Source organism: Candidatus Methylomirabilota bacterium (assembly GCA_036005065.1).
Classification (GTDB): Bacteria; Methylomirabilota; Methylomirabilia; order Rokubacteriales; family DASRDR01; genus DASYQW01.
On sequence record DASYQW010000348.1, the window covers coordinates 1 to 56,655 of the forward strand.

The window sequence follows — 56,655 nt, forward strand, 5'->3', positions numbered from 1 at the left end:
GTGGTGCTGAACCGCCGGGCGCGGATGCTCGAGGAGGCGATCGCCGACGCAAGGAGCGCCGAGGCGCGCACCCGGCTTGTAGCCAAGTTCGAGGAGGTGCTCTCCCAGCTCGATGTCGCTCGGGCGGCGGTCACGCGCCCGGCCGAGCCTGAGCCGGCCCTGCTCTCGCCCGAGATCCTTCGTCGGCTGGAGGTGCTCAAGCACCCGGCTGCTGCGTGGCAGCGGTTCCGTCAACGGACCCGGAAGGAGATCGTCCGAGCCCTCGCCGAGACGGTCTGGATCTACCCAGACGCCGATGGCTACGTCCTGGTCATGGACTGGCACGGCGAGGGACGCGCCGCGGCAAAGGTCCAGACCGTCCGGCGGAAGAAGGTCTACTACATTCCGGAGGAGATCAGGGCGCTCTTCTCCGAGGGCGATGGGGGACCGGGTACTCGGCTTCCCGATGACTCTGATCCACGCCATCCGGACGGTGAAGACGCAGCTCTTTCGTCGTTGGAACGCGAGGTTACGGTCCACGCCGACGTCGACGCTGTGATTGGTAGAAAGGCAGTTCGTTCCTGGACGAGCTGCCGGAGTTCCGGGCCCACGTCCTGGAAACCTTGCGGCAGCCGCTCGAGGACGGATTGGTGGTGATCTCACGCGCGAGCGCCAGCCTCACGTTTCCGGCGGAGTTCCAGCTCGTGGGCGCCACGAACTTCTGCCGGCGTGGCTGTCGCGACCTGGGGACGTGCGCGTGCACGCCGGCCGAGCGGGCGGCCTACCTGGGGCGGCTGTCGGGGCCGCTCCTGGACCGGATCGATCTGCACCTCGAGGTACCCCCCGTCCCCTACCGGGATCTGGAGGCGCCGGCAGCGGGCGAGGGGTCGCCGGCGATCCGGAAGCGGGTCATCGCGGCGCGCCAGCGCCAGCGGGAGCGCTGGGGACGGGGCCGCTTCCGGGTGAACGGCCGAATGCTGCCGCGGCAGGTAGCGCGCTACTGCGGCCTCACGCGGGAAGGCCGGCAGGTCCTCGGCCATGCCGTGGACCGGCTCGGGCTCTCGGCGCGCGCCCACGATCGCGTCCTCAAGGTGGCGCGCACGATCGCGGACCTGGCGGCTCGGGAGGCGATCGGGCCGGAGCACCTCGCGGAGGCGCTCACCTACCGGGGGATCGAGCGGCGCCTTTCCTGACTCGGGGCCGGACGCGGCGACGGGTAGTGGCGATGGGGTCGGCGGGGTGGTGCCACGCGCGGCGCCAGAGAGCCTCACGCTCCCCGGCGCCGCGGGCGCGATCCCTCTCTACTTGTAGCCGCGGCGGACCTGGCCGCGGATCTCGCCGTCGGGAAACTTTGCGGTCTTCAGGTTGACGTAGGTCAGGCCCTGACGGATGGCACGCAGGGCTTCCTGGAACTCTGCGGCCGCGATCCCCTGGGCCGCCGGGCCGAGGATCTCGCTCGCATTCAGGGTCCCTTCGACGGTGCCCGGGGACGGCGGGCAGGCCGGGGTCGTCGCGGTGGCCGGGTTCACGCACAGGACCGCGATGAGCCCGCCGTTGGCGGCCGACTGGGCGAAGTGAAGCTCCGCGGTCGACGGCACGCCCTCGAGGTCCCGATAGGACAGCTTGTACTCGAGCACCGTGCCGTCCGTGGTGACCCGCGCGGTGAACTCGCCCTTGCCGTTGGTGGAGACTGCCGGCACCTCCTCGTAGCCCCGCAGGTACGCCTTGTGCTTGCCCTTCTCGTCGTCCTCGTGAGCAGGACCGGGACCGCCGAACGCAGGCGCGACGAAAGCCGCGAGCAGGGCCGCAGGAGCCGCCAGTGTCGTGACCATCCGCTTCATGTCGCCGCCTCCCTTTCCGTGTTGGGTGCTTCTCGAACGCAGTGGAGAGGGAAGCAAGGTTCGCGCCACGACGCGCCGGAAGCCGGGGGTGTGTTCCGCAGCCCATTTGCGGGTTTGTTCTTCCCAGCTGGGACGGTCCGCGCGGGGGGATATCCCGCGCCTGACAATTTCTTGCCCTCGCCCGGACGTGATTCGTCGCTCCACTCTCGGCTGGGACGCGCGCGCGCGCCCGCCCCGTGTCCGACTCAGGAAGCTCCCGCCAGCGGAAACGATTACGTCTGCTCCCGTCTTTACGCGGCCCCTGCCGATCCCCGAGGATGAGGGCACGCCGGAACCATCGGCGGCCATCCGGCCGCGAACCCGAGGAGAGGAGGATCGACTTCTGGGCTACCCCCTGACCACCTACGGGCTTCTCGCCAAGTCGCACTGGCGGGCGCATCGCCCCTCGATGTACCGGGCTCTCGAGGATGCCGGCAAGCTCGAAGCCGCTCTCTATGCGGCGCAGGAGCGGACGCACGATCAGCTCCTGGCCCTGCTGAGCCGCGGCTGCGGTTTCTACGAGGCCTGGGAGAAGGTTCGGGGAAAGTGGCTTCTCCTCCCCGATGAGCGCGCGGTCCCGATCCTCCCGTTCGATCCCGCCGATCTGGTCCCGCCGGCGAAGCTCCTCCAGTACCGAAGGCGCGGTGCCTGAGACCAGCCGGCCGGGTGGCCGACCGGCTTCACGCTCCGCTATACTGGACGCCACCACCGAGGTGGGAGGGAGGTCGGCGGTGCGTGAAGGGGTTCGTCTGGACCGTCAGCACACGGCCCTGCTGATCGTCGATGTCCAGGAGCGCCTGTTCGGAGCGATGGATCCCGAGCAGCGCGAGGCCATGGTCCGCAACCTCAAGATCCTGGCGACCGGTGCCCGCCGGCTCGCGATGCCCGTCATCGTCACCGAGCAGTACCCGAAGGCACTCGGCCATACCCTGTCGGAGGTGCGCGACGCCCTGGGCACGGTGGAGCCGATCAGCAAGGTCGCGTTCAGCTGCTGCGCGGTCGACGGGTTCACCGACGGGTTGCGCCGGCTCGGGGCGCAGGCCGTCGTGGTCTCCGGTCTCGAGACCCACGTCTGCGTCCTGATGACGGCCCTCGATCTCCTGGCCGAGGGCTTCGCGGTCCACGTGCCCGCCGACGCGACGGTCTCCCGGATGCGCCCGAACTGGGAGATCGGCCTCGCCCTGCTGCGGGGCGAGGGGGTCGTCGTCACCACCACGGAGACCGTGCTGTTCCAGCTCCTCCGGCAGGCCGACACCGACGACTTCCGCGCGCTCGCGCCCTTCCTGAAGTAACCGCGGTGCCGCGCTACTTCGACATCCGCTCGACCGTGCTCGTCGTGGTCGGCCATGGCCTGCTCGCCGAAGAGGAGGACCGACCGATCGCCTACGAGCTGAAGCGGACCATCAACGAGCGTGGTCGCGGGACGGACTCGCAAGCGGGGGTCGTGGTCACCGACCTGTGGATGCTGCAGAACGAGATGGCGGAGTTCTTCCCCGCGATCGCGCTCGGGGGCCCCAGCGTCAACGCCTTCACGACGCAGATCTACGAGGATCTGCCGGTGGCCTACACCCGGGGCCAGCGGGTGTTCATCCAGATCGACCCGGAGGGAGCCGGCAAGCGGGCCGCCGTGTGGGGCATGGACCGCGAGGCCACCCGCGAGGGCAGTCAGGTCTTCGTCGCGGACGGCTTCCTGGATCGGTTCCTGGACCTCGTCTGGCGGCGCGGCGGCCGGTGACGGCCCGACCGCCGTCCCGCGCGATCCGCGTCGCGGTCGACGTGATCATCGAGCTTCCGGAGGGCGCCATCGTGCTGATCGCGCGGCGCAACCCGCCGATCGGCTGGGCCCTTCCCGGCGGGTTCGTGGAGTTCGGGGAGACGCTGGAGGCGGCGGCCGTGCGGGAGGCGCGCGAGGAGACCGGCCTCGCGATCGAGCTCTCGCGGCAGTTCCACACCTATTCGGATCCCGCCCGCGATCCGCGCGGCCACACGATCTCGACGGTGTTCATCGCGCGGGGGAGCGGCACGCCGCGCGCGGGAAGCGACGCCCGGGAGATCGGAACGTTCCGGCGCGAGACCCTCCCTCAGCCCCTGGTCTTCGACCACGCCCAGATTCTCGACGACTACGACCGCCGCCGCTACTGAGCCGCGCGCGCGGTCCGGGTCCCGAGAGGTGGGGGAGGTCTCGAAGGGGGCCGTCGAGCCCCCTGCCGATGTAACGCTCGCCATTCCGAGCGCGGGCTTTGCCCGCGCAACCGGGTCCTGGGGGAGGTCTCGGAGGGGGCCGTCGAGGCCCCCTCCGATGCATCTAGGAGCGGGGCTTGAGGCGCGGGGCCGGCCTGGGCGGCACGTTCGTGTAGAGCACGGTGCCGTCGCCCTCCACCTGTCGATAGATCTCCTGCGGCGCTTGGGTGGCGGTTCCAACCGGCCTCGAGCCGTTGGCGGCCGAGCCGCTCGCTCCGGACCCGCCGACGCCCTGATACAGCGCGCGCACCTTCCGCACGTAGTCCTGTGTCTCCGGGTAGGGCGGCACCCCCTGATGGGTGCGCACGGCGACTTCGCCCGCATTGTAGGCGGCGAGGGCGAGCGTCACGTCGCCCGAGAAGCGCTCGAGCAGGTCACGCAGGTGACGGACGCCGCCGTCCACGTTCTGCTGGGGGTCGAAGGCGTTCCGGACGCCCAGCTCCGCGGAGCGCTGGGGCATGAGCTGCATGAGTCCCTGGGCGCCCTTCCGGGAGACCGCCCGGGGATTGCCGGCCGACTCCACGACGACCACCGCCTGCACCAGGCGGGGATCGACCCGGTAGCGGCTCGAGGCCAGCTGGATCAACTCGGCAAAGGGTGTCGGGGCCGCGCTGCGGGTGATGGAGCGCGGCGCGGGCTGCGGTTCGATCCAGCCGGGCAGCCCACGATAGCGCGGATCGGATGGCGCGTTGGTGAAGTGTACGACTCCGGAGGCATCCTCGAAGCGGAACATCCCGGCCTCGGCCGGCCCGACGAGCACGAGTCCGGCCAGCACGCCCAACCAGCACGCATTCCCGGCGCCCTTCTTGATCATAGGGCGCTCATTCTAGGGAATGGCCCGCGAGCCTGTCAAGTTTCCGAGCTTCCGTAGTGGCTCTGCCCCACGCCCGATCAATTCCCAGATGGGACGTCGAGGCAACGAGCTCGGCGTCGGACGGAGACGTCGGAGGAAAGACGGGATCAGTCGCGGTGAAGCGCGAGGCCCAGAAGATGGGCCGGTCGATCGGCGTCGCTCGCGACGCCGACCTCGATGGCATAGGCGTGGGCCGGCTGAGCATGGAAGCGCAGGCCAGCCGAGCCGAGGGCGACCGGGGTCGACGAGTCCGCGGGCAGGATCCGGACCGTGACCGCGGCGCCCATGACCGAGGGCTCGACCCTCCAGCGACCCTCCGGGATCTCCAGGTCCGCGAGGCGCCCGGGCTCTCCGGTCCGGAGGACGGTGCCCAGCCGGCCCTGCGGGTCGAGGCGGGCGACCGTTGTCGGCGCCGTCGCGAAGAGATACCCCGGAATCGTCACCCGCGAGGGCCCGCGCTGGATCCCGACCGCCCCCTCTCGGCGCACCCACATGTAGAAGCGCGCGGGCTGGGGATCGTCGCCCTCGATCTGCACGCACTGGTACCACCGCGGGAAGCGTGGATCGCGCTCCATCTCGATCCCGCTCCGATAGATGAAGGATCGAGAGTCGCCGGCGAGCCCGCCGACGATGAGGTCGGGTGCCCGCTCGAGGACGTATCCCCCGTCGCCCAGTTCGTGACCTCGGTGCCCTCGGCCGAAGCTCGCGGGACGGTGGGTGGCGAGGTATCGATCGTTGAGTCCCAGCATGTCGAGGGCCGGGAGCTGGGAATAGTAGGGCATGATCCCCGCCGAATCGACGGCGAGCAGCGGCCGCTGGGGGCCGAAGGCTTGTCGGAGGACGTTGCCGATCACGACCCGCCGCCACGTGACCGGGGGGCGGACGATCAGGGCGTTTCGGTTCGAGAGATCCACCTGGCCCGCCACCGTGTGAAGGGCGATCGCCAGCCCGGCCCCCACCCACGCGGCGACGCGCCAACCGTCGCCCCGCCCGACCGTCCAGGCCAGCGTCTCGACCAGGAGCAGCACCATGAGGATCACGCTCGGGACCAGCAGTCGGTGCAGGTGCATGGGGTCTCCGCCGGCCACCACCACGTAGGCCGTCCAGGCCCCGAGGAGGAAGAGGACGAGGCCGATGCGGGCACGCCGGCGAGGGTCGACGACGGTGACGCCGACGGCGAGCAGGGTGGCGAGCCACAGGATCCCCAGGGGCAGGAGCGCACGCTCGATCGAATCGAGCCCGACCAGCAGGCGGCGCGAGGTGAGGGCGACCTTGACCCGGGCCGTGTTGGGGATCCAGTCGCCGTAGTAGGCGAGCCGAAACGCGAGCTGACCCAGCACGGCGAGCGCGGGCACCGCGCCGACGCGCACGAGCGCGCGCCAGCCGTCGCCGCCTCGGGCGCGGAACACCGCGATGCCGGCACCGCCGACGAGCGCGAACAGCGGGCCGTCAGGTCGCGTCAGGCAGAGGAGACCGAGGGGAATCCCCGGCTTGAGGGCATCGCGCCAGCGGAGGGGCGCCGGGGCCTGGCCTTCCACGAGCCCGAAGCTCAGCACGGCGGCGCCGGCGAGCAGCGCAGCGACGAGGGGTTGCTCCAGCCCGGCGGTGGCCCAGTAGGCGACCGACGGCGAGAGCGCCAGCGCCAGCGCCCCGGCGGCCGCTGGCAGGAGAGAGCCCGGGCTGGATGCGCGGGCGGCGATGACCACGATCACCAGCGCCGCGCTCATCGTGGCCAGCCCGAGGCTGCGGGCGGCGTCCACCAGGCCGACACCCAGCGCGCCGAGCCCGGCGCAGGCCAACAGCCACAGGAGGTTCGAGTAGCCCTCGACGTGTTCCCCGTCGGTCCACGTCAGACCGTGGCCCGCCAGGAGGCGCTGCGCGTAGCGGAGCGAGATGTAGGCGTCGTCGACCAGATAGGGCGGGTAGCGCAAGGCGTGGACGACCAGGATGATGACGCCGGCCCCGGCAATGGCCGCGACGGCGATCCAGGAGGGGGCCGCGCGCCGGGCGCGGCCCGCCGCGCGAGGCGCCGGTTCCGCGGGGTCCGGCGAAGTTCCTCGCCGGTCGGACGGTGACGGAGCCGCCTCGATGGCGACCGGACGCAGCACGTGTCCCACCGGGGTATCTTACGCGGCTCGGCCTCCGATCTTCTTCAGTTTTGCGGTCTCAGTCTCACCTGGGACGCGGTGGGGTCAGTTCCCTCCGACGCCGACGAGCGCCGCCGCGTCGGGCTCCGGGCGGCGCCGTGCCCACCCGCCGGGCAGGGCGAGGCGGAGCACCTCGGCCACCGTCGAGACGAGGTGGATGGCGAGGCTGGCCCGTACCTCGGCCGGGACGTCCTCCAGCAGCGCTTTCTCGTTTTGCCGCGGCAGGATCACCGTCGTGATACCGGCCCGGTGCGCGGCCAGGACCTTCTCCTTGATGCCGCCGACCGGAAGGACGCGACCGGTCAGGGTGATCTCGCCCGTCATGGCGAGCCGCGGGTGGACGGCCTGGCCGGTGAGGAGCGAGACCAGCGCCGTCGCCAGCGTGATGCCGGCCGAAGGGCCATCCTTCGGGATGGCGCCGGCGGGCACGTGCAGGTGGACGTCGTACTCGGCCCAGAAGGACGGATCGATGCCGAGCTCGTGCGCGTGCGCGCGCACCCACGACACGGCGGCCTGGGCCGACTCCTTCATGACGTCACCCAGCTGGCCGGTGATCGTCAGCGACCTCCCGCCTTTCATCCTGGAGGCCTCGATGAAGAGGATGTCCCCGCCGGCCGGGGTCCAGGCCAGACCGACCGCCACCCCCGGCACCCGAGTCCGCTCCTCGAGCTCTTCCTCGAGGAGGAAGCGCGGCGCCCCCAGCAGGGCCGTGACGCGCTCCGGCGTGATCGTGACCGGAGTCGAGTCCCCTTCCGCGCGCCGCCGGGCCACCTTCCGGGAGAGCGAGGCGATCTCGCGCTCGAGATTCCGGACCCCGGCCTCGCGCGTGTAGCTTCGCACGAGCAGTCGGAGCGTCTCGTCGGTGAAGGCGACGTCCTGGTCCAGCGTCAGGCCGTGTTCCCGGGCCTGCTTGGGACCGAGGTAGCGACGCGCGATCTCGATCTTTTCGTCCTCGGTGTAGCCCGACAGCTGGATGACCTCCATCCGGTCCCGGAGCGCCGGAGGGATCGGGTCCAGGAGGTTGGCGGTGGTGATGAACAGGACCCGCGAAAGATCGAAGGGCACGTCGAGATAGTGGTCCCGGAAAGTCGAGTTCTGTTCGGGGTCCAGCACCTCGAGGAGTGCGGAGGCCGGGTCGCCCCGGAAGTCGTAGCCCAGCTTGTCCACCTCGTCGAGCATGAACACGGGGTTGCGGGACTCGGTGCGGCATAACCCCTGGATGATCTGGCCGGGAAGGGCCCCGATGTAGGTCCGCCGGTGGCCCCGAATCTCGGCCTCGTCCCGCATCCCGCCGAGCGAGATGCGGTGGAACTTCCGGCCCAGCGCGCGGGCGATCGACCGGCCCAGGGACGTCTTGCCGACGCCCGGCGGGCCGACGAAGCAGATGATCGGGTCCTTGCCCTCGGGGTGGATCTTTCGCACGGCCAGGTACTCGAGGATCCGGTCCTTGATCTTGGGGAGACCCCAGTGGTCCTCGTCGAGCACGGCGCGGGCGCGCCCGAGGTCGATCTCGTCGCGGGTCTCCTTCTGCCAGGGGAGCGAGACGAGCCATTCGAGGTAGGTCCGAGCCACGGTGTACTCGGCCGCCGCCGGCGGCATCTTGGCCAGCCGGTCGAGCTCCCGGAGCGCCTCGCGGTTGGCCTCCTCCGACATGCCGGCGGCCTCGATCTTCTTTCGCAGCTCGGCGATCTCCTCCCCCCGCTCGTCGCCCTCGCCGAGCTCCTTCTGGATCGCCTTCATCTGCTCGCGGAGGTAATACTCACGCTGGGTCTTCGACATCTCGCTCTGGATCTGCGATTGGATCTTCGAGCCGAGCTCCAGGACCTCCGCTTCCTTGGCGAGGGCTTCGACGAGGTGCCCGAGCCGCGCCTTGACCTCCGAGGTCTCGAGCAGAACCTGCTTGCGTTCCGACGTGAGCGAGGGCAGGACCGCCGCGATGAGATCGGCCATCTGCCCCGCATCGCCGGCCGACGCCACGAGCGTGGCCAGCTCGTCGGCCAGCATGGGCGACAACTCCACGATCCGCTGGAACGTGGCCAGCGCCTGGCGCGCCAGGGCCTCGGCTTCGATGTCGTCCGGCGCGGGGTCGACGTCGGGTAGCGGCTCGATGCGCGCCTTGAAGTACGGCGTCCTCTGGGTGAACGCGACGATGCGGAACCGCTCGAGCCCCTGGATGACCAGCCGGATGGTCCCGTCGGGCTGCTTGAGCATCTTGTGGACGACGGCGACCGTCCCGACCCCGTGGAGGTCGTCGCCCGTGGGCGCCTCCTGCGAGGCATCCCGCTGGGTCACGACCCCGATGAGTCGCGAGCCCAGCACGGCCTCGTCCACGAGCCGGACCGAGGCCGGGCGGGCCACCGCGAGCGGGAGTACCGCCTGCGGGAAGAGTACCGCTTCCCGGAGGGGGAGGAGGGGAAGCTCGTCCGGGGTGGCCGGCCGCTTGGCCCGCTCGCCCTCTGCCGCCTTGGTCTCGACCGCGACCGTTGGCTCGCTCATCCGATCACCTGTCACTCGCCTGTCGGTGACCCGGGCCGATCGATCAGGCCGTCTCTTCCGGTACGGCTCGAGCGCGCACCGGTGCCGCGTCCACGCGGAGCTGTTCCCGCTCCCAGGCCTCCTGGCAGCGGGTGCAGCGGACCGCGAACGGATGCGCGCGCAGCCGGATCCCGTTGATCGGTTCCTCGCACACCTCGCACCGGCCGTAGCTCCCTTCCTCCATCTTCTTGAGCGCGAGGTCGATCTGGGCCAGCATCCCGGCCCGGCGATCGGCCACGGCGAAGCCCATCTCGTCGTCGGGGCTGAGCCCCGGGCGGTCGCCGAAGGGTGTTCCCTCGATCTTCTCCCGCTCGGTCGCCTCGCGACGGCCTTCACGCTCCTCGCGCAGCTTGGCCACGAGCTCGGCCCGCTTGGCGAGCAGGAGGGCCTTGAGCTCCGCCTGGACCACGGCGGGGTTCGTTTTTTCGACGGCCGCGGGCTTTCTGGCCGGCGGTCCCTTGACGGGCGCCGGGCGCTTCACGGCGGCGGGGCCCTTCACGGCCGCCGCGCGCTTGACGGCCGCCGAGCTCTTGCCGGGTCGTGTTCGTGCCATTCCCTCCTCCTCGGGTGCCTCCGTGGACCGGAGCGCAGGTCTAGAGGACATCGAGCTTCTGTAGGTGCCGGTCGGCGACGCGCACGAGGGCCGACGCCTCGGCCCCCTCCGGGTATCGGTCGGCGCCACCCTCCTGGCGCCCGTGGGACGCCAGCTCCTCGAGCTCCTTCTGCATCTGAAGCATCTGCCGCCTCATCCTTAAGATGATCTCGACCCCTGCCAGATTCACGCCCAGGTCGCGCGTCAGGCGCAGGATGCGCCGGACGTCGTCGACGTCCTCGGCCGAGTAGAGCCGGGTGCGACCCACCGTCCGGCTCGGCCGGACCAGCCCTTTCCGCTCGTAGAGGCGGAGAGTCTGGGGGTGGACGTGCAGCATGTCCGCCACCACCCCGATGAGGTAGAGGGGCCGACCGGGGTCGCTCACCGCGGCCCCCGCATCGGCGCTGGAACTGGAACCGAGCCGTGCCTCATCGCGCCTCCTTCGGCATTCCTCGGCCATGGCCCCACAACCCTGCCCGCGGGTCCTCGGGCAGGAGCCGCTGGAGAGCCCGGAGGACTTCCTCCAGCGTGGAATCCGTCTGCTTCGGGATCACCACCCGCACCACCACGAACAGTTCGCCGCGGCCTTCTCGATCGAGCCGCTGGCAGCCCTTTCCGCGGAGCCGGAAGGTCTGCCCACTCTGCGTTCCCGCCGGCACCGTGATGACGGCCGGACCGTCGAGGGTGGGGACCGGGATCCGCGACCCCAGCGCCGCCTCGGGGACCGTCAGCGGCACCTCGCAGTAGAGGTTGTCCCCCTTCCGAGTGAAGAACGGATGGGGCCGGACCCGCGTGATCACCACCAGGTCTCCTCGCGCCCCGGGCGCCCGGACGGCATGCCCCTCTCCGGGAACGCGGATCTGGGCGCCCGTATCGACGCCCGGCGGGATCTCCACCCGAACCCGGGCGCGCCGGGACGCGGTCCCCCGCCCCGCGCAGGCGGCACACGGCTCGGGCAGCCGCCACCCGGTGGCGCCGCAGGCTTCACAGCGGGTCGCCACGGCGGTGGCCCGTTCGATCACGAGGCGGACCGGGTGCCCCTCGCACGCCAGGCAGCGCATGGCGTGTCCACCGCCGGCCCCCCCGGTGCCCTGGCACGCCGCGCACGGCTCCTGCCGCGTGACGTCGAGAACGGCCGAGACGCCATGGAGCGCCTCCTCGAACTCGATCTCGATCGGGTAGTGGAGATCGTCTCCCCTGAGCGCCGGCTCCTCCCGCTCGGCGGGGCCCGGGTCGAAGGCCCGGTGCCCGAGACGGTCGTACAGCGCCCGCGCCCGGGAATCGTTCAGGACCCGATAGGCCTCGGTGATCTCCTCGAACAGTCCGGCAGCGCGCTCGTCCCAGACGTTGACGTCGGGGGAATGCTGGCGGGCCAGCCGTCGGTAGGCCCGGCGGATCTCCAGGGGCGTCGCCTGCCGGGACACCCCGAGGACGTCGTAGTAGTCTCGCTTGCGCATCACGACGCCCTCGGGGCTCCCCGGGCGGGGCCCTCAGTGCTTCCCGCCGAGGTCCTCGAACTCCGCGTCCACGACCTCCCCTTCGGCCGTGCGGGTCTTGCCATCGGACGCTCCGGTCGCCCCCGACGCGCCGGGCGGCTGCTGCTTGCCCTGCGCCTCGCGGTACAGCACCTCGGCCATCTTGTGCGAGGCGCGCGTCAGCGCCTCCGAAGCCCGCTGGATCCGCTCGAGGTCGTCGCCCGTCAGCGCCTCGCGGACTTCCTTGATCGCGTCCTCGATCGCCGCTTTGTCGGTCGCCGGGATCTTGTCGCCGCTTTCGTTGACCTGGCGCTCGATGTTGTAGGCGAGCGAGTCGGCCTGGTTCTTGACCTCGATCTCCTGCCGGCGCTTCTTGTCGTCTTCGGCGTTCGCCTCCGCCTCCCGCACCATCCGGTCGATGTCGTCCTTGGTCAAGCCGGAGGAGGCGGTGATCGTGATGGCCTGCTGCTTTCCGGTGGCCGTGTCCTTGGCCGACACGTTGAGGATGCCGTTGGCGTCGATGTCGAAGGTGACCTCGATCTGGGGCACCCCGCGCGGCGCCGTCGGGATTCCGACCAGGTGGAACTTGCCGAGGGTGCGGTTGTCCCGCGCCATCTGGCGCTCACCCTGGAGAACGTGGACCTCCACCGAGGTCTGGTTGTCGGCGGCCGTCGTGAAGGTCTCCGACTTGCGGGTCGGTATCGTCGTGTTCCGCGGGATCAGGGTCGTCATGACCCCGCCCAAGGTCTCGATGCCCAGTGACAGCGGTGTCACGTCGAGCAGGACGACGTCCTTGACCTCGCCCGCCAGCACCGCGGCCTGGATGGCGGCGCCGACCGCCACCACCTCGTCCGGGTTCACGCCCTTGTGCGGCTCCTTGCCGAACAGCTCGCGGACGACTTCCTGAACCTTCGGCATCCGCGTCTGCCCCCCGACCAGGATGACCTCGTCGATCTGCTTGGCCGACACCCCGGCGTCCTTCATGGCCTGACGGCACGGCTCCATCGTCCGCTCGATCAGGTCCGCCACCAGGGACTCGAGCTTGGCTCGCGTGAGCGTCATCACCAGATGCTTCGGACCGCTGGCGTCGGCGGTGATGAACGGCAGGTTGATCTCGGTCTGGAGCGTCGTGGACAGTTCGCACTTGGCTTTCTCGGCCGCCTCTTTCAGACGCTGCAGCGCCATGCGGTCCTTCCGCAGGTCGATGCCGTGCTCCTTGCGGAACTCCTCGGCGATCCAGTCGATGACCCGCTGGTCGAAGTCGTCACCGCCCAGGTGGGTATCGCCGTTGGTGGCCTTCACCTCGAAGACACCCTCGCCGAGCTCGAGAATCGAGATGTCGAAGGTGCCGCCGCCGAGGTCGTACACGGCGATGACCTCGTCCTTCTTCTTGTCGAGGCCGTAGGCGAGCGCGGCCGCGGTCGGCTCGTTGATGATCCGCAAGACCTCGAGCCCGGCCACCGTCCCGGCATCCTTGGTCGCCTGGCGCTGGCTGTCGTTGAAATAGGCGGGGACGGTGATGACGGCCTTGGTGACCTTCTCGCCCAGGTATGCCTCGGCGGCCTCCTTGAGCTTGCGGAGGATCATGGCCGAGACCTCGGGCGGGGAGTACACCTTGCCCCGGATATCCACGCGGGCGTCGCCGTTCGGGGCCTTGACGACCTTGTACGGGACGAGCTTGATCTCGTGGAGCACCTCGTCGTGGCGGCGTCCCATGAATCGCTTGATCGAGAAGACCGTGTTCTCGGGGTTCGTGATGGCCTGTCGCTTGGCCACCTGCCCGACGACGATCTCGCCTTCCTTCGTGAAGCCCACGACGGACGGGGTGAGGCGGCTCCCCTCCTGGTTGGGGATGACGACGGGCTCGCCGCCCTCGACGACCGCCACCACGGAGTTGGTGGTCCCCAGATCGATGCCGATAACCTTGGCCATATGTCCCTTCTCCTTCGTTCTGATCTCGTGCCGCTACGTTGGCCGAGCGCGCCGGGCGAGGTCCCGCCGATGCGACGGGCCTCGGCCCTCGGGGACTCAGCCCACGTCGATCTTGATCTCCCGGGGCTTCACCTCTTCGACCTTCGGAAGCCGGATCTCGAGGACGCCGTCACGATACGTGGCCCGGACCCTGTCAGCCTGGACCCGAATGGGGAGCTGGATGTGCCGCTCGAAGCTTCCGGTCCACCGCTCGATGCGGTGGTAGTTCTCCTCCTTGACCTGATTGTCGAGTACCCGCTGGCCCCGCAGGGACAGGACGTCTCCGACAATGGAAAGATGGACGTCCTTCTCCTTCACCCCCGGCAGCTCCGCCGTCACGACGAGGTCGTCCTTGGTCTCGTAGATGTCGACCGCCGGAGCCCACACTTGGTCCATGGCACCCGGCCGGGCCTGTCGGCCGAAGTAGGCGTCAAAGGCCCGGTTTACCTCGGACTGGATGTCCAGAAGATCTCGGAAAGGATCCAGCCTTTCAAACCGCAGCGGCCGCCAACGCTCCACCCCCATGAGATTCCTCCTTAGGTAGTTGAGTCACTGAGAGTTATATCAGGTGATAGCTCCATTGTCAAGTCTTCGGGGGCGTCCTCATTTGTCTTGATTCGATACGGAGATTGGCTTAGGGTGAGCTATGCGTCCCCGGCGCTTCCGCCTGGCGCTCCTGGCAGCTGCCGGGTTGGCCGCCCTGGCCGGGTTCGTCCTGGCGGGTCGGTTGCTCGGTCGGCCTGACGCGGCCGTCCTCCCAGCCCACGACCCCGTCGCGGGAGTTCGAGCCCAGCAGCGGGTGGCCGAGGTCCTCTTGCGGGGCGGAGGGGTCGCCGTCGGGGACGACCCGATCATCCTGACACTGGCCGAGCTGAACGCTCTCCTCGCCCGGTATGTCGACAGCCGCCGCCTCGGTGTGCAGTCGCTCGCCGCGCGGTCTCAGGCTGGATGGCTCGAAGTGGCAGGACGGACGACCCCGCGCTCCCTGCTGACCGGGTCCGCCCTGTCGAGCCTCGTCTCCGTGTTGCCGGACGCGCTCCTCGACCTCGACCTGTGGGTCGGAGCACGAGGCCGGCTCGAGGTGCGGGAAGGGGAAGGGGAGTTCGTCGTGAGCCGGACGACCCTGGGACGGCAGCCGGTCCCCCCACGCTGGATCTGGCGGATGCTGCGCGTCGATCCCCGCCGCCAGCTCACGTGGCGCCTGCCCCGGGTCGTCGAGCGAATCGACGTCGAGCCCGACCGGCTGGTGATCCACACGCGCGCCCGCGGCAGTTAGGCGCCTGTCGGAGTAATCCGACCCGGCGCCGACCAGCGGGCGTGTCGCGGCACGAGGAGGGCTCCGAGCGGCGGCTTCGCCGCCGCCACGACGGGGGGGCTTCCGAGACCCCCCCGAAATGACCTACCGCCCGCGTGCCCGGACGAACCCCATCCGCAGTGTGGCGAGTATCTCGTCCAGAACCGCGGTCTCCTCGGAGGTCCGGTTCCCCTCCGTCTTCTCCTTGAGCATGGCGAGCAAGTCGATCGTGAACTGGGCCTGCTCGAGGTCCACGTGCGGCTGCCCGCTCATCGGATCGGGAACCTGGCCGAGGTGGACCAGGGCCTCGCTGTAGAGCATCACGCAGAACGAGGGGAGATCGGCGCGCAGACGGCCCTGGGGCGGGACCATCGTCTCCGGGCGCGGGGGCGGCGGAGCCGGCCGGGACGCGGCCGGGCGTGAGGCGGCCGGGGCCTCGGCCTCGTCCTCTCCGCGCCGGCGGCGGTCGACGACGGTGAATCCCGGATCGGCCTCTTTTTCGGGCACGCTCGTACCTCCTGGGAAGGCGGCGCTCCACATGCAGGAAACAGCGCTCTCACCGTAACATACGGGCCCGGGGACGGCAAGGAAGCGGGAGGCGGTCGGGCTGTCGCGGCGCCACGCGATTGCCTATCGCCTACGGGTGGTGTTCCGCTTCGGGGGCCGGCTTTGCCGGCGCAATTTTCCGGTCTGGGAGGGGCCCGTCGAGGCCGTAGAGGGTGCCCGAGCGCTTTCTGTATAATGGGGCCATCCATGCAGGGCTCCGACCCTGGCCAGCGATTCGTCGAACTACTCGCGGTGATGGCCCGACTCCGAGACGAAGGGGGATGCCCCTGGGACCGCGAACAGACCCGGGAGAGTCTGCGTCCGTTCCTCGTCGAGGAGGCGTACGAGGTGCTCGAAGCCCTCGAGTCGGACGAGGCGCCGCGCATCATGGAGGAACTGGGCGACCTCCTGTTCCAGGTCGTGTTCCACACCAAGATCGCCCGGGAGCGGGGCGAGTTCACGATGGCCGATCTCCTGGCGGCGCTGACGGAGAAAATGGTGCGGCGGCATCCTCACGTCTTCGGTGATCGCGTGATCGGCACGGCCGCCGAGGCCCTCACCCAGTGGGAAGCGATCAAGCAGGGGGAAGGCGCCACGCGCCGCTCCGCACTCCACGGTATTCCCCGGAGCCTGCCGGGACTTCTCCGGGCCCAGCGCATCCAGCATCGTGCCTCCCGCGTCGGCTTCGACTGGCCGGACCCGCAGGGCGCGCTCGAAAAGGTCCGGGAAGAGGTGGCCGAACTCGGTACCGCGCTCGAGGCGCGGGCGCCGGAGCGCATTCGGGCCGAGATCGGGGACCTCCTCTTTTCCGTGGTAAACGTGGCGCGTCTTGCCGGGACCGACCCCGAGGCGGCGCTCCAAGACACCGCCGAGCGATTCTCTACCCGGTTCCGGCACATGGAAGACGCCGCCGACGCGGAGGGTCGCGAGCTGCGCTCGCTCACGCTGAGCGAGATGGAACGGTTGTGGCTCGAAGCCAAGGCTCGGGAGAGCTGAGGGTGCCCCCGCGGATCGATTCCGGAGCCGGAAACAGAAGCGCCCCCGAGGAGAGCGCGCGATGAAGGTCAAGGTCGGGCGGGCGGACGTCGTCCTCGAACGTGGGGACATTACCGAGTACGAGGTGGACGCGATCGTCAACGCCGCCAACAACCACCTCTGGATGGGGGCGGGAGTCGCCGGGGCCATCAAGCGGAAGGGCGGGACCATCATCGAGGAGGACGCGGTCCGGCAGGGTCCGATCGAGGTCGGCGACGTCGTCGTGACCACCGCCGGCAACCTGCCGGCCGGCTACGTGATCCATGCCGCGGTGATGGGCCAGGACCTCAGGTCCGGTTCCGAGGTGGTGCAGCGGGCGACGCTCGCCACGCTGCGCCGCGCCGAGGAGATGCGGCTGCACAGCCTGGCGTTTCCCGCGTTCGGCACCGGCGTGGGACGGATGGCGCCGAAAGAATCGGCCGAGGCCATGGTCGGCGCGCTGCGGACGCACTTCAGCGAAGTGCCGGAGTCGACGATCCGGCGCATCCACCTCGTCCTGTTCCAGGACGACACCTACCAGGCGTTCGGCGCGGCGCTGGGAGGAAGCGGCGCCCGGCGCGTGGGCTGAGCTCCTTAGTGGCACGACCGTTGCATCCGGGGCGACCTCCCGGCGAGCGCGAAAAAGGTTGCGTTCTCGGCGCGCGTGGCGGAGAAGATTAGGCCACGCGAGTTGCCATGGCCAGGATCCTCGTCGCCGACGATGCCCCCGCTGTGCTGGACGTTCTTCAAGATGCCCTGACGCTGGCCGGTCACGAGGTCATCCGGGCGACCTCCGGGACCGAGGCCCTCCGGAAGTTCCAGGAGACCCGGCCCGCCCTCGCCGTCCTCGACGTGATGATGCCCGACCTGGACGGCCTGCTCGTCCTGGAGTCGATTCGCCAGGTCGATGCGCAGGTCCCGGTGATTCTCATTACGGGAGTCGTCGGGGAAGCATTAGGTCGCAAAGTCGAGCATTATCGCTCGGTGGCCTTCTTCGAGAAGGGCTCCGGGCTGGACCGCTTCATCGAGCTGGTCAACAAAACGCTTGGCGTTCCCGGCAAAGCCGGGCCATAATACTCCACTTTTCTCTTAAGCTCTCGCCGGCCGCACGGGCCGGACGGGATGGAGCGGCTTGCTGTCATGAACCCGCGTCTGCTCGAGCTTCTCGTCAAGGAAAACCTGCTGACCGCCGAGCAGGCCCAAAAGGCCACGGCGGAGCAGCGGAAGTCCGGCGATCGCCTCGCCAGCATCCTCAAGCGGCTGGGGTTCCTCAGCGACGAAGACCTCCTCGACTTCCTGAGCCGCAAGTACGGCATCCCGGTGATCAACCTCCAGCGCGTCGAGGTGACGGAGGAGATCATCCGGCTGGTCAAGAAGGAGGTCGTCCAGAAGTACCAGGTGTTCCCGGTCCGGAAGGTGGGCAACACCCTCACCCTGGCCCTCTCCGACCCCACCGTCGTCCTCGCCATCGACGACGTGCAGTTCGCCACCGGGCTCCACGTGATCCCGGTGCTCGCTTCCGAGACGGCCATCAAGGAGGCGATCGACAAGAACTACGTCGACAGCGCGGCCAAGCTCGACGAGATCCTCAAGACGGAGCAGCAGGTCGGGGGCGACAAGATCGAGCTGGTCGACAAGGCGGCGAAGGTCGACATCAGCGAGATGGGCGAGGAGGCCGGCGAGGCGCCGGTCATCCGCTTCGTCAACCTGATCCTGGCCGACGCGATCCGCAAGCGGGCCTCCGACATCCACCTCGAGCCGTACGAGAAGGTCTTCCGGGTGCGGTACCGGATCGACGGCGTGCTCCACGACGTCATGGCGCCGCCGAAACAGATGGAGGCCGCCATCCTCTCGCGCGTGAAGATCATGGCCAACATGGACATCGCGGAGCGCCGGCTACCCCAGGACGGGCGCATCTCCGTGAAGTTCTCCAGCAAGGAGGTCGACCTCCGCGTCTCCTCCCTGCCCACGATCTTCGGCGAGAAGATCGTCATGCGGATCCTGGACAAGTCCGGGGTCGTGCTCGACCTCCAGAAGCTCGGGTTCGAGGAAGACGACCTGGAGCGGTTCCGGCGGGTCATCCAGACCCCCTACGGGATGATCCTGGTGACGGGGCCGACCGGGAGCGGCAAGTCCACCACGCTCTACGCCGCCGTCTCCACCATCAACTCGGCCGATATCAACATCATGACGGCCGAGGACCCCGTCGAGTACAACCTGCCGGGCGTCAACCAGGTCCACGTCCGCGAGGACATCGGGATGACGTTCCAGCTGGCCCTGCGCTCGTTCCTTCGCCAGGATCCGGACGTGATCCTGGTCGGGGAGATGCGCGACACCGAGACGGCGTCGATCGCCATCCGGGCGGCGCTGACCGGCCACCTGGTCTTCTCCACCCTCCACACGAACGACGCCCCCAGCACGGTGACCCGGCTCCTGGACATGGGGATCGTGCCATTCCTCGTCTCCTCGTCGCTGCTGATGGTGGTGGCCCAGCGCCTCTGCCGCCGGATCTGCGTGGAGTGCCGGGAGCCGATCGAGCTGCCCTTGTCGGTCCTGCTCGACGTCGGCTTCAAGCCGGAGGAGGCCGAGGGGGTCAAGGTCTACAAGGGGACCGGATGCTCGGCCTGCGCGAACACGGGGTACCGGGGACGCATGGCGATTCACGAGATCCTGTACATCAACGCGGAACTCCAGGAAGCCATCGTCAAGCAGCGGCCGGCTAACGAGCTGAAAGAGGTGGCCACGAAGCACGGCATGCGGACCCTCCGCCAGTCGGGGCTGCGCAAGGTGTCGATGGGCATGACCACGCTGGACGAGATCATCCGCGTGACATTCGCCGATTGAGTGACACGGGCGCGACGGCCCCGGCGCGGGTTCCCACGGTAGCAGGCCGTGAGCGGGTCGCGGGCGTCGCGACCCGGTCGGGAGAGGGAGGAGCAAGCACGTGACAATGCGGGACCTGCTGATCGCGATGGCCGAGCGCAACGCGTCCGACCTCCACATCACGTCGGGCGCGCCGCCGACCCTCCGGGTGCACGGCCATCTGGTGCCGCTCGAGTATCCTCCGCTCACGCCCGACCAGACCAAAGCCCTGGCCTACAGCCTGATCACGACGGAGCAGCGGGAGCGGTTCGAGGCCAATCACGAGCTCGACTTCTCCTACGGGATCACCGGGCTCTCCCGGTACCGCGTCAACATCTACCAGCAGAAGAACGCCGTCGGCATCGCCATCCGCTCGATCCCGCATCAGCCGAAGGTGTTCGAGGAACTGGGGCTGCCGGCCGACATCTGCAACACGCTCATCTCGAAGCACAAGGGGATGATCCTGATCACCGGCCCCACCGGTCACGGGAAGACGACGACGATGGCGGCGATGATCGACAAGATCAACAAGACCCGTGACGTCCACATCGTCACCGTGGAAGACCCCCTCGAGTACCTGTACGACCACAACAAGGCGCTGGTGAACCAGCGCGAGGTGGGTCAGGACACCCATTCCTTCCCGGCGGCGCTGAAGTACGTCCTCCGTCAGGACCCGGACGTCGTGCTGATCGGCGAGATGCGGGACCTCGAGACGATCCAGGCGGCGCTGACCATCGCCGAGACGGGCCACCTCACCTTCGCCACCTTGCACACCAACTCCTGCGCGCAATCGATCGACCGCGTGATCGACGTGTTCCCGCCCCACCAGCAGTCTCAGGTGCGGGCCCAGCTGGCTCTCGTGCTGGAGGCGGTGTTCAACCAGCTCCTGATCCCCCGGAAGGACGGCCGCGGCCGGATGCTGGCCATGGAGATCCTGGTCGCCACGCCGGCCATCCGCAACATGATCCGGGAAGAGAAGGTGCACCAGATCTATTCGGCGATGCAGGCCGGCCAAAAGTTCGGGATGCAGACCATGAACCAGGCGCTGGCCAATCTGTACCTGCGGGGGCAGATCAGCCGGCAGGAAGCGATCTCGCGAAGCCTCTACCCGGAGGAGTTCTTGCGCCTGATCGAGCAGCCCGCCCAGGTAGGCTCGCGGTAAAGGACGTCAGAGGAGGCTCACATGCCCACGTTTACGTACAAGGGGGTGAACGCCGGCGGGGGGGCGGTGAACGCCGAGATCACCGCCGCCGACGAGCGGACGGCGGCTCGCCAGCTCCGCTCCCAGGGGATCACCGTCCAGAGCATCGCCGCCAAGCGCGCCGCGGCCGCCGGGATCGACCTCTCGTCGATCCCGGTGCTCGGCAGCTTCTTCGGCGGGGTCCGCTCCAAGGACGTCTCGGTCTTCACCCGGCAGTTCGCCACGATGATCAGCGCCGGCCTGCCCCTCGTCCAGTGTCTCCAGGCCCTCGGCCAGCAGGCCGAGCGGAAGCGCTTCCAGGACATCATCGCCAAGGTCTCGGCCGACGTCGAGGGCGGCGCCACGCTGTCGGAGGCGATGGCCCGCCACCCGAAGGTCTTCGACGAGCTCTACGTCAACCTGGTCCACGTCGGGGAAATCGGCGGTGTCCTCGACAGCATGCTGGCGCGGCTGGCCGTCTACATGGAGAAGGCCGACGCCCTCAAGCACCGGGTCAAGATGGCCACGGTGTACCCCGTCCTGGTCGTCACCGTGGCCATCGGCGTGGTCACCTTCCTGCTGATCTTCATCATCCCGATCTTCTCGAGCTTCTACGAGAAGGCCGGGGTGCCCCTCCCGGCGCCGACCGCCTTCGTCGTCGGCGCGTCCAACTTCATCCGCAACTACTGGTACGGGATCATCGGCGTGGCGGCCGGGATGTTCTTCGCCTTCCGCGCGTGGTACGGGACCGACCAGGGCAAGACCACGGTCGACCGGTTCCTCCTCCGGGCGCCGATCTTCGGCGTCCTGCTCCGGAAGATCGCCGTCGCCCGGTTCACCCGCACGCTGTCGGCGCTCATCAGCGGTGGCGTGCCGATCCTGGACGCCCTCAAGATCACGGCCAAGACCGCGGGCAACCGGATCGTGGAGAACGCCGTCATGGAGGCGCGGGAGCGCGTGACCGCCGGCCAGACCCTGGCCGAGCCCCTCCGGCAGAGCAAGGTGTTCCCGGCCATGGTCGTGCAGATGGTCTCGGTCGGCGAGCAGACCGGCGCCCTCGACAACATGCTCGCCAAGGTCGCCGACTACTACGAGGACGAGGTCGACGTGGCGGTCTCGGGGCTGACCGCCCTGCTCGAGCCGATCATGATCGTCTTCCTCGGCATCGTGGTCGGCGGCATCGTCATCTCGATGTACCTGCCCATCTTCCAGGTCATCACCCTCGTGAAGTGACGGGCCGCCAACCCATGGCCCTCACCGACCAGAGCTAGCGGAGCCCGCCTGACGCCGGCGCTCCCCCCCAGGGTGACCTGAGCGCGCCGGGCGACCGGCGACCTCACGATGGCGCAGCGTAGCGAGACGCAGAACGCCGTCCGCTGGCTCATCATCATGCGGGCGGGCGTGACGACGCTGCTGTTCGTCTCGGTGGCGGGCGTCTACCTGTGGGGCTATCTCGCCTTTCCCTTCGGACCCTTCGCGGCCGTGGTGGGGGCCAGCTGCGCGCTGTCCGTCGTCTCCTGGATCCTGGCCCGCTGGATCGGTGGCTCCACCCGGTTCGCCGAGATCCAGATCTACCTCGACATCCTGCTCGAGACGGCACTGATCTATGTCACCGGCGGGACGTTCAGCCTGTTCACGTTCATCTATCTCTTCTCCATCCTGGCCACCAGCATCGTGGTGACCCCGCGCCGGAGCTTCGTGACCGCGGCGGTCAGCGTCCTCTGCCACGGTCTCCTCCTGGACCTGCAGTTCTACCGGGTGATTCCGCCCGTCGGGCAGTTCGCGGCGCGGCAGGACGTGGTCGCCGAAGGGAGCTTCACGATCCTCCTGATCTCGGCCAACGTGTGCGCCTCCTTCACGGTGGCGTATCTGGCGACCTACCTGGCCGAGCAGCTGCGGCAGGTGCGCTGGCAGGCGCGCCGGACGGAGGCCAGCCTGGCCGAGCTCCAGGTGCAGCACGAGGACATCGTCCAGAGCGTGTCGAGCGGGCTGGTGACCTTCGACCGGGATGGGCGGACGCTGACCGCGAACCGCACGGTGGAGACGCTGAGCGGTCGCGCCCAGCGCGAGCTCCAGCGACACCCCTTCGACCGCATCTTCCAGCAGGCCCCCGCGTTCTCCCAGCTCTGGGATGACCTCCGCACGTGGATGCGCCAGCCCTGCCGGTTCCCGGCCAACCTCGTCCGAGCCGACGGGTCCGTGATCCCGATCGGGGTCAGCGCCTCCCTGCTGCGGCACGGGTCCGGTGAGCCCATGGGCGTCATCTGCTCCTTTCAGGACCTGTCGGACATCAAGCGTATGGAAGCGCAGGTGCGGCACGCCGATCGGCTAGCCGCCATCGGGCGGCTGGCGGCCGGGCTCGCCCACGAGATCCGAAACCCGATCGCATCGATCCGGGGCTCCGTCGAGGTCCTCCGCCAGAATCTCAAGCCCCAGGGCGCGGACCGCCGGCTCATGGACATCGTCCTCCGGGAGTCGGACCGCCTGGACGGCACCATCACCGAGTTCCTGGAGTTCTCGCGCCCGCGGCGCCGGGAGCCCGTGCTGACGGATGTGACCGCGATCATGGACGAGATCCTGCTGCTCCTCGGCCAGCAGGCCGGCCACGCGCTGCGGACGGTCAAGGAGTATCCCGACGGAACCGTCAAGGCGTACGTCGATCCGGCGCAGGTCCGCCAGGCCCTCTGGAACCTCTGCCGCAACGCCGTCGACGCGATGCCGCAAGGCGGAACGCTGCGGGTGGCGGCCCGCCTGAACCGGGCGGCCTGGAATGGTCGAGGCGTGGTCGAGATCGTGGTCGAGGATACCGGGCCGGGGGTGGCGCCCGAGCACCTCCCGCACATCTTCGAGCCTTTTTACACGACCAAGCCGGACGGGACCGGGCTGGGTCTCGCCATCGTGCACCGCATCATCGAGGAGCACGAAGGGGAGATCCGCGTGGAGACCCGGGAGGGCGGCGGCGCGCGATTTGTGGTGGCCGTCCCCGGCGTGGAGCTCTAGCCAACGCGATGCGGAGAAACGCCATAGCTCGTGAGTCGTACCCCGGGGGGGTCCCCAGAACGCTCGGAGGAATGCGTCGAGGAGCGTCCGAGCGGCGGCTTTGCCGCCGCAACCCCTCTTGGGGGGAGGCTTCGGAGGGGGCCGTGGAGGCCCCCTCCGATGAACGAGCCCGTGGCTGAACGGCTGCTGATCGTCGACGACGAACAGAGCATGCGGGAGTGGCTCACCATCGCCCTCTCGCAGGACGGGTTCGAAGTCGAGAGCGCGGGCACGGGCGAAGAGGCCCTGAAGGTGCTCGAGCAGACGGCGGTGGATCTCGCGCTGGTAGACCTCCGCATGCCCGGCCTGGACGGCCTGGAAACGCTGCGTCGCGTCAGGCAACTGGACGAGTCCGTGTCGGTCGTCATCATGACGGCCTACGCGACCGCCGAGACCGCCGTGCAGGCCCTCAAGGAAGGGGCCTACGACTACATCATCAAGCCGTTCAAGGTGGACGAGCTTCGCCACCTCGTCCAGAAAGCGCTCGAGGAGCGGCGCCTCCGGGGCGAGAACCTCCGGCTCCGACGGGAGGTCGAGCTCCGGTACCACTTCGGCAACCTGATCGGCAAGAGCCCCTCGATGCAGGAGATCTTCTCCACCATCGGCCGGCTCGGCGACAGCAAGGCGACCGTGCTGGTGACGGGCGAGAGCGGCACGGGCAAGGAGCTGGTGGCCAAGGCCATCCACTTCAATTCCAGCCGCAAGCTCAAGCCTTTCGTGACGGTGAACTGCGGCGCCATCCCCCACGAGCTGATGGAGTCCGAGTTGTTCGGCCACGTGAAGGGGGCGTTCACGGGCGCGGTGGCGGCCAAGCAAGGCCTCTTCGAGGTCGCTGACGAGGGGACGCTCTTCCTGGACGAGGTGAGCGAGCTCCCCCTGCATCTCCAGGTGAAGCTGCTCCGCGTGCTCGAGGATCCCGAGATCCGGCCGGTGGGCGGCGTGAAGCCGGTCCGGGTGGACGTCCGCATCGTCGCCGCGACCAACCGCGACCTGCCTCAGGCGGTCGCCGGCAAAGCGTTTCGAGAGGACCTCTTCTACCGTTTGAACGTGATCTCGGTGCGGGTTCCGCCGCTTCGGGAGCGTCGCGAGGACATCCCCCTCCTGGCCAGCCACTTCCTCGAGAAGTTCGCCGGGGTGGCCGGCGCCGCGCCCAAGCTGATCTCGCCGGAGGCGCTGTCCGCGCTGGAGCGCTACGCCTGGCCGGGGAACGTCCGGGAGCTCGAGAACGTGATCGAACGCGCAGTCACCCTCGAGCCGGACAGCGTGATCCGGGTGGAAAGCCTCCCGGAGCTCTTGCGGGTCGGGTCTGGACCGGAAGTCACCCGCATCGAGCTGCCCCCCGACGGGCTCGATCTGGACGCCCTGATGGCCGGGATCGAGCGCGACCTCCTGAGCCAGGCCCTCCGCCGGGCCGACGGCGTCCAGAGCCGGGCGGCCCAGCTCCTCCACACCAGCTTCCGCTCCTTCCGCTACCGTCTTCAGAAGTACGGTCTCGACCGGGAGTGACTGACAAATTTTGTCAGTCGCTGCTGGTTTTCCGCGGCTCTGACAATCGGTCAATCGAGACGAGGGGTTGGTAGCCAGACCCCGGCCCGGAGGGGAGGTGGCGGACTGGCCCATTTCGCGCCAGGTCTCGTCCGACTGAGCTATAAGTGCCTTAAAAATCAGGCGTCTCTCGAGGGCACAGGAATTGCTCTACCCCCGGTGGCTTCGGCGCTGTGCCGGGGTTTGGGGCCCAGTAACCCTCACGCGAGGAGGATCTTCATGTTCTGTCGCTTCAGGGACCAGCGCGGTGTGACGCTGGTCGAGCTGATGGTCGTGGTCGCGATCATTGCCATCATCGCGGCCATCGCCATTACGCTCTACCAGGACGTCCAGAAGAAGGCCAAGCTGGCCGCCGACCAGGGCGTCATCGCCGCCATGCGGTCGGCCATCGCGATCTATTACGGCCAGCACAACGGGAACTTCCCGGGCGCGCCTGGGAAGTACGTGACGCCGAGTCCGCCGGTCTTCCAGTGCGCGGGCTTCGGTTACACGTATGACAGCGCGACCGGGTTGGTCACCGTCTCCGGGAACCTGGCGTCGGGCTGCTAAGCCCAGCCACGGCGGGCCCAGGCGTCTCGCGAGGGGCGCCTGGGGCCTGTCGCGCCGCCCCAGGAGGCGGCGACGTTCGAGCTGAGATCGCGGGCCACAGGGTAGTGGTGGCGGTCGGGCGAAGAGAATCCCGGGCGTCCCCGCGAGGCGGCCTGGACAACAACCAGCAGGCGAGGAGGGGAACGGTGTTCAGAACGGTACGGAACCAGCGCGGTGTGACGCTGGTCGAGCTGATGGTCGTGGTGGCGATCATCGCCATCATCGCGGCCATCGCCATCACGCTCTACCAGGACGTCCAGAAGAAGGCGAAGCTGGCCGCCGACCAGGGCGTCATCGCCGCCATGCGCTCGGCCATCGCGATCTATTACGGCCAGCACAACGGGAACTTCCCGGGGGCGCCCGGGAACTACGTGACGCCGAGTCCGCCGGCTTTCCAGTGCGTAGGCTTCGGCTACACGTACGACAGCGCGACCGGTTTGATTACCGTGTCGGGCAACCTGGCGTCAGGCTGCTAGGTGAATCACGAGGCGATCCTCCGGCGCGCCTGTACGGGCGCCGGGGGCTCCTCATGCGCGGGTCGGGTCGACGGGAGGTCACAGTGGGCGCGGGCGTCAGAGATCAGCGCGGGATCACGTTGGTGGAGCTGATGGTCGTGGTCGCGATCATCGCCATCATCGCGGCCATCGCCATCACGATGTACCAGAACGCGGTGGCGAAATCCCGGTACGCTGCGGATCAAGGGCTCCTGGGCGCCATGCGGTCGGCGATCGCCATCTACTATGGCCAGCACAACGGGAACTTTCCGGGAGCCCCCGGGGCCTACGTCAACCCGAGTCCCCCGATCTTCCAGTGCACGGCCCTGACCTATTCCTACGATTCCGCTACGGGTGCGCTGTTGGTGACCTCGGGTAACACCGTGGCCGACTGTCCGTAGCGGCTGGAGTCTTCGCGATGTCGCAGGTCGGGATGCCAAGGATCACGCCGGGAGTCGAGCTGTCGATCGTCATCCCCGTGCTCGACGAGGCGCCGAGCCTTCCTCTGCTCTATCGGGAGCTCACGGACGTCCTGGAGGGCATGCGGCGGTCCTACGAGCTGATCTTCGTCGACGACGGCAGCCGGGACGAGTCCTTCCCCATCCTCGAGAAGCTCTACCGGCAGGACGACCGCGTCCGGGTGTTCCAGCTCCGGCGGAACTTCGGGAAGGCGGCGGCCCTCTCGGTCGGCTTCGCGCACGCTCGCGGCGAGGTCATCGCCACGCTGGACGCCGACCTCCAGGACGATCCGGCCGAGCTGCCGCGGCTCCTGTCCGCGCTGGAAGAGGGGCGCGACCTCGTCTCCGGCTGGAAGCTACGGCGGCAGGACCCCGCCTCGAAGCGCTGGCCGTCCCGGCTGTTCAACGCGGTGACCGGCCGGTTGACCGGGCTCCGGCTCCACGACTTCAACTCCGGCTTCAAGGTCTATCGGCGCGCGGTCGTGGAGGAGCTGCGGCTCTACGGCGAGCTCCATCGTTTCATCCCGGTGCTCGCGGCTCGGCGGGGCTTCGTGGTCGGCGAGGTGCCGGTCAATCATCGCTCGCGGCGGTTCGGCACCTCGAAGTACGGGGCGGCCCGGTTCGTCCGGGGCTGCCTGGACCTCCTGACCGTGCTCTTCCTGACCCGCTACACGCGGCGGCCGCTCCACCTGTTCGGGGGGCTCGGACTTCTGAGCCTCGGCGTCGGCCTGGTGGCGAACCTCTACCTGAGCGCGCTGTGGGTGGCCGGGGTCCGCCCGATCGGGAATCGTCCGCTCCTGGCCTTCGGTGTCCTCGCCATCCTGGTCGGGATCCAGTTCCTGTCGCTGGGGCTCCTGAGCGAGCTCGTCCTGAGCTTTCAGGCCCGCAGCAGCGAAGACGTCTCCATTCGCTCCCGGCTCGGCTGAGCCGGGCCGATGCCCGCGGCATGCGCTCGCAGCGACAACGAGGCGAAGTACCGCTCGCGGAACCCGGTCGTCCGGCATCTGGTCGGCCGGTTCCTGACCGGCATCGGTCGGCTGGTGGCCGAACGCGCGCCGGCGCGCGTGCTGGAGGTGGGGTGCGGCGAAGGCGTCGTCATGCGGTATCTCCGGGACGGCCGTCCGGACCTGCGGATCGACGGGGTCGAGCTGGACCCCGAGGCGGCCGGGCGGGCGCGCGCCCGGAACCCGGGCAGCCTCGTGCTGCAGGGCGACCTCTATGCCCTCGGCGTGGCGAGTCGCGCCTACGACCTCGTGCTGTGCCTGGAGGTGCTGGAGCACCTGCAGGACCCCGCGCGGGCGCTCCTGGAGATCCGACGCGTCGCGCGGCGTCACCTGATCCTGAGCGTGCCGCATGAGCCGTTCTTCCGACTCGGCAACGTTCTCCGTGGAAAGAACCTCGTCCGACTCGGCGACCCGAGCGACCACGTCCAGCACTGGGGCAAACGGGAATTCGAGGCCTTCTGCCGCCGACACCTCCACGTCGACCGAACGATCCTCGCCTTCCCCTGGCTCATCGTCGCGGCCTCCGTCTGATCGGCGGGTCCGGCCGGCGCTGATCCTCGTCCTCGCCCTGGCGGCGGCGGTCCGCGTGGGGGGCCTGTCCTACGGCCTCCCCTACTTCGTCCACCCGGACGAGAGCCTCCTGGTCCCGATCGCGATGGGGGTGCTGGCCGGCGACCCCAACCCGCACTTCTTCAACTGGCCGAGCCTCTACATGTACGTGCTGGCCGGGGTGTTCGCGGCCTACGGGCTGGTCCTCCGGCTGACCGAGGGCGTCTCCGTGGTGGCCGCGTTCGTGCGAGACCCCGTCCCCTTCTACCTGCTCGGTCGGGTCGTGACGGCGACCCTGGGTACCCTGACCGTGGGGTTGTGCTATCGGCTCGGCGCGCGGCTGTACGGCCCGGGGGTCGGGATCGCGGCGGGCCTCTTCCTGGCCGTCAATCTCCAGCACGTGGTGGACTCCCACTTCGCCACCGCGGATGTGCCGGTGACGTGCCTCGTGCTGGCCGCGATGCTGGCGACGGTCGGGTACTGGGAGCGGGGGCGGCTCTCGACCGCGTTCCTGGCGGGGGTCCTCGGCGGGCTGGCGGCCTCGGCCAAGTACAACGGGGCCCTGGTGGGAGCGGCCTTCCTGGTGGCCCACGCCCTCCGGTGGCGGACGAGCGGGGCGTCCTGGCCCGGCCTGATCACCGGACGGGTGCTCCCGGTGTGGCTCGGAGGCGCCGTCGTCGGTTTCCTCGTGGGGACGCCGTTCGCGGCGCTGGCGCCCGGAGAGTTCCTGCGCGGCCTCTTCGGCGAGGTCCGCGCCATCGGCACGGTGCAGTTCGGCAACGAGGGCGACCTGCCCGGCCTGGCCTTCCACCTCTTCCACTCGTTGCCCCAGGCGATGGGGGCGGCATCGCTCCTCTGCGCCGGGGCCGGGTTGGCCGTGGCGCTCTGGCGCCGGGGCCCGGCGGATCTGATCCTGCTCGCTTTTCCGCTGCCCTATCTCGGCATCATCGCGACCTGGGACTCCCGGTTCGAGCGCTACACGGTTCCGTTGCTTCCCCTCGTGAGCATCCTGGCCGCGGTGGGTGTGGCCACGGTGGCCTCCCGGGTCGGGCGTCGGCGCGGCCTGGTCTTCGCCACCCTCGCCGTTCTGGTGGCGGCGCCGGCGGCGGCTCGCGTGCTCTATTTCGAGATCCTGTTGGCCCGCCCGGACAGTCGGGAAGTCGCCGGCCAGTGGATGGAGAGGAGCCTCCCGGCCAGCAGCCGCGTCGCCATGGAGCCCTACTCGCCCCCGGTGTCCTGGACAGACGCGGCCGGCCGCGTGCAGCGGGTGACCAGCCCGCCCCTGGGGAGCCCACCCACCGGGCTCGCGCCGAAGCTGCCGCGGCCGCGTCCCGCGCCATGGGTGTCGGGGTTGCGCATCGCGCCCCTGGTCGAGTACGACTTCGAGGCCCTGCGGGCTCGCGGAATGACGTACGTCGTCCTCTCGAGCTTCATGTACAAGCGCCACACGGGCGCCTGCGCGTCGTTCCCGGCGGCCTGCCGCTTCTATCGTGATCTCGATGCGCGAGCGACGCTCGTCTACGCGATCGAGCCGATCCCGGAGGACCGGCGGCTGTGGATGGGCGACATCTACGCGCCGGTCAGCGACGTCTTCGCCCGGACGCGGCCGGGGCCCATCATCAAGATCTACCGCCTGCCGGGAGCTTGACGTGCGCACCCCCGGGATGTGGACCCTCGGCGCCGCGCTCGCCGTCGGCCTCGCCACGCTGGTCCAGATCATGCCCATCACCGACACCGATCTCTGGTGGCTCCTCAAGGCGGGGGAGCACATGGTGGCGACGCGATCGCTGGTGGCCACCGATCCGTTCTCGTGGACGGCCCCCGGCGCCTTCTGGCTCAACCACGCGTGGGGGTTCGAGCTGCTCCTGTATGGGGTCTATGCGCTGGCGGGATTCTCCGGGCTGATCGCCCTCCAGGCGGGGTTCGCGCTCGCCACGTTCGCGGTCATGTGCTGGACCCTCCGCCGCGAAGCGGTCCCCTTCGCCTGGGCGTCGATCCTCATCGGGGTCGCCGCGCTGGCGACGCGGGGGTTCTGGTCCCCGCGTCCCCAGGTCGTCACCTATCTCGGCCTGGCCATCCTGTGGGCGATCGTGTGGGAATACCGGGAGGGCCGCCGCGACTGGCTCGCCTGGCTGCCCCTGCTGATGCTCGTCTGGGTCAATCTCCACGGCGGGTTCCTCATCGGGCTGGTGGTGCTCGGGCTGGCGACGGTCGGACTGGCGGTGGACCGGTTGTTCGATGCCGGAGACGAGGCGCTGGCCCGGCCCCGGCTCGGCCGGATGGCCACGGTGTGGCTGGGGTGCCTCGCCGCCACTTTCGTGAATCCCTTCCACGTGCACGCGCTCGTCTTCCCGTTCCTGGTGGCCGCCGACCATACCGCGAAAGAGATGATCATCGAGTGGTTCTCGCCGGCGTTCCAGTACCCCCAGCTCCGGCTCTTCGAGGGCCTGCTGCTCTTCTTCCTCGCGGCCCAGCCGGCCGCCCGCCGCCGGCCGCGCCTCGTCGATGTCGGCACGCTCGTCGTGTTCGTCTATCTCACCCTCGACGCCACCCGGAACATCCCGCTCTTCGTCATCGTGCTCACGCCGCTCGCCGGCCGGCTCGGCCTGGAGGCCTGGACCCGCCTCCTGCCGGCCATCACGGGTCTCGACGCGGAGCGGCGCCGGCGGGCCTGGGCGGCCGTCGGGCTCGGCCTCCTGGTCCTCCTGGTCGGCGTGCGGGATCTCGGGCGGGTGCCGCTCCGGTCGCTCAGGCCCGAATGGGGCGTGGCGGACGTCTTTCCCGCCGGGGCGGCGGACTTCCTCCTCGCCCACCGGTTGCCCGGCCGCGTCTACAACGACTACGGGTGGGGCGGATACCTGACCTGGCGCCTGTTCCCGCACTATCGGATGTTCATCGACGGCCGCGTCGCCGTGTTCCCCCCGGACATCCGGGAGGACTTCATCACGATCAACAACGCGCGGCCGGGATGGCGGGAAGCGCTGGAGCGCCGGGACATCGGGATCATGCTGGTTCGGCGCGGGACCGCGCTGGCCTCGCTCATGCGCGAGGCCCCGGGCTGGACCGTCGCCTACGAGGATCGGCACATGGTGGTGTTCCAGCGGCCCCCGAGGCACTCCGCGTGAGTCCCCGGGCCGATACCCGTCGCCCCGGGTCGTCCTCGGTCGTCGGCGGGCCTCAACGTATGCGGCATACGCCTCGGCCCGTCTCCTCCCTGCGTCCTACCGGGGCTCGGGTCTCGCCCCGGGGGCTGCGATGCGCGACTCGCGGCGCGAACAACAGGCACTCCGCGTGAGCTTCCGGGCGTGGCCGTGCTAGCGGGGACGGCGTCGAGCCTGCGCGCGGAACCCGGGCGTGGCGGGAGGCTCCCGCGCGCGGTCGCCTGGCTCCTCTACGGCCTGACCCTGGGTGTCGTCTTCCTGGTCGCGCTCTCCTCGCTGACGCGCTTCGACTTCTGGTGGTACCTGAAGTCCGGCGAGTACATCCTCCAGACCCGGAGCATCCCGGGCGGCGACCCCTTCTCGTTCACCGCCCAGGGGCGTCCCTGGATCAACCACATGTGGCTGACCCAGGTGATCCTCTACTGGCTCTACGAGAGCGTGGGGCGCATCCCGATCATCATCGGCAAGAGCCTCCTGGTGGCGGCCACCTTCGGCATCGTGCTGGCGACGTGCCTGCGCCGCGGCGCCCACCCCGTACTCGCGGTGCTGCTGGTCACCCTGGCGGCCCTGGCCGGGAAGGGATACTGGCACGTCCGGCCTCAGATCATCACCTATCTCCTGATGGCCAGCTATCTCTACCTCTTGCGGGAAGGCTGGGAAGGCCGACTCCGCACGCTGATCTGGCTCCCGCTCCTCATGGTGGCCTGGGCGAACCTCCACGCGGGGTTCGTCACCGGCCTCGGGCTCCTGGGGGTCATCACGGTCGGAGCGGTGCTCGAGCGGCTCCTCGCCCCCGAGCGCCCCGACTGGCGCCCGGTGGGCGTCCTGGTGCTCGTCTCCGCCGTCACGGCGGTCGCCACCCTGTTGAACCCGTTCGGGCTCCGGGCGGTCCTCTTCCCCTTCGAGGTGGTGTCGACCCGGGAGTTCATGCGGACCACGATCGAGTGGTTCTCGCCGAACTTCCACGATCCCCAGTACCGGCCGTTCGAGGCGATGATCCTCCTCTCGTTCGCCTCGCTGGGGCTCGGGAGCGCCCGCCTGCGGGTCACCGATGTCCTCCTGGTGCTGACCTTCACCCATCTCGGCGTGTCGTCCATCCGCCACATCCCGCTGTACGCGGTGGCGGTGACTCCGGCCCTGGCCGACGCTCTCCACGGCGCCGTCGAGCGCGTGTGGTCCTGGCGGGGCGCGTGGCTGCGCGGTCTCGTCCAGGCCGGGGAGGCGCGGCTCCCCTCGATCTGGCCCCTGTTGCGCGCGCCCCTCGCCCACGCGGCCGCGGCCGGGGTCATACTGGTGGCCCTGCTCGCCGGGTACGGCGCCCTGGCCCGCGAGCCCTGGACGAGCCCCTTCGTCCAGGACCTGAACGAGTTCGCGTACCCGAAGCGGACCGTGGAGTTCATGAAGCGCGAGCACGTGCCGGCGCCGCTCTTCAACGTCTACGTGTGGGGGGGATACGAGCTCTGGCGGCTCTATCCCGACTATCAGGTATTCTTCGACGGCCGCACTCACGTCTACGGCGAACGGATCGTGGAGGACTACCTGGAGGTCGCCTCGCTCAAGCCCGGCTGGAGGGCCGTGCTGGACCGCTGGAAGATCCAGTCGGTCCTCACCCATCCGGGCTACGCGCTGAGCGAGGCGCTCTATGCCAGCCCCGAGTGGCGGCTCGTCTTCGTCGATCGGGAGGCGCTCCTGTTCGTCCGGAACGTCCCGACGCACCAGGCCTTGTTCGATCGGATCGGGCCGGTGGACCGCCCGGCGTCGACGGCGCTGATCCGCCCCGCCCTCGACTCGGCCTTGCAGGCGGCGGAGCGGGGCGACGACGACGGCGCGATCCGGCGCTTCCGGGACGTCCTTTCCCTGGATCCGGAGAACCCGGTGGCGCTCTACAGCCTCGGTCTCCTGCTCGACCGTCGGGGAGATCGGCCCGGGGCCGAGCGCCTGTGGCAGGAGCTCCAGCGCTCGTCGGCGGGCACCGAGCTGGCGGCCAAGGCCGCCCGCGAGCTCGCCCGTCGCCCGTGAGCTGACCGGCGCCTGGCGGCCATGCGGCCCAACCGGATCGGACTCTGGCTCTTCCTGGGGAGCCTGCTCCTCTACAACGTCAACATGCGCGAGATCAGCTCGGCCGACACGATGGGCACCCGGCTCCTTCCGCTGGCTCTGATTCAGGAGCTTCGCCTCGACCTCGACAGCTTCTTCCGCGATTACCCGGCCGGGCGCCCGCTGCCGTACTGGGTGCAGCACGTGCGCGGCCACTACCTCTCGAGCTACCCGATCCTTCCGGCCTTGATGGCGGCGCCCGTGTATCTCGTCCCGCTGAGCCTGTTCACCGGCGGCTCGCTCGCGCTGGTCAATGTCCTGGCCAAGCTGAGCGCGACGGTCTTCGCGGCGCTCTCGGTCCTCGTCGTCTATCTCGCGCTGCGGCAGCTGGCCCGCCCGCCGGTGGCGGCGGCCATCGCATTCGTGTACGCGGTCGGGACGTCGACCTGGTCGGTCTCCAGCCAGGGGCTGTGGGGGCACGGCCCGGCCCAGCTCTTCATGGCCGCCGGCCTGTACGGCGTGCTCCGCGCAGAGGCGGATCGGCGCGCCGCGATCTGGACCGGGATCGCCGCCGGCCTCATGGTGGCGAGCCGGCCGACCACCGGGCTTCCGGCCCTGGCCTTCATGGCGTACCTCGGGCACCGCGACTGGCGGCAGGGGGCCGTGAGCCTCCTCGGCTTTCTGGCCGTCACGGTGCCCGTGACGGCGCACAACCTCTGGTACTTCGGCTCGGTGCAAGGCGGCTACGCCCAGCTCCACGCCACCCACGCGCTCTTCCACGGCGTGGGCGGGGCCTGGACGCCGTCGGTCGGTGCCGGCCTGCTCGGAATCCTGGTCAGCCCGAGCCGGGGGCTCCTCGTCTATTCGCCGGTGCTCGCCTTTGCGCTGGCCGGGCTCATCCTGTCGCTCCGGGACGCGGGCCCGCGGCGGCCGTTCTTCGCGTACATGGCCGCCGCCACCGGAGGCAGCGTGGTGATGCTCGGCACCTTCGCCGTCTGGTGGGGCGGGCACTCGTTCGGCCCCCGGCTCCTCACCGACGTGCTGCCGCTGCTCGCCCTCTTCCTGGTGCCGGTGTGGCCGCGGCTCGAGACGTCCCGGCTCCTGACCGCCGCCTTTCTGCTCGCGTTCGTCCTGTCGATCGGCGTCCAGGTCGTCGGCGTCTTCTATTACCCCTCGCCCCGACGGGTCGACTGGAACTGGACCCCGCAGAACGTGGATTTCGCGCACGAGCGTCTGTGGGACTGGCAGGATACGCAGATCCTGAGGCTCCTGCGGAATGGCCCCCGCTCGCCGGGGTTCGAATCCGTGGGTTGACTCGAACCGTAGAGGGTGTCGGAAACCGAGCGGCGGGAGGGTCCACGTGGAGCCGAATTTGTCTCGCGGGCGAGCGCGGCTCGCTCTGTTAAAATATCGGGTCACATCCGTGTGTGAGGCGACCGGCAAGGCGGCCGCATGAGAGATCTGATACAGGCCGTGGTGCTCGAAGGCCAGCAGGTGCGCGTGACCGCCCGTGACCCCCTGCCCATCGAGGCGAAGGCACTGGCCGTGGCGGCCGCCATTCGCGTGTTCGACCGGTACCCCGTCGTCGATCGGCTCCTCCTGACCGTCGGGGAGGACGAAGTCCGCCTCTCACGGGAGGAGGTCGAGCGGCTCGTCGGCCCGGAGGGGTTTGCCCGGCTCAAGGACCGGGAGGGGGCTCGCGAAGTCCTCACGCGCGCCATCCAGGCCTATGCCGCGGAGGGGACGCCGTGACCGTGGCGCTTCCGGGCGGGCTTCCCCCCCTGTTCGCCTGGTCCGTGGTGGTCGCGCTGGCGGCGGTGCTGGGCAGCTTCCTGAACGTCTGCATCTCCCGCCTTCCCCGTGGCGAGAGCATCGTGTCGCCTCCGTCCCACTGCCCGCGCTGCCAGACGCCCATCCGGTACTACGACAACATCCCGCTCGTCTCCTTCGCGCTCCTCGGGGGTCGCTGCCGGGCGTGCCGGGAGCCGATCCCGTGGCGGTACCCGGTGGTGGAGGCGTTGGCGATCGGGATCGGGCTCCTGGCGCTGTGGCACTTCGGACCCACCTGGGCGGGCCTCCGCGTGTTCGTCCTGGGCCTCGCCCTGGTCGCAGTGACGTTCATCGACCTCGAGACGCGTCTCATTCCCGACCTGATCACGCTGCCGGGCATCGTGGTCGGGCTCCTCTTCCACCTCGCCTGGGGGCCCTGGCGCGTCGTGGACGGACTCCTGGGGTGCGTCGTCGCGGGCGGGCTCTTCTATCTGATCGCCTGGCTGAGCGAGCTGAGTTTCGGTCGGGAAGGGATGGGCGGCGGTGACATCAAGCTGGCGGCGATGATGGGCGCGTTCCTGGGGCTCGGGGGCGTGCTCGTCGCGATCTTCCTCGGGGTCATGGCCGGAGGGATCATGGCCCTGGGGCTCCTGGGCTTCGGTCTCAAGCGCTTCGGGCAATACCTGGCCTTCGGACCGTTTCTCGCGGTGGGCGGCCTCATCGCCGCGTTCTGGGCCGGGCCCATCCTCGACTGGTACCTGGGGTAGCCGACCATGGCAGACCCCTCGGCGGCCGTCCAGAACCCGGGGCCGGCGTCGGCCCCCCGCTCGGCCGCAAGCGACACCCGGCGGGCGCTTTTGCTCGCCGTGGGTCTCTGCGTGGCGTTGCTGCTGGCCGTGGTGAGCTACCTGGTGCTGCCCTATCCGGCGCTGATCGCGGCCGTCTTCCTCCTGGGCGCCCTGCTCCTCGGCGCGCTATACCGCTCGTTTTCCCTGGCCCGGCCGCCCGAGCCCGCGGGTCCTCTCTCGCAGCCGGCAGCGGCGACCGCCAGCCCGGGCGACGTCGGCCCGGAGCTCGAGGCCATGATCGCGGCGGCCCGCACGGACGAGGTCGATACGTTGATGCGGGAGTTCACCCGCATCCTCGGCGTCCTCCAGCAGCAGGCCTCGCAGGTCCAGGACTATGCGGGGCGCTTCGAGGCCATGAACGAGGAGCTCCGGAACGCGAACCTCCGGCTGCGCGAGCTCTCGCTGACCGACGAGCTGACCGAGGTGGGAAACCGGCGGAACTTCGACGTGCGCATGCGGGAAGAGATCAACCGGTCGACCCGGTTCGGCCACGCCTTCAGCCTCCTGCTCCTCGACATCGACCTCTTCAAGAAGTTCAACGACGAGTACGGGCATCCCCAGGGCAACGTGGTGCTGCGCGGGCTGGGGTCGCTCATGCGGTCGATGTCGCGGGAGGGCGATGTGCCGTGCCGGATCGGCGGCGAGGAGTTCGCGTTCATCCTGCCCGAGACGGTCAAGCCCGACGCGACGCTGTTCGCCGAGCGCATGCGCCGCGGCGTCGAGGCCACCATCAAGACGCCGGAGGGCGAGCACTCGGTGACGGTGAGCATCGGGCTGGCGGCCTTCCCCGAGGACGGCAAGTCCCCCGAGGACCTCGAGCGGGCGGCCGACGAGGCGCTCTACGAATCCAAGCACGCGGGGCGAAACCGGGTCACCGCGTATCACCGTAAGTGACCATGCCTAAAGGCTAAAAATTAGCATATATAAGTTGACAATCGACGGGCATGTGAGCGATTCTGATTGGTCGCCTGAGAACCCGGTCGGTCGGGAGAGGGAGCGGTCGATGAAGAAGAGATGGAGCGAGGCGGGAATGACCCTCGTCGAGCTTGCCGTCATCCTGGTGATCCTGTCGATCCTGGCGGTCGCGCTGTATCCCAGCCTGGGGAACGTGCTCAAGGTCACGGCGTCCAAGGGCGCGGCCGAAGAGGTCGCCGGGGCGGTCCGCCTGGCCCGGCAGTATGCGATCACGCGGGGCTCGAACCACTGCATCGCGTTCTCGGGGTCGCCGAACACCACGTTCACGATCAAGACGGCCTCCACCGACAGCGCGTGCGACGGGGGTGCGATCCAGCCCGCGCAGGCGATCGGTCACGGCCTGGCGGTCGTCTCGCCCACCAACCTGTCGATCATCTTCAACGGGGTGGGCAACGTGAGGAACTTCGCCCCCGGGAACCCGACCGTGACCCTGACCGTCGACACGACCCCGTCGACCTGCGCGAACAACGTCCTGGTCACGCTGTACGGTGGTGTTCGCGTGAGCCAGGGCACCTGCTGAGGAGGGCGCCATGACACGGAACGAGCGGGGCGTCACCCTCCTCGAGCTTCTGGTCGCGATGATGCTGCTCATGGTCGCCCTCCTGGGCCTGGCCGCGTCCTTCCCCCTGGCGATGTTCGGCGTCACGACGGGAGGCTACCAGACGACGGCGACCCTCCTGGCCCAGGCGGCGGTCGAGCAGGCCAAGGCCACCCCCTACGCCGGGCTCAATGGGATGGCGGGCGTGAGCACGGGCGCCCCGCCGTGCTCGAGCGGCGACTACTACGTGGTCACCGGCTACTCGGGCTTCAAGCGGTGCATCAAGGTGCAGGTCGGGGCCCCCACGGCCACCAGCACCACGGTGACCGTCGTGGTGCGCTTCACCGGGGGCCAGGGGCTCAACGACACCACCCTGGCCACCATCTTCGCGCAGTAAAGGGGGGGACCATGCGCCACCACGTCGGATCTCCGCTCCGCGACCAGCGCGGCGTCACGCTGACCGAGCTGGCGGTCACCCTCGCGCTGTTCGGCATGATCATGGTGGGCGTCCTCGGGACCTGGCAGAAGACCCAGGAGGCCTACTTCGTCGGCTCGGACGCCGCCGAGGTCCAGCAGAACACGCGGGCCGCCATCGACTTCATGGTCCGCGAGCTGCGGGCGACCGGCCGCGACGTCACCGTCTGCGCGTTCGACTACGAGGGCCCCGGCACCCTCGACTGCACGGCCACCAAGGTCGACGCGTGCCGCAACGCGCCCAAGAACCTGGGGGCCGGGGGGTACACGGCCAACGGCTGCCAGAGCATCTTCGCGATCCCGTTCGCGGACGCCACGGCGACGACCATCCGGGTCCGCTCCGACCGGAACGACAACGGAACCATCGCCGGCACGGCCAACTCGGGCGGGACGGACCTCGGCGAGGAGAACGTCCTCTACCAGCGGGAGACGGGGGGGAACTGCCCGACCGGCGTCGCCGCCTGCATCACCCGGGACGACGGGACGGGGCCGGTGGCGATGGTCGCGATCGACATCACCGGGCTCACCTTCACCTACTACCCGCGGTCGGGCTTTCCGTCGAGTGCCTCGGACACGACGTGCCTCGACGTCACGATCCTGTGCAACGTGCCCTTCCCGCTGCCGTTCTCGGCCGACGCCACCCACACGGCGCAGGAGAAGGCGGACAACATCGGCCGGATCCACATCCAGGTCGTGGCCCAGACCACGATCGCCGGCCAGCTGGTCAACCGATCGCTCGAGACGGACGTCGTGCTCAAGAACCGTTTCTAACCGAAGCTGCAGGTCGGGACTGGAGGGCGTTGATGGGTGCCGTCGTGAGGAACGAACAGGGGTCGGTCCTGATCATGGCCGTGATCGCCATGCTGATCATGGGCGTGCTCAGCGTCTCGTTCGCGCTGCTGGCGGACGTGGAGACGCGGATCGGCGTCAACTACAAGCAGCAGGGGCAGGCCGAGGCCCTGGCCGAGGCCGGGCTCGAGGTCGCGCGGGACACGATCCGGGACGCCGCCACCGTGGCGGGCGGATTCACCCGGTGGATGGACGGGACGCTGGCGAGCCACGGCCTGGCCACGAACGTGGGGCTGGGGGCGGGCGCCTACTCGGCCTGGATCGACAACGACTGCTCGCCGCTGGTCCCGACCGCCATCCAGCAGGCGGGGTGCCCCACCGACACCGACGACAACGAGGCCGCCGTCATCACGGCCACGGCCACCGCCGGGACCGCCAAGGCCATCGTCCGGGCGGTCGTCGGCGTGGACAACCCGTGGAAGCACGTCTGCTCGAACGCCAAGCCCGACAACAACGGGTACTGCAACGAGCCCGGAAACCGGAACGGGAACCCGAGCATCACCCCGGCCGATCCGAACGACCCGAACGGTCCGGCCGCCTACAACGACCTGCCGCGGCCGACGCTGGGCTGCTCGCGGATCGATCCGACCATGCACGGGACGACGGCCGTCACCTGTCCCCCGGGTTACATCACCAGCTACACTGCCGGTACTTATACGGCGCCCGCCGGCGGGACGGCGACCCACATGGTCCTGATGGGCGAGGACGCCAACGTGGTCGGCACCGCGAAATACTGCTACAACAGCGAGGTTCCGGGCCCGGTCGGGCCCGGCAAGTACTGGGGCTACTTCGACTGCGCGCTCCAGACGCCCTGTGACCCCGCCGTCGACACCTGCCCCAACGGCCCCAAGAAGGGCTGCGTGATGGCCAACGACCCTCGGCCGGCCCTCCTGCCGGCCTGGTACGAGACGGTCGGGGTCAACGGCTGCTCGATCAACGCGACCGGGATGGTCTTCAACTGGTACGGGACGGCCGGGCGCGCCGCGGGGGGCGGGGTGAACGAGAAGAGCCCGACCTTCGACGGCCAGTACGGGACCTGCGCGGTCGCCGTGTCGGGGGCGACCCGGGACTGCGCGCCGACCGGCGTCGTGGACAATACCAACGGCCGGAACTACTACATCCTCAACCGCCTCAACGACGGGAGCGACCAGGGCCGCGCGAGCATCCAGAAGACCGGCGGGACTCCCGCCCCACCGGCCCCGAACGCCGGGCAGGACTTCACCTTCGTCTACGGCACCATGGTCGTCGAGGGCGACGGCGGCACGGTGCCGGCCTCGCTCGACAACTGCCCCTCGAGCAACAACGACCTCGAGCTGGGCAACAAGGGGGTCATGACCGCGGCCCTGCGGAACACGACCGAGCAGGGCCGTCTGAATCCCTTCGGGGTGCTGACCGCCGTCCAGAAAGAGGTCTACGTCTACGGCTACCCCACGGTGATCGTCATCTTCGACCCGCGGGAAATATTCGCGGCGCCGCCGCGCCCGACGGTCTCGCCGTACAACCCCCAGTTCGTCTGCGCCAACATGGCCAGCAGCAACAGCTTCGTCAACGGCATGGTCTACTCGGGCGGCCACGTCCAGTTCAACCCGATCCTGATCAACGGCACCCTCGTGGCCTTCGAGATCCAGACCCAGGGCAGCACCGGCTCGGGGGTCGGCTACAACAACCGCTTCGGCAACGCGACGCCCCCCCCCGGCTTCCCGTTCGGCGCCGGGAACCAGGTCGTGATCATCCGGAAGTCCTTCATCGTGTGCTCGAACTATCAGGACCAGAGCGGGGGCCGGACCGCCTGCCAGTAGCCCTCGCCTCGCTCGCTCAGCCGCTTCGCGGTCGGCGCCGCCCCCCGGGGAGAGCCCTCTTCCCGCGGGGGCGGCCCCCGTATACACTAGGAGGCCATGGCGGCGCCGACGGACACTGCCATCAAGCTCGGGCTGGTCGGGACCGGGGCTGAACTGGTCAAGGCCATCGACGCCCTCACGGGCATCCCCTCCGTCGAGATCGCGGTCGTCGCCGACGCCAGCGACCGGTCCGAGGGCACCAAGCGTGCCCAGAGCCTCAAGCTCCCCCTCGTCAAGAATGCCATGGAGGTCTTCCGGACCAAGGCGAACATCGTCCTCGAGGTGAACGGGGACGAGCGCCAGTACGAGCGCCTGCTGTCGATCAAGCCGCCGGGGACGGAGGTCATGAGCGTCCGCGGCGCGCGCCTCCTCATCAACCTCCTCAAGCAGAGCTCCGGCGGTGGGCCGGCGGCCGAAGCCGCGCCCAAGGAGGTCGTGAAGGAGGTCATCAAGGAGGTCCCGGTCGAGGTCGTCCGGGAAGTCATCAAAGAGGTCATCAAGGAGGTCCCGGTCGAGGTCCCGGTGGAAGTGGTCCGGGAGGTCGAGGTCATCCGGGAGGTCATCAAGGAGGTTCCGGTCGAGGTCATCAAGGAGGTTCCGGTCGAGGTGATCCGGGAAGTCGAGAAGGAAGTGATCAAGGAGGTCATCGTCGAGGTCCCGGTCGAGGTGATCCGGGAGGTGATCAAGGAAGTCCCGGTGGAGGTCATCCGCGAGGTCGAGAAGGAGGTCTTCCGGGACGTGCCGGTCGAGGTGATCCGGGAAGTCGAGAAGGAAGTGATCAAGGAGGTCATCGTCGAGGTCCCGGTCGAGGTGATCCGGGAAGTGATCAAGGAGGTCCCGGTCGAAGTCCCGGTCGAGGTCATCCGCCAGCTCGACACCGTCAAGGTGGAGAAGGTGGAGGTGCCGGTCGAGGTCATCAAGGAGGTCGAGGTCATCAAGGAGGTCATCCGGGAAGTCCCGGTCGAGATCATCAAGGAAGTCGTCCGGGAGGTCCCGGTCGAGGTCATCAAGGAGGTCGTCCGGGAGGTCCCGGTCGAGGTGGTGCGTGAGCTCACCCAGGTGGACACCGAGGAGCTCCAGCGGCTCCGCCGGCGGCTGGAAGAGCTCCAGACGTCGCACGACCAGCTGGTGACCATGTCCGGCCGGGTGCCGCTCGACGAGAAGATGCAGGCCCTCCTCACCATGGCGAGCGGCGTCGGCCACATCTTCAACAACGTCCTGGCGGGCATCCTCGGCCGGACCCAGTTGCTCCTGAAGAAGGCCGAGCGCGACAAGGCCAAGGACCTGGTGGCCGGGCTCAGCGAGATCGAATCCGCCACCCGGACCGGCATCGACGCCCTGAGCCGGATCCAGGAGTTCAGCCGATCGCGTCCCTCCGAGGCGCTGGCCCGGGTCGACCTCAACGACGTCGTCCAGCGGGCGATCGAGCTGTCGCGACCCAGGTGGCGGGACGCGCCCTCGACCAAGGGCGTGCGGATCGAGCTCATCACCCACTTCGGGGCCCATGCGCCCGTGATGGGCGTCGAGACCGAGCTCCTGGAGGCGCTCCTTCAGCTCATCACCAATGCCGTCGACGCGATGCCCCGCGGCGGGACCATCACCGTCCGGACCGGGAACGAGCCGGGGCGCGGGTTCATGTCCGTTTCCGACACCGGGGTGGGAATGCCGGAACAGGTCAAGCGCCGGGCCCTCGAGCCGTTCTTCTCGTCCAAGGGGGAAACGGGACTCGGCCTCGGGCTGTCGGTGGTCTACGGGATCATGGTCCGCCACGGGGGCGAGGTGCTCATCGAGAGCGAGACCGGCAAGGGGACGACGCTGACCCTCCGGGTGCCGACGGCCCCGGAAGGCGCGCCGCCCCCGACCACGGCGGTCGACGCCGACCAGGCCCAGATTCTCGTCGTGGACGACGACGAGACCGTCCGCACGGCGCTCGGCGACATGCTCCGGGGCGCGGGCTACGCCGTCACGCTCGCCGCGTCGGGGCTCGAAGGGATTGCCAAGGTGCGAGAGCGGGAGAATCCGTTCCACCTGGTCGTCACCGACCTCGGGATGCCCGACGTCCCGGGCTGGGAAGTCGTGGAGGCGGTCAAGCAGGTCGAGACCATCACACCCGTGGTAATCATGTCAGGGTTTGACCGGGCCCGCGCGACCCGCCGGGCCAAGGAGCTCGGCGTGGACCTCGTCATCTCCAAGCCCTTCGACCTCCAGGACTTCCTCAACGCCGTCCGCGGCCTCTTGCTCGGCCGCAAGCGCTCGTAGCCCCGCGTCCTCGCCCCGCTAGCGCTGGTATTGGCTCGGCGTGGGCCCGTCCACGCCTCCGAGGACCCTTTTTTTCTTGACTCATCGCGAGGGGGACCCCTATACTGCCGCTTCACAAAATACTACAAAGACCTGCAAACACCGGAGGGTAAGCCTGTAGGGGCCTTCCGGTCGAAATTTCTTGGGTTTGAGGGGGCGTCTGCACGAGACTGGCCGCAATGCGAGGGGACCAACGATGATGTCACTGTTCAAACGACGCAAGCGTCCGCAGATGGTGGGACTGGACATCGGCTCGAGTTTTGTCAAGGCCGTCGAGCTTCGTCCGGTCGGAAATGATTACGAGCTGGTCGGGTTCGGGATGGCTCCGGTCCCGCCCGGCGCGCTCGAGGGCGGAGAGATCAAGCAGGCCGCCGCCGTCCAGCAGGCGATCCGCCAGGCGATCGACCAAGGACGGATCCAGGCGACCGACGCCGCGATCGGCATGTCGGGCGGCTCGGTCATCGCCAAGCGGGTGACGCTGCCGAAGATGTCGGAGGCGGAGCTGGCCGAGTCCATCCGCTGGGAAGCCGAGCAGCACATCCCGTTCGACATCGAGGACGTGGAGCTCGACTTCCAGGTCCTGCGGCAGGACGGTCCCCAGCAGGAAGTGATGCTGGTCGCCGTCAAGAAGGGCAAGGTCCGGAGCTACGCCGACGTGGTCGCCGAGGCCGGGCTCAACGTCGCGGTGGTGGATGTGGACGTCTTCGCCCTGGAGACACAATACGAGCACAATTTCCAGGGCGAGAACGAGGTCGTCGCCCTCGTGAACATCGGGCACGAGACGACCAACACGAACATCCTGCAAGGGGGCGTCAACGTGTACGCCCGCGACGTCTTCGTGGGCGGCAAGCAGTACTCGGCGACCCTGGCCCAGCGGTTCGACCTGGCCCCTCAAGACGCCGACGCCCTGGTCCGGGGCAAGCAAGGGCAGGTGAGCTGGGCGGAGATCGAGCCCGTGCTCGATCTCGTCTCCCAGGAGCTCGGCCAGGAGATCCAGCGGACCCTGGATTACTTCGGCACGACCGCCGAGCACGAGCGGATCCAGCGCATCTTCCTCTCGGGAGGCTGCGCCCTGGTCCCCGGGCTCAAGGACTTCCTCTCGTCGCAGTGGGGAATCGAGGTGGCGTCCGCCGACCCGTTCAAGCGGGTCAAGATCGGGTCGGGCCTCAACGCGGACGTGGTTCAAAAGCTGGCGCCGCTGGCCGCCGTCTCGACCGGGCTGGCGATGCGCTATCCGGATGACCGGAAGTAAGGACGTAGAGCCGTGGCCATCAAAGTCAACTTGCTCCATCGCGAAGACCGTCCCAAGCGCGCCGGGGCCGGCCTCTCCGGCATCTCCATGCCGAAGATCGCCATCGGCGGCGGCCGCGTCATGCAGATCGCCGGGGTCCTGGTCATCGTGGTCATCGTCGGGCTCGGCTGGATGGGGTACTCGGCGTGGCGCGAGAAGAACGAGCACGAGCGGGAGATCACGCGGCTCAAGGCTCAGGACGCCCAGCTCCAGCGCCAGCTGACGGAGCTGCGGGTGGCGGACGCGGCCAAGCGCGAGATCCAGCGGCGCCTCGACATCATCGGGCGGGTGGCGAAGAGCCAGGGCGTCCCGGTCCAGATGATGACCGGCGTCCTCAAGTCGGTCCCCCAGGGCGTCTGGCTCACCTCCGTCGACATGAAGCCCCAGGAAGTGAAGGTCAAGGTCGACGCGACCCGTCCCGCCATCTCCTACTCGAGCGAGACGCTGGCCAAGCTCGAGCAGAAAAAGGAGGAGTCCGGCACCGCCAAGGGCCCGGTCCAGACCAGGGAGGTCACGGAGATCCAGGGCTTCTCCGTCGTGATCAAGGGCATGGCCTTCAACAACTTCCAGGTGGCCGAGTTCATGGAGAACCTGAGGAAGGCGGGGGTGTTCTCGGACGTGGATTTCACCGTGACCCAGGCCGCCAACGTCGAGCAGGTCCGCGTCATGGATTTTGAAGTGACCGCGAGCGTGAAGCTCTAGGTCGGATAGGTAGCAGACAATGGACAGCGCAGAGCTCAAGAAACTGGTTCTGATCGGCCTTCTGATCCTGGCCGTGGCCTACGTCGGGTACAACGGCTTCTCCGCGATCGGGTACGCGGGTGTGGCGGGCTGGCGAGCCGACGCGGCCAAGCTTCTCGTCGAGCGGCAGAAGCTCGACGCCAACGTGAAGAGCGCCACCGCGATGGTGGCCAACCTCGACAAGATCAAGCGGGAGCGCGAGGCGCTGGAGGCCCAGCTCAAGGAGCTGAGCCGCCGTCTCCCGGGCGAGCGCGAATCCGCCGAGGTGCTCCGCAGCGTGGAGAGCCTGGCCGGCAAGTCCGGGCTGACCATCGGCCAGGTCAAGCGGCGCCCGCTGCGGACCCAGGAGCTCTACGTGGAGATCCCGATGGAGGTGTCGGTCGGCGGCGGGTATCACGACCTCGTCAAGTTCGCCGACCAGCTCGCCCACCTCGAGCGGATCGTCACCCTCAACGAGATTCAGGTCCAGCGGCCGGGACCCACGACGGGAAGCCAGGCGCCGGCGGTCAACTCGGCCCCGGGGAGCGTCAAGGCACAGATGGTGGCCGTGGTCTTCCAGGCCTTGCCCGAGCCCTCGCCGGCGACGCCCGGTGCGCCGGCTCCGGGTGCCCCGGCGCCGCCACGGTAGGAGAGCCCCATCATGCCACGCCGGTCGCCTCGAACGCAGTGGGTCAGCCGGGCCACCCTCGGAGTGTGTCTGGCGATTCCGATGACCGTCTTCGCGCAGGCCCAGCCGCAATACCCGACGCAGCTCCCCGTCCCCAAGACCGCCCCCGCGCCGGCGCCCGGGCAGGCCGAGTCCCCTCCGAGGGCCGCGGGACAGGCCCAGCCCGCTCAGCCGGCCGCCCCGGCCACGCCGCCGGCCGCCCCGGCCGCGCCGGCCGGGCCGGTGAGCCCCGGGGGCCGCGACCCCTTCGACCCGCTGGTGACCAAGGCCCCGCCGGGCGAAGAAGGGCGCGCGCAGACGCTCAGCGGTCTCAAGCTGGTGGGGGTCGTCTGGGACCCCGCGAACCGTGACCAGATCCGGGCCCTGGTGGAGACACCGGACGGGCTCGGTTACTACGTGCGGCTCAACGAGGAGAAGTTCGGCGGGAAGGTGATCGCCATCGACCGAGACCGGGTCAGGTTCTCCGTCCGCGAACGGGATCCGGGTGGCCAGACTCGGACGCGGACGGTCGAGCTGAAACTGAGTGGTCAATAGCCAGAGGGGGGAGCGGCGTGGCTAGACAAGGAGTCGTGATGCTCCTGGGCTGTGCCTGGACCCTGGCTGTCGGCGTGGCGGCGCCCGTGTGGGCAGCCGACCTCGAGCCCGGCGGCCAGCCCATCCTGTTGGCTCAAGCGACGAGGGTGCCGGTTCTCGCGCAGGTACAGCCGCCGCGACAGCAGCCGCGCCTCATCTCGCTCGACTTCAAGGACGCAGACATCAACAACGTCCTCCGCATCCTGGCCGAGTTCAGCGGCCTCAACATCGTCACCAGCGAGGACGTGAAGGGCAAGGTGACGGTGAAGCTCCAGAACGTGCCCTGGCAGCAGGCCCTCGACTCCGTCGTGCGGGCGGCCAAGCTCGGGTACGTGCAGGAAGGCAACATCATCCGGGTCGACAAGCTCGAGAACCTCACCAAGGAGGCCGAGGCCCAGTTCAAGGCCGAGCAGCGCGAGGTCGAGATCCAGCAGCGGCGGGCGGAAGCCCGGATCCGGCTGGAGGAGCAGGAGCGGGCGAAGAAGTCCGCGGAGCAGAAGGCCGAGTTCGAGCTCTCCCCGCTCGTCGAGGAGGTCATCCCCCTCAAGTACGCCCACGTCGGGATCCGCCGCGTCCAGGTCCTCAATTTCCTGACCGACGGGGTGACGACCGAGGAGCGCCGGGGCATCGAGGAGGCGATCACCGGCGGCGTCAAGAAGGAAGAGGGGAAGTCGGCCGGGCTGCTCTCCCCGCGCGGCCAGCTCACGATCGACATGCGGACGAACTCGCTGATCGTTCGCGACGTCCCCGACAACGTCGCCAAGATCCGGGAGTTCGTGGCCCGGCTCGACCGGCCGACCCCCGCGGTCCAGATCGAGGCGCGCATCGTCGAGATCAGGCGGGACGACGCCCGGCGGCTCGGCATCATCTGGGGCGGCGCCTTCACGCCGAAGGCGGGCGCCAATTCCCCCGTCATCGACGTCCGGGGCGGCGCCGGGCCCCGGCAGACCGGGCCCGTCGGCGGGACGGCGCCGTCCACCGCCGCCAATTTCCCCGCGACGCCGTTCCAGGCGCCCTTCAGCTCCGGGAACCTGTTCGGCCTGACGCTCGGGTGGCTCGCCTCCAACCTGGCCCTGGACATCTCTCTGCAAGCCCTCGAGGGCGAAAACCGCGCGCGTATCATCTCGAGTCCGAGTCTCATGGTGCTCGAGAGCGAGCCGGCCACGATCGCCAGCGGCCAGAAGATCCCCATCATCAGCGTCCTCAGCATCGGCGGCGCCCCCCAGGCGTCCGTGACCTACTCGGACGTCACCACCCGCCTCCAGGTCGTCCCGAAGGTGGCGGCCGAGGATGGCCGGCTCGTCCTGACCATCGGGGTGAAGCGGGACACGCTCGACGGCACGGTCACGGCGGCGGGCCTGACCGCCCCCATCATCGGCACCAAGCAGACGATCACCCAGGTGCGGATCCCCGACGGCGGCACCGTCGTCCTGAGCGGTCTCCGGGAGGACACCCAGCGGAACCAGCAGGAGGGTCTGCCCTGGCTGAAGAGCATCCCGGTCCTCGGGTGGCTCTTCAAGAACGACCTGACCGACGCCGGCCGCACCGAGATGATGGTGTTCCTGACCGCGAAGGTCGTCGAGAACCCCGGACAAGCGGCCGTGACGCCGGATGTGCTGCCGGCGGCCCCGGGCGCGCCGGCCCCGCCCGGCCGGACCGGCCAGGCCCCGGCCCCGGCGATCCCGGTCGCGGACGCTTCGCCTCCGCCGGCGGCCGCCGCCCGCGCCGCCCCCGTGTTCCCGGCCGAGGGCCAGAGCCGATGAGCGCCCCCGGCGGACGGCTCCTGACGATCGCGATCGTGGCCGGCGTCCTGGCGCTCGCGGCACCCGTCGGCGCGCAGGAGTGGAAGATCTATCTCGTCGGGAAGGCTGACCCAATCGTGGCCACGTACTACGCGGAGGAAGCCCCCTGGGTCTTCTACCGCGACGACGACAGCATGTACCTCTTCACCCTCGGGTGTAACCGGATCTCGAAGGTCGAGCGGGGCGGCGCCCTCATCCCGCCGCCGCCCTGCCCGGTGGACCGGCTGGCGACCACCGCCTCGCGTGTCTACGTGAACGTGCTCGAGCTCGAGGCCAAGCGCCTCGACGACGGGCTCGCCAAGCTTCGCGAGCTGACCACCGCGTACAACGCCGCCGTGGCCAACGCGAGCATCGCCGCCGTCAACACGCGGGCGGGCGGGGCCCCCATCTCGATCGAGGGGCTGAACGAGTCCCTCCAGCTCTTGCGGCTGCAGCTGGGCGACGCGCGCAGCGACGTCGACCTCAGCCTCCAGCGTACCGACGCCCTGACCCAGGCGATCGGCGCCTATCGCGAGATCGAGCGTCGCGAGCTGGGCCGGCAGCGCTACTTCTTCGCGCCCCGGTAAGAGGAGAAGAGACGTGCGGCAGATCACCGTCCACCTCGGCACCCGGACCTACCCGGTCCTGGTGGGCCCCGGCCTTCTGGCCGGAGCCGGGCGCGAGTGCGCCCGCCTGGGCGTGGGCCGGAAGATCGCCGTGGTGACCCAGCGGCACGTGGCCCTGCACGCCCAGGCGGTGACGGAGAGCCTGCGGGAGGCCGGGTTCGCCCCGGTCGTCGTCGAGGTCCCGGAGGGCGAGCCCGCCAAGTCGCTCGACGAGGCCCGGGGGCTCTGGGACGCGTTCGTCGGCCACGGGCTCGACCGGGGCTCGGCGGTCGTCGCGGTGGGGGGCGGCGTGGTCGGCGACCTGGCCGGGTTCGCCGCGGCGACCTACATGCGCGGCGTGGCCTACGTGCAGATCCCGACGACCCTGCTGGCCCAGGTCGACGCGTCGGTCGGCGGCAAGGTGGCGGTGAACCATCCGCGGGCCAAGAACCTGATCGGCGCCTTCCACCAACCCCGCCTCGTGCTCATCGACCCCGACACCCTCGGGACGTTGCCCGAACGGGAGTACCGCTCGGGCCTGGCCGAGGTGATCAAGACCGGCGCGGCCCTGAACGCCGAGCTCTTCGCCACGCTGGAGGGGAACATCCCGGCCATCCGGCAGCGGGACCCTGGGCTGCTCGAAGGCGTGATCGCGACCTGTTGCGCGGAGAAGGCCACCATCGTCGAGCAGGACGAGCGCGAGGAGAGCGGGCTCCGGATGATCCTGAACTACGGCCACACCGTCGGACATGCGCTGGAGGTGCTCGGCGGATACCAGGAGTGGCTCCACGGCGAGGCGGTGGCCGTCGGCATGGTGGCGGCGGCGCGGCTCGCGGCCCGGCTCGGCCTCACGGATCACCGCACGGCGGAGCGGCAGATCGCCCTCCTCCAGGCGGTGGAATTGCCGGCCCGCTTCGAGCGGCCCGGCCCGGCCGAGCTCGGGCAGGCTTTGCGCCACGACAAGAAGGCGCGGGAGGGGCGCGTGCCGTTCGTGCTCCTCAAGGCTTTGGGACACGCTGACGTCTGCTTCGACGTGCCGTCGGAGTTGGTGCTGGAGGTGCTGCAGGAGATCCACGGAGGTCCCATGCCCCGCCGCGGGGAATAAGGGGAAGCCGATGCGAAGGACGTCCTGGCGAGCCGTCTCGTTGGTGATGGCCCTTGGCCTGGCCCTGGCAAGCTGCAGTGGGCCGAACCGGAGCGACGATCCCAGCAGCCCGTCGGGCTTCCGCATCGTCCTCACGGCGAACCCCAACGCCCTGCGAGGCGCGACGCCGGGGAGCGGCGAGGCCCAGGGAAGCTGCGCCATCATCACGGCCAAGGTCTTCGATGTCAACGGGGAGCTGGTCGACGGCGCGGTGGTCACGATGACCACCAACCTCGGGCGGTTCCCGGGCGCGGCGCCGGGTCAGGAGTTCATCGCGGTCGGAGGCGTCACCAACCGCGGGATCCTGACCGAGGTCCTGTGCGCCAAGTCCGAGCGCGGCACGGCCATCGTCACGGCGGTCGTCCAGGACGCCGCGGCCAGAGTCCTCATCACCATCTTCTAGGGGGCCCCAGAATCATGAATGCCACAGCGAAGCGCCGAGCGAAGGGCAGGACGCGGTTGGCACGACCGGCCGGCTGGATTCTGGTGAGCTTGCTGTTGATGGGGGCGCTGGCCCAGGCCTGCTCGAAGCAGAGTGACCAGAAGGGCCCGACCTTCCCGACGACCACGTCCGGCCATTCCGACACGCCCGCGAGCACCCGGGTATCGGTCAACATCAATCCCAACACCATCGAGCCCGGCCAGCGGGCCGGGATCACGGTCCTGGTCCAGAACGCCGGCGGGTTCCCGCTCAAGGGCAAGACCGTTCAGCTCAGCACCACCGCCGGCCGCCTGGATTCGGTCTTCGGCACGACCGACGCCGCCGGCAAATTCGTCACGTTCCTCAAGATCGAGGCGTCCGACGTCACCGCCGGCGTGAGCGCGGCCATCATCACCGCCATCGTCGAGGGCGCGGTGGGGACGGCGACGGTGGCCTTCAGCGGGGCGCAGGATCTGTTCCTCTCGCCCGGCAGCGTGAGCCAGACGGTCCAGGGCGTCGGCGACGACCCCGGGACGTGCACGCTGGGCGGCTTCACCACGCAGTTCACGGTGTCGGGCGGCGTGCCGCCGTACACCTTCACGGTGGCCGGGCTCAAGGGGTCGCGCATCAGCGGCGGCGGCCTCTACAAGATCGATCCGTTCACGGCCGCTGGCGGCACCAAGCTGGGGGACGTGGTGACGGTGACCGACTCGCAGGGTCGCAGCAAGTCGGCGTCGGTCAGCCTGGAGTGCCTCAAGTCGACGCCGCCACCGCCTCCGCCGGCGGTCACCATCTCGCCGAGCTCGGTGGCGCGGACGTTCGTGGCCAACGCCGCCGGAATCTGCGCGGCGACCTTCACCGTGCAGTTCACGGCCTCCGGCGGCACCCCGCCGTACACGTTCTCGGCGGCGGGCCCCGGCACCGTCACTTCGGGGGGCTTCTACACGTTCAGCCGGTCGATGGTGACAGGCGAGAAGATCTCGGACACCGTCACCGTCAAGGACTCGCTGGGGAGCGCCAAGGACGCGACGATCTCGGTCGACTGCGTCAAGGCGCCGTAAGGGGCTGACCGTCCGCGGGAGACCGCGGGTCTGACCGACCGGCCCGGCTGCCCATCGGGTGGCCGGGCCTGAAGGCCCGTACCGCCCGGGGGAGCGTGACTCCCCCGGGCGGTTTGCTTTCAGGGACGCCTCGCGGCCCGGCCCAGGAGTTCCGTTGCGAGCGCGGCCTGCGGCCGCGGCATTCCGCCTGGGGAAGGCTCCAGAGAGGCCGTTGGGGCCCCCCGGCTGAGCTCAGAGCCCGTGAAAAAGTGCGCGGGGCACGGCCCTCGCGCTGATACCCGACCCCACGCCACTGGATGTTCCACTTCGAGCGCGGGCTTTGCCCGCGCAACCCCCGGGGGGAGGGATCGGAGGGGGGCGTAGCCCCCCTCCGAGTTCAACTCAGTCGGAGGGAGCGGCCTCGGTGCCGGGCGCCGGAGCGCCGGCGTCGGACATCTCGTGCAGAAGATCGAGGTAGCGGACGTTCCACCCGTCGGCGCGGAGCCGCGCCAGGCCGAACCGGACGAGCTCGGCGTTCAGCATGCGCCCGTTCGGCAGGAAGACGTAGGCGAGCCAGTTCCCCTCGGCGTCGTAGCGCTGGCGGTCGAACTCGAGATACACGATCAGGCCGCGCTCGAGCGGCGCCCACGGATCCTCGCCGGTCCACGTCCCGCCCGCCGGCTCGACGCCGGCCAGGCGGACCCGATGGTAGCCGCTCCGGACGCGCACCTCGAGAAGGTCCGGGGCGAGCCGTCGGGCGAATCGCACCGGGGTCCGCCCGCGCACGGGCGCGATCTCTTCGGGGAACAGCCGCGCGACCTCGTTCAGCGCGATCCCGACGATCCCACCGAGGCGGCGGAACCGGAACTCGCCCTCCTCGACCCAGAACCCCTCGACGCGCATCAGCTGCCCGCTCTGGAGCCGGAGGAAATGGGGACGGTCGGAGCTCTGATAGGGAAGCCGCGGCGCGGGGGCCGGCGGCACGGGCCCCGACGGCCGGGTTTCCAGTCCCTCGGCCCCTTCGGTGGCTCGGATGGACAGCCAGGCCTCGGGGGCGTCCGAGTTCGGCGCCATCCGCACCACGCCGAGGATCTCGGAGCGCGCCACGGTGAAGGACCCATTGGCCACCGCAACCCGCACCCGATCCCCTTCGGGCTTGAGGCTGGCGACCCGGAGGTTCCCCCCCCCGCGCATCGTGAGGTAGAGGTCTGGCTCGGGCGCGAGCGGGGCGCCGCCCGTCTGGGCCTGGAGAGCTGGCGCGGGCAGGTTGGCGTAGCGGTCCGGCTGGTCCGGGACGATCTTGAGAATCTCGAAGGTCGGGATGCGGATCCACCCGCCGTACTTCTGGAAGACGATGTGCCCGCCCTCCTCGCGGTAGCGTGTGACGACGATGGGCTCGCCCCCATCGAGGAGATAGATCAGGAAGGCCGGCGGCTGGGGCTCGTTCGGTGCGGTCTGTCCCGGGGCATCGCGGGTGAGCGGCGTCGCGCGCGGGGCCGGAGACGGAAGGAGCCGGGGGGTTCGGACGCGCTCGGCCGGCCCGAGCCGGCGTCTCGCCACGGCCTGGGAAAGCCCCGCCGCGGCCGCGCCGTCGGCAAGCCCGGCCGTGAGGAGCGCGAGCGCGAGCCCGGTCCGAAGCGCCCTCCCGCGCCTCGGTCGCGCGTTCATGGCGGTACTATAGCGGGGGAGCGAGCGGTCGTCCAAACAAATGGCGGCCGGCCCGCAAATTCCCGCCAGCATTGACAGCCTCGCGACCGGGCCCGTATAGTAAGCGAGATCCGGCGGCTCTGACCTGGCCGGGAGCGCACGTGCCGACCGCCGACGAGATCCGCCACCAGGAAGCGCGCCTCCGCCGGGAGCCCAGCTCCCAGGCGTATGCCGCGCTCGCGGAGGCGTACCGGCGGGCCGGCCGGGTCGATGAAGCGATCGCGGTCTCCCGCCAGGGTCTCGAGCGGCACCCGGCGTACTCGACCGCCCGCTTCATCCTGGCCAAGGCGCTGCTGGACCGCGAGGAGGTGGCCGAGGCGCGGGCCGAGGCCGAGCGCTTCCTCAAGAGCGAGCCGGACCACGAGCCGGCCCTTCGACTGGCGGCGGAATGCGCGTTGCGGCTGGCGGACCCGGCGGGGACGCTGGCCCATCTTCGCCGCCTCGCCGTGCTCGACCCCGACGACCGCGCGCTCCAGGGGCAGCTCCGAGCCCTGGAGGTGGCGCTGGGTCGGGTGCGCCCGGGTCAGGAGGCCGGCGGCCTCTGGCCGCTCCTCGCGGACGATACGTTCGCCACGGTGACGTTCGGCGATCTGTGTCTCGGCCAGGGTCTCCTGGACGAGGCCACGGCCGTCTTCAGTCGCATCGTGCTCCGGGCTCCCGGTCACGCGATTGCCCGCGAGCGCCTGGCCGAGCTCGGTCGGCCGAGAGGTCAGGCGCGGCGGCTCAGGGGATAGAGGCGTCAGGGAATGCAGGTATCGACGGCAGAGTTCCGCAGGGGTCTCAAGATCGAGCTCGACGGCAACCCGTACACCATCGTCGACTTTCAGCACGTCAAGCCGGGCAAGGGGGGGGCCTTCGTTCGCACCAAGCTCAAGCACCTCCGGCTCGGCACCGTCGTGGACCGGACGTTCCGCTCAGGTGAGAAGTTCGAGCTGGTGGACTTCGAGCAGAAGCCGATGCAGTTCCTCTACCGGGACGACGGCTTCCACTTCATGAGCCTGGAGACGTACGAGCAGGTGTCTCTCTCCGAGGAGGAGGTCGGGGAAGCCGCCGACTACCTCAAGGAAAACATGGAAGTGGAGCTACTCTACATCAACGGATCCCCGGCCGGCGTGGACCTCCCGACCTTCGCCGAGCTTCGGGTCACGAAGACCGACCCCGGCCTGCGCGGAGACACCGCCTCGGGAGGCTCGAAGCCCGCCACCCTCGAGACGGGCGCGGTCGTGTCGGTCCCCCTCTTCATCAACGAGGGGGACATCCTCAAGGTCGATACGCGGACGGGCGCCTACATCGAGCGGGCAGGATAGCGCGGTGCCGCCCACCGGGGTGGTCCGGCTCGAGTCGCCGCCCGGCGCCGAGGGGAATCACCGATGAACATCAAGGAGATTCGGGCCCTCCTCGAGCTGTTCCGCGAATACGGGCTGACCGAGGTCGAGGTCGAGCGGGGCGGCGACCGGATCCGCCTGCGCCGGGAGGCGGTCGCCGTGCCCGCGGTGGCGGCGCCCGGGCCGCCCCCGGCGGCGCCGGCCCAGACCGCCGCCCCGGCCCCGGAGCCGCTTCGCGAGGACCGGCGCCAGCACCTCGTCACCGTCGAGGCCCCGATGGTCGGCACCTTCTATCGGGCCCCGTCGCCGGATGCGGAGCCCTATGTCCGTGAGGGGGACGTCATCAAGGAAGCCCAGGTGCTCTGCATCATCGAGGCGATGAAGCTGATGAACGAGATCGAGTCCAAGGTCTCGGGGCGCATCATCCGGGTGCTCGCCGAGAATGGTCAGCCGGTGGAATACGGGCAGCCCCTCTTTCTCATCGAGCCCTGAGTCCACCCATGCTGAGCCGGAGTTGACGTGTTCGGCAAGATCCTGATCGCCAACCGGGGCGAGATCGCGCTCCGCATCCTCCGGACCTGCCGGGAGATGGGGATCCGCACGGTGGTCGCCCACTCGAAGGCCGATGCCAACTCCCTGCCCGTCCTCCTCGCCGACGAGAGCGTGTGCATCGGGCCCGAGGACAGCGCCCAGAGTTACCTGAACATCCCGAGCCTCATCTCGGCCGCCGAGGTGACCGACGCCGAGGCGATCCACCCCGGCTACGGCTTCCTGGCCGAGAATGCCACGTTCGCCGAGATCTGCCGGGCCTGCTCGATCCGCTTCATCGGACCGAGCCCGGACGCGATCCGGCTGCTCGGGGACAAGGTCCGCGCCCGCGACCTGGCGCGGAAGGCCGAGGTGCCGCTGCTCCCGGGCAGCGAGGGAGCCCTCCGCGACGAGACCGAGGCTCGCGCGTGGGCGGACGAGATCGGGTACCCGATCGTGCTCAAGGCGGCCATGGGCGGCGGCGGGCGCGGGATGCGGGTCGTCCGCGGTCCGGAGAGCCTGACGGCCGCGGTCCAGACGTGTCAGACGGAGGCGGCCGCCGCCTTCGGATCGTCCGAGATCTACATCGAGCGGTACGTCGAGAGCGCCCGGCACGTCGAGGTGCAGGTCCTGGCCGACGGCAGCGGGGACCTGATCCACCTCGGGGAGCGCGAATGCTCCATCCAGCGGCGCCACCAGAAGCTCCTCGAGGAGACCCCGTCGCCGGCGGTGACCGCGGCCCTTCGCCGGGAGCTGACCGCCGCCGCCCTGCGACTCTGCCGGGCCGCCGGCTACGAGAGCGCGGGGACCGTGGAGTTCATCCTCGACGGGAAGGGCCGCTTCTACTTCCTCGAGGTGAACACGCGGATCCAGGTGGAGCATCCGGTCACCGAGATGGTGACCGGCATCGATCTCGTCCGCGAGCAGATCCGGATCGCGGCCGGCGAGCCGCTGGGCCTGACGCAGGACGCCGTGCCTTCCGAGGGCCACGCGATCGAGTGCCGCATCACCGCGGAAGACCCGGTGACCTTCGTCCCCAATCCCGGCCGCATCACCACCTACCTGCCGCCCGGGGGCTTCGGGGTGCGGGTGGACAGCCACTGCTTCGGCGGCTACACGGTGCCGCCCCACTACGACTCGCTGGTGGCCAAGGTCATCACCCACGGGGCGGATCGCCCGGCGGCGATCGCCCGAATGCGGCGCGCGCTGGCCGAGTTCCTCCTCGAAGGGATCAAGACCACGATCCCGTTCCACACGCGCCTGCTCACCGATCCCCGGTTCGTCGAAGGGGCGTACTCGACGGCGTTCATCGAGACCCAGCTCTGATACCCTCCGGGCATGGCTGCGCCCCCGACGTCCCGGCCGCCCCTCGACCTCTACGTGATCCTGGATCCGGCGGCCTCGGGAGACGCCGACCTCGCCACCCTCGCCGACCAGGTCCTGGCGGCCGGCGGGCGCTGGATCCAGCTCCGGGCCAAAGAGGCGACGACGCGCGAGCTCGCCGGGCTGGCCCGGCGCGTCGGCGAGCGGGTGCGGGCGGCCGGCGGCGTGTTCCTCGTGAACGATCGGTTGGACGTCGCGCTGGCCATCGGAGCGGACGGCGTCCATCTGGGCCAGGACGACCTGGCGGTGCAGGACGCCCGGCGTCTGGCTCCGGGCCTGGTCGTGGGCGCCTCCACGCACAGCCTGGATCAAGCCCGCCGCGCTCAAGCCGAGGGCGCCGACTACGTCGCCCTGGGCTCGATCTTCCCGACCGGATCCAAGCCGAGCTTCCAGCTGGTCGGGCTCGAGATGCTCC

The 56,655-nt window shown here is 69.6% G+C and carries 57 protein-coding genes (1 of these 57 only partly in view); 46 read left to right on the forward strand and 11 right to left on the reverse strand.

The features are described 5' to 3' along the window. Both VGW35_23050 and VGW35_23055 read left to right on the forward strand, forming a co-directional pair. The coding region (locus tag VGW35_23050) for a hypothetical protein (protein HEV8310550.1) at positions 1 to 636 on the forward strand (636 nt) is incomplete at its 5' end. Beyond that, positions 603 to 1,172: an ATP-binding protein gene (locus VGW35_23055; GenBank protein ID HEV8310551.1), complete on the forward strand. Its 570-nt coding sequence runs from the start codon at positions 603 to 605 to the stop codon at positions 1,170 to 1,172. The genes VGW35_23050 and VGW35_23055, both read left to right, overlap by 34 nt. 108 nt (positions 1,173 to 1,280) lie before the next feature. Here the strand turns inward: VGW35_23055 and VGW35_23060 are convergent, their stop codons facing one another. Next, on the reverse strand, positions 1,281 to 1,820 hold the full coding sequence (locus VGW35_23060) for a CHRD domain-containing protein (protein ID HEV8310552.1): 540 nt from the start codon (positions 1,818 to 1,820) through the stop codon (positions 1,281 to 1,283). 448 nt (positions 1,821 to 2,268) lie between these two features. Here VGW35_23060 and VGW35_23065 point away from each other — a divergent pair, with 448 nt between their 5' ends. The 4 genes from VGW35_23065 (at position 2,269) to VGW35_23080 (ending at position 4,001) form a co-directional block, all read left to right on the forward strand. Further along, positions 2,269 to 2,511 carry a hypothetical protein gene (locus tag VGW35_23065; GenBank protein HEV8310553.1) on the forward strand — a complete coding sequence of 81 codons (243 nt, stop codon included), beginning with the start codon at positions 2,269 to 2,271 and terminating at the stop codon, positions 2,509 to 2,511. A 79-nt stretch (positions 2,512 to 2,590) separates the two neighbouring features. After that, complete coding sequence (locus VGW35_23070) at positions 2,591 to 3,151, forward strand: isochorismatase family protein (GenBank protein ID HEV8310554.1); 561 nt, start codon at positions 2,591 to 2,593, stop codon at positions 3,149 to 3,151. 5 nt (positions 3,152 to 3,156) lie between these two features. Continuing rightward, complete coding sequence (locus VGW35_23075) at positions 3,157 to 3,594, forward strand: hypothetical protein (GenBank protein HEV8310555.1); 438 nt, start codon at positions 3,157 to 3,159, stop codon at positions 3,592 to 3,594. Then, positions 3,591 to 4,001, forward strand: coding sequence for an NUDIX hydrolase (locus VGW35_23080; GenBank protein HEV8310556.1), 411 nt, complete (start codon positions 3,591 to 3,593; stop codon positions 3,999 to 4,001). Before VGW35_23075 ends, VGW35_23080 begins: the two co-directional genes overlap by 4 nt. A 163-nt stretch (positions 4,002 to 4,164) precedes the next feature. On the opposite strand, the gene VGW35_23085 is transcribed toward VGW35_23080, so the two are convergent. From VGW35_23085 to VGW35_23120, 8 genes are all read right to left on the reverse strand, one after another. Continuing rightward, positions 4,165 to 4,914 (reverse strand): transglycosylase SLT domain-containing protein, encoded by a 750-nt coding sequence (locus VGW35_23085; GenBank protein ID HEV8310557.1) that lies wholly within the window; start codon positions 4,912 to 4,914, stop codon positions 4,165 to 4,167. Positions 4,915 to 5,060: 146 nt separating this feature from the next. After that, positions 5,061 to 7,070: a hypothetical protein gene (locus VGW35_23090; GenBank protein HEV8310558.1), complete on the reverse strand. Its 2,010-nt coding sequence runs from the start codon at positions 7,068 to 7,070 to the stop codon at positions 5,061 to 5,063. A 75-nt stretch (positions 7,071 to 7,145) separates the two neighbouring features. Continuing rightward, positions 7,146 to 9,596, reverse strand: coding sequence for an endopeptidase La (lon, locus tag VGW35_23095; protein HEV8310559.1), 2,451 nt, complete (start codon positions 9,594 to 9,596; stop codon positions 7,146 to 7,148). 43 nt (positions 9,597 to 9,639) lie between these two features. Further along, positions 9,640 to 10,188 (reverse strand): TraR/DksA family transcriptional regulator, encoded by a 549-nt coding sequence (locus tag VGW35_23100; protein HEV8310560.1) that lies wholly within the window; start codon positions 10,186 to 10,188, stop codon positions 9,640 to 9,642. A gap of 40 nt (positions 10,189 to 10,228) precedes the next feature. Then, positions 10,229 to 10,612: a helix-turn-helix transcriptional regulator gene (locus tag VGW35_23105; protein ID HEV8310561.1), complete on the reverse strand. Its 384-nt coding sequence runs from the start codon at positions 10,610 to 10,612 to the stop codon at positions 10,229 to 10,231. A gap of 43 nt (positions 10,613 to 10,655) precedes the next feature. Next, positions 10,656 to 11,684, reverse strand: coding sequence for a J domain-containing protein (locus tag VGW35_23110; protein HEV8310562.1), 1,029 nt, complete (start codon positions 11,682 to 11,684; stop codon positions 10,656 to 10,658). 33 nt (positions 11,685 to 11,717) lie between these two features. Further along, positions 11,718 to 13,634 carry a molecular chaperone DnaK gene (dnaK, locus tag VGW35_23115; GenBank protein ID HEV8310563.1) on the reverse strand — a complete coding sequence of 639 codons (1,917 nt, stop codon included), beginning with the start codon at positions 13,632 to 13,634 and terminating at the stop codon, positions 11,718 to 11,720. Between the two features lie 96 nt (positions 13,635 to 13,730). Then, positions 13,731 to 14,069: an Hsp20/alpha crystallin family protein gene (locus VGW35_23120; GenBank protein ID HEV8310564.1), complete on the reverse strand. Its 339-nt coding sequence runs from the start codon at positions 14,067 to 14,069 to the stop codon at positions 13,731 to 13,733. A gap of 250 nt (positions 14,070 to 14,319) precedes the next feature. On the opposite strand from VGW35_23120, the gene VGW35_23125 reads away from it, so the two are divergent. After that, positions 14,320 to 14,949: a hypothetical protein gene (locus VGW35_23125; GenBank protein HEV8310565.1), complete on the forward strand. Its 630-nt coding sequence runs from the start codon at positions 14,320 to 14,322 to the stop codon at positions 14,947 to 14,949. 123 nt (positions 14,950 to 15,072) lie between these two features. Here the strand turns inward: VGW35_23125 and VGW35_23130 are convergent, their stop codons facing one another. After that, on the reverse strand, positions 15,073 to 15,474 hold the full coding sequence (locus VGW35_23130; GenBank protein HEV8310566.1) for a DUF1844 domain-containing protein: 402 nt from the start codon (positions 15,472 to 15,474) through the stop codon (positions 15,073 to 15,075). 246 nt (positions 15,475 to 15,720) lie between these two features. On the opposite strand from VGW35_23130, the gene mazG reads away from it, so the two are divergent. The 34 genes from mazG (at position 15,721) to VGW35_23300 (ending at position 51,318) form a co-directional block, all read left to right on the forward strand. Further along, positions 15,721 to 16,509 carry a nucleoside triphosphate pyrophosphohydrolase gene (mazG, locus tag VGW35_23135; GenBank protein ID HEV8310567.1) on the forward strand — a complete coding sequence of 263 codons (789 nt, stop codon included), beginning with the start codon at positions 15,721 to 15,723 and terminating at the stop codon, positions 16,507 to 16,509. A gap of 61 nt (positions 16,510 to 16,570) precedes the next feature. Beyond that, positions 16,571 to 17,116 carry a macro domain-containing protein gene (locus VGW35_23140; GenBank protein ID HEV8310568.1) on the forward strand — a complete coding sequence of 182 codons (546 nt, stop codon included), beginning with the start codon at positions 16,571 to 16,573 and terminating at the stop codon, positions 17,114 to 17,116. 107 nt (positions 17,117 to 17,223) lie between these two features. Then, the gene (locus VGW35_23145) at positions 17,224 to 17,601 is read left to right on the forward strand and encodes a response regulator (GenBank protein HEV8310569.1); all 378 of its coding nucleotides are present in this window, start codon (positions 17,224 to 17,226) and stop codon (positions 17,599 to 17,601) included. A 66-nt stretch (positions 17,602 to 17,667) separates the two neighbouring features. Beyond that, complete coding sequence (gene pilB / locus VGW35_23150; GenBank protein ID HEV8310570.1) at positions 17,668 to 19,371, forward strand: type IV-A pilus assembly ATPase PilB; 1,704 nt, start codon at positions 17,668 to 17,670, stop codon at positions 19,369 to 19,371. Between the two features lie 106 nt (positions 19,372 to 19,477). Then, positions 19,478 to 20,551: a type IV pilus twitching motility protein PilT gene (locus VGW35_23155; GenBank protein ID HEV8310571.1), complete on the forward strand. Its 1,074-nt coding sequence runs from the start codon at positions 19,478 to 19,480 to the stop codon at positions 20,549 to 20,551. Positions 20,552 to 20,572: 21 nt separating this feature from the next. Beyond that, positions 20,573 to 21,802 (forward strand): type II secretion system F family protein, encoded by a 1,230-nt coding sequence (locus VGW35_23160; protein ID HEV8310572.1) that lies wholly within the window; start codon positions 20,573 to 20,575, stop codon positions 21,800 to 21,802. A 108-nt stretch (positions 21,803 to 21,910) separates the two neighbouring features. Then, positions 21,911 to 23,569: an ATP-binding protein gene (locus VGW35_23165; protein HEV8310573.1), complete on the forward strand. Its 1,659-nt coding sequence runs from the start codon at positions 21,911 to 21,913 to the stop codon at positions 23,567 to 23,569. Positions 23,570 to 23,740: 171 nt separating this feature from the next. Next, entirely contained in the window at positions 23,741 to 25,114 is a 1,374-nt protein-coding gene (locus tag VGW35_23170; GenBank protein ID HEV8310574.1) for a sigma-54 dependent transcriptional regulator, read from the forward strand. 258 nt (positions 25,115 to 25,372) lie between these two features. Next, positions 25,373 to 25,702 (forward strand): prepilin-type N-terminal cleavage/methylation domain-containing protein, encoded by a 330-nt coding sequence (locus tag VGW35_23175; protein ID HEV8310575.1) that lies wholly within the window; start codon positions 25,373 to 25,375, stop codon positions 25,700 to 25,702. 185 nt (positions 25,703 to 25,887) lie between these two features. Next, on the forward strand, positions 25,888 to 26,217 hold the full coding sequence (locus tag VGW35_23180) for a prepilin-type N-terminal cleavage/methylation domain-containing protein (protein ID HEV8310576.1): 330 nt from the start codon (positions 25,888 to 25,890) through the stop codon (positions 26,215 to 26,217). Positions 26,218 to 26,300: 83 nt separating this feature from the next. After that, positions 26,301 to 26,636 (forward strand): prepilin-type N-terminal cleavage/methylation domain-containing protein, encoded by a 336-nt coding sequence (locus VGW35_23185; protein HEV8310577.1) that lies wholly within the window; start codon positions 26,301 to 26,303, stop codon positions 26,634 to 26,636. A gap of 17 nt (positions 26,637 to 26,653) precedes the next feature. Further along, the gene (locus tag VGW35_23190) at positions 26,654 to 27,619 is read left to right on the forward strand and encodes a glycosyltransferase family 2 protein (protein HEV8310578.1); all 966 of its coding nucleotides are present in this window, start codon (positions 26,654 to 26,656) and stop codon (positions 27,617 to 27,619) included. A 9-nt stretch (positions 27,620 to 27,628) separates the two neighbouring features. Beyond that, complete coding sequence (locus tag VGW35_23195) at positions 27,629 to 28,228, forward strand: class I SAM-dependent methyltransferase (protein HEV8310579.1); 600 nt, start codon at positions 27,629 to 27,631, stop codon at positions 28,226 to 28,228. Positions 28,229 to 28,283: 55 nt separating this feature from the next. After that, a complete protein-coding gene (locus VGW35_23200; GenBank protein ID HEV8310580.1) occupies positions 28,284 to 29,894 on the forward strand; it encodes a glycosyltransferase family 39 protein in 1,611 nt (536 codons plus the stop codon). 1 nt (position 29,895) lies between these two features. Then, positions 29,896 to 31,371, forward strand: a complete 1,476-nt coding sequence (locus tag VGW35_23205) for a hypothetical protein (GenBank protein HEV8310581.1) — start codon at positions 29,896 to 29,898, stop codon at positions 31,369 to 31,371. Positions 31,372 to 31,551: 180 nt separating this feature from the next. Beyond that, positions 31,552 to 33,426 carry a hypothetical protein gene (locus VGW35_23210; GenBank protein HEV8310582.1) on the forward strand — a complete coding sequence of 625 codons (1,875 nt, stop codon included), beginning with the start codon at positions 31,552 to 31,554 and terminating at the stop codon, positions 33,424 to 33,426. 21 nt (positions 33,427 to 33,447) lie between these two features. Next, positions 33,448 to 34,758, forward strand: coding sequence for a hypothetical protein (locus VGW35_23215; protein ID HEV8310583.1), 1,311 nt, complete (start codon positions 33,448 to 33,450; stop codon positions 34,756 to 34,758). Between the two features lie 138 nt (positions 34,759 to 34,896). Beyond that, a complete protein-coding gene (locus VGW35_23220; GenBank protein ID HEV8310584.1) occupies positions 34,897 to 35,196 on the forward strand; it encodes a hypothetical protein in 300 nt (99 codons plus the stop codon). Then, the gene (locus VGW35_23225) at positions 35,193 to 35,981 is read left to right on the forward strand and encodes a prepilin peptidase (protein HEV8310585.1); all 789 of its coding nucleotides are present in this window, start codon (positions 35,193 to 35,195) and stop codon (positions 35,979 to 35,981) included. Before VGW35_23220 ends, VGW35_23225 begins: the two co-directional genes overlap by 4 nt. A 6-nt stretch (positions 35,982 to 35,987) precedes the next feature. Continuing rightward, a complete protein-coding gene (locus VGW35_23230) occupies positions 35,988 to 36,956 on the forward strand; it encodes a GGDEF domain-containing protein (GenBank protein ID HEV8310586.1) in 969 nt (322 codons plus the stop codon). Positions 36,957 to 37,065: 109 nt separating this feature from the next. Beyond that, the gene (locus VGW35_23235; GenBank protein HEV8310587.1) at positions 37,066 to 37,557 is read left to right on the forward strand and encodes a GspH/FimT family pseudopilin; all 492 of its coding nucleotides are present in this window, start codon (positions 37,066 to 37,068) and stop codon (positions 37,555 to 37,557) included. A 10-nt stretch (positions 37,558 to 37,567) separates the two neighbouring features. Further along, a complete protein-coding gene (locus VGW35_23240) occupies positions 37,568 to 37,972 on the forward strand; it encodes a prepilin-type N-terminal cleavage/methylation domain-containing protein (protein ID HEV8310588.1) in 405 nt (134 codons plus the stop codon). A gap of 11 nt (positions 37,973 to 37,983) precedes the next feature. Next, entirely contained in the window at positions 37,984 to 38,820 is an 837-nt protein-coding gene (locus VGW35_23245; GenBank protein ID HEV8310589.1) for a prepilin-type N-terminal cleavage/methylation domain-containing protein, read from the forward strand. A gap of 32 nt (positions 38,821 to 38,852) precedes the next feature. Next, on the forward strand, positions 38,853 to 40,697 hold the full coding sequence (locus VGW35_23250; GenBank protein HEV8310590.1) for a pilus assembly PilX N-terminal domain-containing protein: 1,845 nt from the start codon (positions 38,853 to 38,855) through the stop codon (positions 40,695 to 40,697). A 96-nt stretch (positions 40,698 to 40,793) separates the two neighbouring features. After that, positions 40,794 to 42,995: a response regulator gene (locus VGW35_23255; protein ID HEV8310591.1), complete on the forward strand. Its 2,202-nt coding sequence runs from the start codon at positions 40,794 to 40,796 to the stop codon at positions 42,993 to 42,995. A gap of 235 nt (positions 42,996 to 43,230) precedes the next feature. Then, positions 43,231 to 44,286, forward strand: coding sequence for a type IV pilus assembly protein PilM (gene pilM, locus VGW35_23260; protein ID HEV8310592.1), 1,056 nt, complete (start codon positions 43,231 to 43,233; stop codon positions 44,284 to 44,286). Positions 44,287 to 44,298: 12 nt separating this feature from the next. Next, entirely contained in the window at positions 44,299 to 45,027 is a 729-nt protein-coding gene (locus VGW35_23265; protein HEV8310593.1) for a PilN domain-containing protein, read from the forward strand. Between the two features lie 19 nt (positions 45,028 to 45,046). Continuing rightward, positions 45,047 to 45,694: a type 4a pilus biogenesis protein PilO gene (gene pilO / locus VGW35_23270; protein HEV8310594.1), complete on the forward strand. Its 648-nt coding sequence runs from the start codon at positions 45,047 to 45,049 to the stop codon at positions 45,692 to 45,694. A 12-nt stretch (positions 45,695 to 45,706) separates the two neighbouring features. Then, positions 45,707 to 46,267, forward strand: a complete 561-nt coding sequence (locus VGW35_23275) for a hypothetical protein (GenBank protein HEV8310595.1) — start codon at positions 45,707 to 45,709, stop codon at positions 46,265 to 46,267. 17 nt (positions 46,268 to 46,284) lie between these two features. After that, positions 46,285 to 48,069 carry a secretin N-terminal domain-containing protein gene (locus VGW35_23280; GenBank protein ID HEV8310596.1) on the forward strand — a complete coding sequence of 595 codons (1,785 nt, stop codon included), beginning with the start codon at positions 46,285 to 46,287 and terminating at the stop codon, positions 48,067 to 48,069. After that, positions 48,066 to 48,674 (forward strand): hypothetical protein, encoded by a 609-nt coding sequence (locus tag VGW35_23285; GenBank protein ID HEV8310597.1) that lies wholly within the window; start codon positions 48,066 to 48,068, stop codon positions 48,672 to 48,674. The genes VGW35_23280 and VGW35_23285 overlap by 4 nt, the downstream gene beginning before the upstream one ends. Positions 48,675 to 48,687: 13 nt before the next feature. Further along, positions 48,688 to 49,797, forward strand: a complete 1,110-nt coding sequence (aroB, locus tag VGW35_23290; GenBank protein ID HEV8310598.1) for a 3-dehydroquinate synthase — start codon at positions 48,688 to 48,690, stop codon at positions 49,795 to 49,797. A gap of 10 nt (positions 49,798 to 49,807) precedes the next feature. Continuing rightward, positions 49,808 to 50,239, forward strand: a complete 432-nt coding sequence (locus VGW35_23295) for a hypothetical protein (GenBank protein HEV8310599.1) — start codon at positions 49,808 to 49,810, stop codon at positions 50,237 to 50,239. Positions 50,240 to 50,322: 83 nt separating this feature from the next. Then, positions 50,323 to 51,318, forward strand: coding sequence for a hypothetical protein (locus VGW35_23300; GenBank protein ID HEV8310600.1), 996 nt, complete (start codon positions 50,323 to 50,325; stop codon positions 51,316 to 51,318). A gap of 381 nt (positions 51,319 to 51,699) precedes the next feature. On the opposite strand, the gene VGW35_23305 is transcribed toward VGW35_23300, so the two are convergent. Beyond that, on the reverse strand, positions 51,700 to 52,965 hold the full coding sequence (locus VGW35_23305) for a thermonuclease family protein (GenBank protein ID HEV8310601.1): 1,266 nt from the start codon (positions 52,963 to 52,965) through the stop codon (positions 51,700 to 51,702). Between the two features lie 140 nt (positions 52,966 to 53,105). Here VGW35_23305 and VGW35_23310 point away from each other — a divergent pair, with 140 nt between their 5' ends. The 5 genes from VGW35_23310 to thiE form a co-directional block, all read left to right on the forward strand. Next, positions 53,106 to 53,738, forward strand: coding sequence for a tetratricopeptide repeat protein (locus VGW35_23310; GenBank protein ID HEV8310602.1), 633 nt, complete (start codon positions 53,106 to 53,108; stop codon positions 53,736 to 53,738). Between the two features lie 12 nt (positions 53,739 to 53,750). Next, positions 53,751 to 54,311: an elongation factor P gene (gene efp / locus VGW35_23315; protein HEV8310603.1), complete on the forward strand. Its 561-nt coding sequence runs from the start codon at positions 53,751 to 53,753 to the stop codon at positions 54,309 to 54,311. A gap of 63 nt (positions 54,312 to 54,374) precedes the next feature. Further along, positions 54,375 to 54,821 (forward strand): acetyl-CoA carboxylase biotin carboxyl carrier protein, encoded by a 447-nt coding sequence (gene accB / locus VGW35_23320; protein HEV8310604.1) that lies wholly within the window; start codon positions 54,375 to 54,377, stop codon positions 54,819 to 54,821. Between the two features lie 27 nt (positions 54,822 to 54,848). Further along, on the forward strand, positions 54,849 to 56,183 hold the full coding sequence (gene accC / locus VGW35_23325) for an acetyl-CoA carboxylase biotin carboxylase subunit (protein ID HEV8310605.1): 1,335 nt from the start codon (positions 54,849 to 54,851) through the stop codon (positions 56,181 to 56,183). Positions 56,184 to 56,195: 12 nt separating this feature from the next. Next, positions 56,196 to 56,655: the 5' portion of a thiamine phosphate synthase gene (gene thiE / locus VGW35_23330; protein ID HEV8310606.1), read on the forward strand. The gene runs 221 nt beyond the window's last position; the window shows 460 of its 681 coding nt (coding positions 1–460); the start codon lies at positions 56,196 to 56,198; its stop codon lies off the right edge, out of view.

What these genes read in the sequence shown, in the direction of transcription:
- VGW35_23140 (HEV8310568.1), top strand. Translation starts at nt 16,571, where the DNA reads ATGAAGGTCAAGGTCGGGCGGGCGGACGTCGTCCTCGAACGTGGGGAC.
- VGW35_23085 (HEV8310557.1), bottom strand. Translation starts at nt 4,914, where the DNA reads ATGATCAAGAAGGGCGCCGGGAATGCGTGCTGGTTGGGCGTGCTGGCC.
- VGW35_23285 (HEV8310597.1), top strand. Translation starts at nt 48,066, where the DNA reads ATGAGCGCCCCCGGCGGACGGCTCCTGACGATCGCGATCGTGGCCGGC.
- VGW35_23255 (HEV8310591.1), top strand. Translation starts at nt 40,794, where the DNA reads ATGGCGGCGCCGACGGACACTGCCATCAAGCTCGGGCTGGTCGGGACC.
- VGW35_23195 (HEV8310579.1), top strand. Translation starts at nt 27,629, where the DNA reads ATGCCCGCGGCATGCGCTCGCAGCGACAACGAGGCGAAGTACCGCTCG.
- mazG (HEV8310567.1), top strand. Translation starts at nt 15,721, where the DNA reads ATGCAGGGCTCCGACCCTGGCCAGCGATTCGTCGAACTACTCGCGGTG.
- VGW35_23275 (HEV8310595.1), top strand. Translation starts at nt 45,707, where the DNA reads ATGCCACGCCGGTCGCCTCGAACGCAGTGGGTCAGCCGGGCCACCCTC.
- VGW35_23160 (HEV8310572.1), top strand. Translation starts at nt 20,573, where the DNA reads ATGCCCACGTTTACGTACAAGGGGGTGAACGCCGGCGGGGGGGCGGTG.
- lon (HEV8310559.1), bottom strand. Translation starts at nt 9,596, where the DNA reads ATGAGCGAGCCAACGGTCGCGGTCGAGACCAAGGCGGCAGAGGGCGAG.
- VGW35_23220 (HEV8310584.1), top strand. Translation starts at nt 34,897, where the DNA reads ATGAGAGATCTGATACAGGCCGTGGTGCTCGAAGGCCAGCAGGTGCGC.
- VGW35_23295 (HEV8310599.1), top strand. Translation starts at nt 49,808, where the DNA reads ATGCGAAGGACGTCCTGGCGAGCCGTCTCGTTGGTGATGGCCCTTGGC.
- pilB (HEV8310570.1), top strand. Translation starts at nt 17,668, where the DNA reads ATGAACCCGCGTCTGCTCGAGCTTCTCGTCAAGGAAAACCTGCTGACC.
- VGW35_23250 (HEV8310590.1), top strand. Translation starts at nt 38,853, where the DNA reads ATGGGTGCCGTCGTGAGGAACGAACAGGGGTCGGTCCTGATCATGGCC.
- VGW35_23165 (HEV8310573.1), top strand. Translation starts at nt 21,911, where the DNA reads ATGGCGCAGCGTAGCGAGACGCAGAACGCCGTCCGCTGGCTCATCATC.
- VGW35_23145 (HEV8310569.1), top strand. Translation starts at nt 17,224, where the DNA reads ATGGCCAGGATCCTCGTCGCCGACGATGCCCCCGCTGTGCTGGACGTT.
- VGW35_23190 (HEV8310578.1), top strand. Translation starts at nt 26,654, where the DNA reads ATGTCGCAGGTCGGGATGCCAAGGATCACGCCGGGAGTCGAGCTGTCG.
- VGW35_23065 (HEV8310553.1), top strand. Translation starts at nt 2,269, where the DNA reads ATGTACCGGGCTCTCGAGGATGCCGGCAAGCTCGAAGCCGCTCTCTAT.
- VGW35_23100 (HEV8310560.1), bottom strand. Translation starts at nt 10,188, where the DNA reads ATGGCACGAACACGACCCGGCAAGAGCTCGGCGGCCGTCAAGCGCGCG.
- VGW35_23305 (HEV8310601.1), bottom strand. Translation starts at nt 52,965, where the DNA reads ATGAACGCGCGACCGAGGCGCGGGAGGGCGCTTCGGACCGGGCTCGCG.
- VGW35_23240 (HEV8310588.1), top strand. Translation starts at nt 37,568, where the DNA reads ATGACACGGAACGAGCGGGGCGTCACCCTCCTCGAGCTTCTGGTCGCG.
- pilO (HEV8310594.1), top strand. Translation starts at nt 45,047, where the DNA reads ATGGACAGCGCAGAGCTCAAGAAACTGGTTCTGATCGGCCTTCTGATC.
- VGW35_23125 (HEV8310565.1), top strand. Translation starts at nt 14,320, where the DNA reads ATGCGTCCCCGGCGCTTCCGCCTGGCGCTCCTGGCAGCTGCCGGGTTG.
- accB (HEV8310604.1), top strand. Translation starts at nt 54,375, where the DNA reads ATGAACATCAAGGAGATTCGGGCCCTCCTCGAGCTGTTCCGCGAATAC.
- VGW35_23175 (HEV8310575.1), top strand. Translation starts at nt 25,373, where the DNA reads ATGTTCTGTCGCTTCAGGGACCAGCGCGGTGTGACGCTGGTCGAGCTG.
- VGW35_23120 (HEV8310564.1), bottom strand. Translation starts at nt 14,069, where the DNA reads ATGGACCAAGTGTGGGCTCCGGCGGTCGACATCTACGAGACCAAGGAC.
- VGW35_23110 (HEV8310562.1), bottom strand. Translation starts at nt 11,684, where the DNA reads ATGCGCAAGCGAGACTACTACGACGTCCTCGGGGTGTCCCGGCAGGCG.
- efp (HEV8310603.1), top strand. Translation starts at nt 53,751, where the DNA reads ATGCAGGTATCGACGGCAGAGTTCCGCAGGGGTCTCAAGATCGAGCTC.
- dnaK (HEV8310563.1), bottom strand. Translation starts at nt 13,634, where the DNA reads ATGGCCAAGGTTATCGGCATCGATCTGGGGACCACCAACTCCGTGGTG.
- VGW35_23155 (HEV8310571.1), top strand. Translation starts at nt 19,478, where the DNA reads ATGCGGGACCTGCTGATCGCGATGGCCGAGCGCAACGCGTCCGACCTC.
- VGW35_23060 (HEV8310552.1), bottom strand. Translation starts at nt 1,820, where the DNA reads ATGAAGCGGATGGTCACGACACTGGCGGCTCCTGCGGCCCTGCTCGCG.
- pilM (HEV8310592.1), top strand. Translation starts at nt 43,231, where the DNA reads ATGATGTCACTGTTCAAACGACGCAAGCGTCCGCAGATGGTGGGACTG.
- VGW35_23215 (HEV8310583.1), top strand. Translation starts at nt 33,448, where the DNA reads ATGCGGCCCAACCGGATCGGACTCTGGCTCTTCCTGGGGAGCCTGCTC.
- VGW35_23235 (HEV8310587.1), top strand. Translation starts at nt 37,066, where the DNA reads ATGAAGAAGAGATGGAGCGAGGCGGGAATGACCCTCGTCGAGCTTGCC.
- VGW35_23245 (HEV8310589.1), top strand. Translation starts at nt 37,984, where the DNA reads ATGCGCCACCACGTCGGATCTCCGCTCCGCGACCAGCGCGGCGTCACG.
- VGW35_23230 (HEV8310586.1), top strand. Translation starts at nt 35,988, where the DNA reads ATGGCAGACCCCTCGGCGGCCGTCCAGAACCCGGGGCCGGCGTCGGCC.